The sequence below is a fragment of the Cupriavidus basilensis OR16 genome (genome assembly GCF_000243095.1).
Classification (GTDB): Bacteria; Pseudomonadota; Gammaproteobacteria; order Burkholderiales; family Burkholderiaceae; genus Cupriavidus; species Cupriavidus basilensis_D.
The window spans coordinates 1-57671 of record NZ_AHJE01000034.1 but is presented as its reverse complement, the minus strand read 5'-3'; the positions used below and the strand labels follow the sequence as shown (position 1 = coordinate 57671).

The following is a 57671-nucleotide window of genomic DNA, read 5'->3' as shown; positions in this document are numbered from 1 at the left end:
CGTCAGCTACTACACGGCACGCCAGCAGGCCGACCGCGTGCTGGTCATGAGCGAGCGGCGCCGCAAGGTGATTCACCTGATGATGCAGCAGGTCAGGCAAGCCTACTGGCAGGCCGTGGGCGCGCAGCAGCTCGAAGCCAAGGTGGAGCCCATCCTCAAGCTGACGCAAGAGGCACTGGACGACTCCCAGCGCATCGAGAAGGAAAAGCTGCAGTCGCCGCTGGAATCGCTGAACTACCAGCGCCAGTTGCTCGATATCCTGCGCCAGCTCGAAGCCGTGCGCGACGAGCTCGCGCAAGCCAAGCCGCGCCTGGCCTCGATCATGAACGTGCCGCCGGGCGATGACTACGCGCTCGCCGCGCCGGCAGGCTTCAGCCTGCCCAAGTTGCCGGTAGCCGCCGACAAGATGGAAGAAACCGCCCTGATCAACCGGCCCGAACTGGTCGAGGCCGGCTACAACGAACGCATTGGCCTGGACGAAACCAAAAAGGCGCTCGCCAAGCTGCTGCCGGGCGTGACCTTCCAGCTGGGCGCGAACTTCGACACCGATAATTTCCTGGTGAACAACGCCTGGAACAACATCGGCCTGCGCATGAGCTGGAACCTGCTCAACCTGCTCAACGCCGGCAACATCCGTGCCGCCGCCGACGCCCAGTATGAAGTCGCCAAGCAACAGCGCCTGGCGCTGAACATGGCGGTGCTGACCCAGGTGCACGTGGCATATCGGGGCTATATCGGCTACAAGCGCGCCTTCGAGCTGTCCGGCAAGATGAACGACGTGGATCAGCGCATCCTGACGCATACGCAGAACGCCACCCGCTCCGACGCAACCGGCAAGCTGGCCGAGATTCGCGCCGGCGCCAGCGCGGTGATGTCCGAGCTGCGGCTGTATCAAGCCTACGGCGCGCTGCAGAATGCTTCCGGCCAGATGATGGCGACACTGGGTCTCGATCCATTGCCGACGGCCGTTGGCGGCTACGACCTGCCGACCTTGCGCGCGGCCATCGCCGAGCACGAGAAGACCCTGGTCGAGCCGGGCAAGCAGGCCCAGTAATCCAGTCACCCAGCAAACCAGTCACCCAGCAAACCAGTCATCCAGTCATCCAGTCATCCAGTCATCCAGTCACTTGGTTTTACCGTAACTCCGCAATGAAACGCTTTGCATTGAACGCCGCCGCCTTGATTTCGCTGCTGCTGGCGGCAGCCGCTGCCGGCGCGGCACCCGTGGCCGCTCCCACCACGTTTGCCGGCGCCGACAAGGATGGCCGTATCCGCACCCAGCTGGCCGCGCGCGACTTCGCCACGATCTCCAGCGAGCTCAACGCCAAGATCGACCGGCTGCCGTTGCGCGACGGCGACAGTTTCCGCGCCGGCCAGACGCTGGTGTCATTCGACTGCGCGCTGTTCAACGCCCAGCTTCACAAGGCCGAGGCCTCCGCCAGCGCCGCGCAGAAGGTGCTTGCCGTCAACAAGCGCCTGGCGGAGTTGAACTCGGTCGGCAAGCTGGAGATCGAGCAGGCGGAAGCCAAGGCCAAGGAATCGGCTGCGGAAGCCGCCTATATGCGTTCCACCGTCAGCAAGTGCAGCATCGCGGCGCCTTTCTCGGGCCGCGTGACCAAGCGCCTGGCGATGGCGCACGAGTTCGTCACGCCGGGCAAGCCGCTGCTGGAGATCGTCGATTCCAGCGATCTGGAGTTGCAGATGATCGTGCCGTCCAGGTGGCTCGCGCGCATCAAGCCCGGTACGCCCTTCACGGTCCTGGTCGATGAGCTCAACCAGTCGTTCCCGGCCAAGGTCAGCCGCATTGGCGCCAGGATCGACCCGGTGAGCCAGGCGATTTCCATTACCGGCAAGATCGATGGCAGCCAGGCCTCCTTGCTGCCGGGCATGAGCGGCTGGGCGAGTTTCCCCGACAAATGACGCAAGGCGCCGATACACCGACGGCGGTTGCTCCGCTGCTCGCGCTGCTGCAACTGGAGCGCCGCGCGCGGGAAGCGCAAAACGTGGAGGCGCTCGGGTTCGTGATGGCCAACGAGACGCTCAGCCTCGTGCCCTACCGGCAGGCAGCGGTCTGGCTGGAGAGCGGCCTGGGCCATGTCTCGGCCGTCTCCGGCCTGCCGCAGGCCGACGCGAACGCGCCCTACCTGCAATGGCTGACCCAGCTCTGCCGTGGGCTGGCCCATGCCCACGCCGATACCTCGGCACTCGACGCTGACGGCGCGCCAGCTAAAGACGGCGCGCCAGCTAAAACCAGCGCGGACTGGGCGGACTGGCTGCCGGCGCACGCCCTGTGGCTGCCGCTGAAGGACCAGCTCGGCCGGCGCGACGGCGCGCTGCTGCTCGCGCGCGAAACGCCGTTCTCCGAACACGAACTGGCGGTGCTGGCCGAAGTCACGCACGCCTACGGCCACGCCCTGGCGGCGTTCCGGCCCGCGCAGCCGCTGGGCCAGCGGCTCAAGGCCATGCTGCGGCCCGGGCGAACACGCCGCCGGGTCCTGCTTGGCCTGCTGGTGGTCTGCCTGATTCCCATGCGGCTCACCGTGCTGGCGCCGGCCGAGGTGTCCGCGCGCGATCCGTTCCTGGTTCGCGCGCCGCTCGATGGCGTGATCGAGCGCGTGTACGTCCAGCCGAACCAACCGGTGCCGCAAGGCGCGCCGCTGTTCAGCCTGGACACGGTGGCGCTGCAGACCCGCCGCGCCGTGGCCGAGCGTGCTTACGACACGGCGCAGGAGACCTATCGCCAGTCGGCGCAGATGGCGGTGACCGACGACGAGAGCCGCCTCAAGATGGCCCAGTCCCGCGGCGAGCTGGACCAGAGGGCGCTGGAACTCGATTACACCGCCAGGCAACTCGCGCGCGTGCAGGTCAAGGCCGAGCGCGAGGGCGTGGCCGTGTTCGGTGATGTGAACGACTGGCAGGGCAAGGCCGTCACCATCGGCGAGAAGGTACTGCTGCTGGCCGATCCGGCCAAGGTGGAACTCACCGCGCAGATGCCGGTGGCGGAGCAGGTCAGCATCCAGGCGGGCGACACGATCACCTTCTACCCGGACGCCAACCCGACCCAGGCGTTCGATGCCCGCATCATCAGCGTGTCCTACGCCGCGGCCGAAACCGACGGCGGCGTCCTGGCCTATCGCGTGCGCGCCAGCTTTGCCGCCAAGGACGTGCCGCGGCTTGGGCTGCGCGGCACCGCGCGGCTGTCCGCCGGCTGGGTCCCTTTTCTCTATCATGCGCTGCGCCGTCCGTTGACGGTGGCGCGCCAGTGGATAGGCCTTTAACGTGCTGCCCCCATTACGTCAGGACCTGACGCTGCACCCCGGCCCGGCCGATACCAGCGGCGCACCCACCTGGACCTTGCACGACCCGGCCGCCAACAAGTTCTATCAACTATCCTGGCCGGCATTCGAGATCCTTTCGCGCTGGTCGCTTGGCGATGCGCGCGCGTTGCTGGATGCGGTGAACCGCGAGACCACGCTGACCGTGGGCGAGGACGACCTCGAAGCGGTGGTGCAGTTGCTCCACCGGCACAACCTGCTGCTTGCGTGGCGGGCAGAAGACAGCGCGCGGCTGGGCCGCATCGCGGGCGCGCACCGCGTGAGCAAGGCCATGTGGCTGCTCAAGCATTACTTGTTCTTCCGCATGCCCCTGGTGCGGCCCATGCCCATGCTGCAGCGTTGCGCGCCGTGGGTCGAATGGGCGTTCAAGCCGCGTTTCTGGTGGGGCGTGGGGATGGTTGCCTTGCTTGGCCTTTACCTGGTATCGCGCCGCTGGGATGAATTTACCCATACCTTTGCTTCCTATGCGGGCTTGCAAGGATTGCTGGGCATCGGGCTGGCGCTGTCGCTGGCCAAGGTGCTGCATGAGCTGGGCCACGCGTTTACCGCGTACCGTTACGGCTGCCGCGTACCCACGATGGGGATCGCTTTCCTGGTGATGTGGCCGGTGCTCTATACGGACACCAATGAAGCCTGGAAGCTGATGCGGCGCGAGGACCGGCTCAAGATCGGCGCGGCCGGCATGCTCTCGGAACTGGCGCTGGCCGCCTTTGCCACGGTAGCGTGGAGCTTTCTGCCGGACGGGCCGTTGCGCGCCGGGGTGTTCATGCTGGCGACCAGCACATGGCTGCTGACCCTTGCCATCAATGCCAGCCCGTTCATGCGGTTCGACGGCTACTTCCTGCTGGCGGACTGGCTCAATATGCCCAACCTGCACGACCGGGCATTTGCGATGGCACGCTGGTGGCTGCGCGAGCGGCTGTTCGGCTTCGGGGATCCGGTGCCCGAGCCCTTTTCCGTCTCGCGGCGCCGCTTCCTCATTGTCTTTGCCATCCTGACCTGGCTGTACCGGCTCGGCTTGTTCTTCGGCATCGCACTGACCGTCTATCACTTGTTCTTCAAGACGCTGGGGCTGGCCCTGCTGGCCATCGAGCTAGGCGTGTTCATCGTCATGCCGGTGGTTCGTGAAGTGCTGGTATGGCGGCGGCGCCGTGCGGATATCCACTGGAACGCGCAGACCAGGCGCGCCGTGGTCCTGCTCGGCTTGCTGCTTGCCCTTGTCGTGATTCCATGGCGCGGCACCCTGCGCGCGCCGGCCGTGCTCAGCGCCAGCCAGAGCCAGTCGCTCTATGCGGCCCAGCCCGGCTATGTGAGCGGTGGCGCGGTGCAAGCGGGGCAGACTGTCGCCGCGGGCCAGTTGCTGGCGCAGCTGGTCTCGCCGGAACTGGACTTCCGCCTGGCCGCCGCGCAGGCGCAGGCACAGCAACTGCGCTGGCAAATGGAGCAGCAACCGTTCGCCACCAAGCTGCGCGAGGAGGGCGACGTGCTGCGCCGCCGCTGGGCCGCCGCCCAGGCGGAAGTGACGGGCCTTGCCGAAGAGCGAAAACGCCTGGAAGTGCGGGCGCCGTTTGCCGGGCGCGTGGTGGATGCCAACCTGTTTCTCGCCGACGGCGCATGGCTGGCTCGCGGCGAGCCGCTTTACCATATCGTCGGCCAGGATAACGCGCTGAAAGCAGAAGCCTTCATCGGCGAGCAGGATCACGCCACGCTCAGCGCCGGCAGCAGCGGCGTTTTTGTTGCCAACCTGCCGGAGTTCGGCTCGGTGCGTTGCGCCGCCGCGCAGACGGACCAGGTCAATGTGGCCGGCCTCGAGCAGCGCACGCTGGCCAGCCTCTATGGCGGCCCCATTGCGGTTACGCGCAGCCAGCACAACGGACTGGCGCCAACCACGGCCATCTTCCGCGTGCGCTTGTCGCATTGCGACTCGCTGCCTCTGACACGCGAATTGCCGGGTACCGTGCTGCTGGCCCGCCAGCGCCATAGCCTGGCGGGCGATGCCTGGACCGCGCTGCTGGGTCTGATGCAGCGCGAACGCGGCCTTTGATCGCGCAGCCCCACGCAAACATACCGGATCACGCACAGCATGCACTTTGCGCCAAACGCATCGAACGACACCAGGCACTGGCCGGGAACGGTATGGATCACCGGGCTATCGGGGGCGGGCAAGACCACGCTCAGCCACACCCTGCGCAAACGGATGCTGGCCGCCGGCCATCCGGTGCTGCTGCTCGATGGGGATGAAATGCGTGCCGGCCTCAATCGCGATCTCGGTTTTTCGCCCGAGGACCGCACGGAGAACATCCGCCGCGCCGCCGAAGTGGCCAGGCTCGCCAATCGCAGCGGGCTGTGGGTGGTGGCGGCATTCATCTCGCCGCTGCGCAGCCAGCGCCAGCAGGCGCGCGAGATTATCGGCGGTGACGCGTTCCTTGAAGTGTTCCTCAGCGCTAGCTTCGCGGTCTGCGCGCAGCGCGATGCCAAGGGACTCTATGCCAAGGCGTCAGCCGGGCAGATCAGCCAGTTCACCGGCTTGAGCGCTCCGTACGAAACACCGCTTGCACCTGACCTGGCGATCGATACCGAAGTCGTCGGGCCGGAGCTGGCGGCGGATTCGATCTACGCGGCATTGGCAGTGCGGCTATCGCCAGCGTGAAATGAACGCGTCCGGTTGAACGTCCCGTACATCCGGCCGTTTGCCAACACCCCTGGCGGAGCGCGGATGTCAGGCTCGGACTCGCTCCTGCCTGACTCGGCGATCGAGACCTTCAAAAGCGCCATCTATCAGAAGTACGCGTTGTCACGAGATTGCGCGCCTGCCGATGCTGGCCAGGCGACGGCTTACACGGCGACGCAGCCGATCAGCTTCCAGCTGGACTAGCGCGCTACGCGCCCCCTCCCTCGGTAGGGTCTATCTCCGCTGTACCTGACCGTTACTATGCATGCCGCCACCTTGCGGCGGCTATCCTTTGGCGAGCGGGCATCTCGGTCACCCGTATGCTGACGGATCAAACTCCAATAAACAGAAGAAGAGTCATGCAATTCACGAACAGAAATCATTCGGGTAATTCGGGTCGTTCTTTCATTCGTCAGCTCTCGCTGGCTTTGTTGGTCAGCGGCGCCGCGCTGCTGTCCGGATGTGCCAGCACCTATGTGGATACCGCGACCAAGGAGGTCCCGGTAGCCGACATGAAAAAACCAGAGCAGCCAAAGCAAGTACAGCTCGTGTTCGAGTTCCAGACCAAGGGCGCGCCCAATGCACGGGTCACCAGTTTCCTGAAGGAGGACGTGGCCAAGCAGGTTAAGGAGAGCGGCCTGTTTTCCACCGTCGCAACGGAGCCGGTGCCGGGGGCTTCCCTGCTCAGCGTGACACTCAACAATGTTCCCTTGACGACGGACGCGGCGAGCAAGGGCTTCGTGACGGGGCTCACCTTTGGCCTGGCGGGCAGTGCCGTTACGGATGGCTATATCTGTACCGTCAGCTATCTGCCGGCCGGGCAATCCACCCCCATCGTGAAGACGGCGCGCCATGCCATCCATACGACGCTGGGTAATGCCAGCCCCCCGGCCGGCGCTGTGAAGTCCGAGAACATGGCCGTGGCGGCTCAGAAGATGACGCGCGACGTACTGAGCAATGCCTTGAAGGATCTGTCCGATGACGCATCCTTCCATTGATGCTGGCGGTCGCGGGCGTGCCTGCCGCCTGGCGGCCCTGCTGATCTGCATGGCAGGGCTGCTGCAGCTGGCGGGGTGCGCGGAAATGCGCATGGGCCAGCCGAAGGCGACGATCGAGAACGCGGCAAAGCTCCGTGGGGCCGGCCTGGCGCCCGTGGAGGTTGGCCGTTTTACACCGGACCCGGCAAAGGGTGCGGGGCTGGACCAGGGCGTCAGCATCCGGAGCAACAAGCTGCGTTCGCCCGTGGAGGATTCCTTTGCGCAGTACTTGCGGCAGACGTTGCGGGTGGAACTGGCTTCTGCCGGCTTGCTGGATCCTGGCGCGGATGCCGTAGTGAGCGGCGTCTTGGCTGACAGCCAGGTGGACGCGCCCATTGGCCAGGGAACGGCTTCGCTCGGGGCCCGGTTCGTCGTGACCCGGGCCGGTAACGTGTGCTACGACAAGCGGCTCGATGTCACTGCCACATGGGACTCGCCATTCGTCGGCGCGACTGCCATCCCGCAGGCAGCCGGGCAATATGAGGCGCTCTACCGCAAGCTGGTGGGCGTGTTGCTGGTGGATCCTGCCTTCCAGTCCGCACTCGCAAAGCCATAAGTCCGGTCGCGGTGTTTCGTTTCCCGACGACCCCATGGCACTGACAATCCGCCCGGAAACCCCTGCCGACATCGCCGCGATCGGCCTTGCCATTCCAAGGCAACCGCCCGCGGGCGCCGTGCGCGATCACGAGGCGTTCGACGCCACGGCGTGGTCGCCGTGCGTTGCGAAATCCGGATTGACGCATTGCACCAGAAGAAACGGAGGCGCCACGTCTAGCGCTGGCGCGGGCCGGGCGGTATTGTCCGGCGTGCAGGAATGTGTATCGGTTTATCTCAGGGTTTCCCCTAATCGCTGAAGAGGAGTAAATTCAGGCCTCGCCATGCCGTACTGGATGTCGGCGAGATCCCCGGATGCAGCGTTAATCCGAGGGTGTCCAGTGATCATGTCGCGCTCCGCCATCGGAGAAGCAGGATGTCATGTTATTGGCGGAGCCCCGTGCCTAAGCGCATCCCGGTGCGCTTTCACCCAAGTCAGCAGGAAAGGAAGTGATCCCATGAGTTCCACCATCGAAGCACTATTCCCCAAGCAACAAGGTGCCGCCGACAGCGTCGTTACCGCGCTCAACCACCAGGAGATCCTCGTTGCCCTGTCGGCGCTGGTAGCCGACCAGCGCGTGGCCGTGCTCCACATGCTGTACCCGCGCACGGACGCACGCACGCATACAAGCCTTGACGCACTGGTCAGCACGCTGCACGGCCACGGCCTGCACGAGGTTGCCACGCTGGTTTCCCAGGAAGCGCACTACCTGGTGTTCAAGGACCCCGCCAAGGCATGGAAAGCGTTCCAGGAAATCCGCCACGACTCGCTGGCGATCGGGGTGCACCTGTACTACAAGGGGGTCTCCGGAGACCATGCGGAAAAGTCGCTCGATGCGGACGCGCACCAGAAAGTGGACACGCCCGTGCGCCATCTCTGAGCGGCTTTTCGCCGCCGGCCGGACGGGCAGGGGGCAGGCCGCTGGTGGCCTCCCCCTGCCGGTTTTCCGGCGTAGAATTCCTCGTCGGGATAGCGAGAGGAGCGCGCATGCCGGACCTTTCATCCAGTATCGAAGCGACCCTGGTCCCGGTGCGTCCCGACCGGGAAATCGCAACCAGCCAGCGCTTGCCCTACTTCGTCGGCATTTCCGCGCTTAGCGCGGGTGCCAAGGGCTTGTCGATGTACCTCGTGGTCGTGCCGCCGGGCGGGCACGCCGAGCCACACGTGCACTGCGGCTACGAGACGGGCATCTACGTGCTGGACGGGCGTGTCGAGACCCGCTACGGGCCGGGGCTGCGCCAGTCGGTCATCTCCGAAGCCGGCGAATTCCTGTTCATACCGCCGGGGGTGCCGCACCAGCCGTTCAACCTGAGTGCGACGACGCCCGCTAAAGCCATCGTTGCGCGCAACCAGCCGGACGAGCGCGAGCAGGTCTTGCCGTACGATCCATCGCTGGGATGAGAAGGCATCCCTTCACGCCACGCTACGAAACATGAACATCGCGCTTGAAAGTCCCCGGCAAGCGGAAGTCATCCGCCTGATCGACGAACTGGACGCCTACCAGAAGCCGCTGTACCCGCCAGAGAGCCATCACGGCATCGATATCGACTCGCTGTCCCAACCCAACGTTCTCTTCGCCGTCGTGCGAGACCAACTGGGCACTGCCGTGGGTTGCGGGGCGATGGTCCTGCAGCCGGAGTTCGGCGAGATCAAGCGCATGTTCGTGCGTCCGGCGAACCGGGGCGGCGGCATTGCGATGCGGCTATTGGCCACGCTGGAGAAGGAAGCCAAGGCCAGGGCCTGTCCACGCTTCGTGCTTGAGACGGGCGTTAGCCAGCCCGAAGCGCTGGCGCTGTACGCCCGTGCTGGCTACGCAAAGTGCGGCCCGTTCGGAGGCTACGCTGATGACCCGCTGAGCGTGTTCATGCAAAAGGACGCGGCCTGACCATTCGAGGCGGAATGCCGCGCGAAGCATGGAAAAAAAGCGGACAAAAAGTGGACGAATCGTGGCATTGACGGGTGGGCGGAGTATCATCGGGCCGCCTGTCACTCTTCTGCGTCCCGGATGTTCCGCATTCCTGCCATCGCTCGATCCGAAGTTCTCCCTGTTCTCCCTGTTCCCCGCGCTCCCCACGCTCCTCGTTTTTCCCGATGGCTCGGCGCCGCGGCGCTGGCGCTGGCCTGCCTCGGCGGCATGCCGCATCCGGCGCTGGCCTACGATATCGGCGCGGTCATCGACGCCATGCGCCTTAGCCGCTACGCCCTTAACGCGCCGGAGCGGCGCGTGTGGGGCACCGAGAACGCGCGCGATGCGCTGCTGGTCGGCCAGGTCGAGAACCGCTTGTTCTTCTACCGCTACCTGCGTGAAGGCAGCGGGTCCACGCTGGCGTTCCGCTCGCCGCCGCTGGTGATCGACCCCGCCGCGTGGCGGCCGTCGCATGAGGAAAACGTGTCCGTCACCACGCCCAGGGGCGACGAGACTTACTACTGGGTGGCCTATACCTACAACGATGTCGACGGCAAGCAGGTGAACGGCTACCTGGTGGACGCCGCCGGCGAAGCCATCTCGGTGCGCGCCGACGCCAGCACCGCAACGGTGACCAGCACGCGGCCCTGGGACGCGGCGCGCCAGGCACAAGCCATGGTCACGCTGCGCAAAGCCCTGGTGAGCTATCCCAGCCGCCTGACGGCGATGCCGGCCGACTTGCGCTTCGTGCAACACCAGCCTGCCGACACGCTGGCAACCTTCCGCGCGCTGCACCAGGCCGCGCGTGCCATCCCCCGCGCGAAGACCGCGGAATTTGCTCGCGCGCTGGCGCAATTGCGCACCTTCGTCATGGAGCGGGACTACCGCGAGATCGATCCCAAGGGCGAATACCCCGACACACTGGTCGCCTTGAACGACTATGGATTCTGGCTGGCCGAGGCCGGCGATGCCGCCCAGGCCGACCTGATCCTGGGCGAGGTGCTGCGCCGGGACCCGTCGCGCATCGCGGCCTACCTGAACCGCGCGGACGCACGCTGGCAGCAGCGCGAGCGCGAGCGCGACACGGACAAGCGCGACTATTACCTGGCGCTGGCGCGCGAGGACTACCGCCAGTACTGCAGCCTGCGGCTGGTGTCCAACAATGCCATCCCGTCCAACGTGGCGGCCCGCATCAGCGCCGCGCTGGATGAGAAACAGCTGACTCCGGCCACCTGCCGGCCGCGGCTGGAGATCTTCCCTGCCATCAAGGCCGGCGACCTCAAGGCCGTGCGCATGCAACTGGCGCGCGGCCAGGATCCGAACGGGGTCAACGAGCATGGTGTCTCCGCGCTGAGCGTGGCGGTGTATTACCAGCAGGAGGAGATCGTGCGCGCCTTGCTGGCCGACGGCGCCAAGGTGGACGGGCCGAACCGGGGCTCGGCCTTGATGGCCTCCGCCATGCCGGACGGGCGCGACAAGCGGCCCTTGGCGCAGCGCTACGCCATTGCCGATATCCTGCTGGCGGCAGGCGCCTCGCTGCTGGCGCCCGACATCAATGGCACGCCTTTGCTGATCACGCGCACGTCCTACTACGGGGACGATCGCGCCACGCTGGCGTATCTGCTGTCCCACGGCGCGGATCCGAACACGCATGACAAGAAAGGCCGCACCGTGCTGCACGCGGCCATCAGCAACTCTCGCACGCGCTGGTTTGCGGATCAGCTGCTGGCCAAGGGCGCGGACATCAACGCGGCCTACATCCGCATGTATTACGGCAATAGCCCCATGTGGGAAACGCCGCTGCTCGAAGCGCTGCGCGAGTCGAGCGGCGAGCTGAAGCCGGGCGTGGCCCTCGCCATCCCGGAGCGCGTGTCCTTTGTGCTCGATCGTGGCGCGGACTCTTCGGCGGGGGGCTACGGCGGCAAGGACGCCGTGGCGCGCAACGGCCTGGAAGAGGCGCTGCGCCTCTCGGCCTCCTATTTGCAGCCCGCGCTGGTGGATCGCCTGGTGCAGGCCTCGCGCAAGCCGGCGGCGCCGCTGACCAGCGAGCCCCTGTCGGCCCTGCTGCGCACCTGGAGCTACCTGGAGGCGCGTGCGCAAGCCAGCAAGGACAGCCCCGCCTGGGACGGCCTGCGCGCCAGTGCGCGTGCCACGGCCGAGCGGATGGTTGCGGCCGGCGTCAGCCTCAAGTACCAGGACAGCGCACAAGGCTTCAAGGACAACGCGATCGCGCCGCTGAGCGCACCGTGGCTGCCGGATGACCTGTACCTGGCATGGCTCGAGGCGGGCGCCGACCAGACCGATCGCAGCGACGGCGGCGTGCGCATCAACAGCGTGGACCTGAACGACGCGCTGCCGCTGGTGATCATGATGCAGCTGGGCCAGCAAGCCAAGGTGAAGATGCTGCTGGAACACGACGCCGCGCTGTACCGCGACCCGCAGCGCTGCGGCATGGCCGTGGCGGATGTGCTGTCGTGGCAGCTGGGCAATGCGGGCAAGGCCATCAGCCCGGAAATGGCGGGCGCGATCAGCCATGTCATGCAGGGCGCCGCCAAGGCCGGCAATTGCGATATGAGCATGAAGGCGCGCGCCCGGCCGTATATCGGTGTGCGTGCCGACGAGCTGGCGCGATATCTTGAAGCGGGCGTTGCCCGCCGCTAAGCGCTACCTGGCGCTAGCCGTTCGCCGGCGGCTGGCGGGGCGCGCAAGCATGCCGTTGAGCAGCACGTCGATGACCTGCTCCGCGTGCTGCCCCGCCTGTTCGGCCGTCATGGGCCCGACGCCATAGAGGCGTTGGATCAGGTGCGTGGCCGATTGCACGGCCGTGAGCGTGGCCGTCATCGTCACGCTGGCGTGTTCGGGCGGGTAGGGCTTGAGCAACTGCGCCGCGTGGCACTGCGCGATGAGCGCGTCAAGCTTGTCATGGAACGGCTTCATGTAATTGTCCACGAGCCAGTCCAGCCGGGGGCCATCCTGCGCGACTTCCATCAGCACGAGCGAATGCGCCGCCGGATGCAGGATATTGCTGACCGCGAAAGCCCTTAGCGCGGCTTGCAGCCGCGCGAGCGGATCGGCGGGATCGCGCGCATCCGCCGCTTGGCCTGATGCCGTGAGCGCTCCCGTGTACGCGTTCTCCACCACCGCGCGCCACAGGCCCTCCTTGCTGCCAAAGTGGTAGTTCAGCAGTGGCTGCTTCACGCCCGCGCGGTTGGCGATCGACAGCACCGAGGCACCGTCATACCCCTTCTGCGTGAACTCGATCTCGGCGGCTTCGATCAGCCGTTGCCGCCCCGATGCCTCGGCGGCGCGGGAGGCGCTTGCCGTGGCCGCGGGCGGCTCGGCGGCTGGCTTGCGGGCGGGAGTCTTGGGGCGTCGGGTCTCGACAGGGGTCATGTTGGCTAGGGACGCGGTTCGCACACGGTAACGATGCCGCCATTCTCCCATATGCCCGGGGCTTGAATCCGCGCCGCCCGGCGCCGGTAACGCCCATGCTTTTCCAACCATCCTGATATAAGTATAAGTACCAGTGTGCTGTTGACTTATACTTGTATAAATTCACGTCCCATGGTGGCCGTGAGACGGCAGGCAACATTGGGGGCAGGTATGCGGGAGTTGGAAGTTCCGGTTTTGATCGTGGGCGCGGGCCCCGTTGGCATGCTCATGGCGGCGCTGCTGGCGGATCAGGGCATCGCGTCGCTCCTGATCGAGCAGCGCGATGACCTGCATCTCGCGCCGCAGGCGCATGTCATCAATGCGAGAACGCAGGAGATCCTGGCCAGCATCGGCGTGACGGACGAGGACCTGGCCGGCATCACCACGCATGCGGCCGGAGCGCGTTTTGTGACATGGCGGCGCAACCTGGCCGAGGCGGACCTGGCGCGCATCGATATCGCCAGCGACACCTACCTTGCCAATTTGGCGGCGGCCAGCAGCAAGCGGACGGCGAATATTCCCCAGCATCATCTTGAGCGCCTGCTGTTTGCGCAGGTGTCGCGCCGGGCCCGCTGCGAGGCGTGCTTCGGCCAGGTGTGGCAAAGCGCGGAGCACAACGCGCAAGGCGTGGTCTCGGTGGTGCGCGATGCCGCCACCGGCGAGGCGTATCGGGTGCGCAGCGACTGGCTGATCGCGGCGGACGGCGCGGGCAGCGCCGTGCGCCGCGGCCTTGGGCTGCCGATGGTGGGAGACCAACCTGGCGCATCTCGTCACCATCAACTTCGAGGCGGACATCCGGCACCTGGTCAAGGACAGTCCGTCGATCCTGTTCTGGATCCTTTCGGCGCAAGCCCCGGGCACGTTCATCGTGCACGATGCGGCGCGCTACTCCGTGTTCATGACGCCGTATTTCCCGGCGTACGAATCGCCTGCCGATTTCTCCGTGGCCAGGTGCGAGCGCATGTTGCGGGCCGCGCTTGGCGAGCGCCACCTGCCTTTGCGCATCACATCGCTGTCGAACTGGACGATGCAGGCGCACATTGCCGAGCCATACAGCAAGGGACGGGCCTTCCTGGTCGGCGACGCCGCGCACCGTTTCCCGCCCACCGGCGGGCTCGGGCTGAACACCGGCGCGGCCGACGCGCACAACCTGGCGTGGAAGCTGGCCCTTGTCATGAACGGAAAGGCCGGCAAGGGGCTGCTCGGCACCTATGGCGACGAGCGCAAGCCGGTCGCCGAGGCCAACAGCCGCGTCAGCGTGGCCAACCATCAAAAGATGGGGCAGGTGACCGCGGCGCTAGGCCTTGACGAAGCGGGCTTGCCGAAGCTCGCGCGGCTGCGCGCCAGCGCCCCGGCCCGCGTGCTGCCCCGCGCCCTGCGCTCGGTGCTCAAGCGCTTGTTGATCGCGCCCGTGGAAGCGCGGACCCGGAAAGTGCAACAGGCGTCGTCGGCAAGGTTCGCGGGCATCCGGCACGACGTGCAGCGGGCCGCTGCGGCGCAGATGGCGCACTTCAATACGCTGGGGCTGGACCTGGGCTACGTCTACCGGAGCGCGGCAATCTGCGCGAGCGGCACCGCAACGCCGCTCGCGCCCACCACATCGCATCCCGTGCTGGAGGTTGCGCAGTCGTTCACGCCGGGCGCACGCCTGCCGCACTTCCGGCTCCAAGGCACGGCCGGGGCGCCCGCCACTTCGCACGATCTGGTCGGCAATGCGCGCTTCCTGCTCGCCGGCTTTGGCCGCCATGGCAAGCCGTGCGCCGCGCTTGGCCGCAGCGTGAGCCAGGCGCTCGGCGTGCCGGTGCACGGGCTGGATCTCGATGCCATCACGCATTGCGACGACCGCCCGCAACTGCGCGCCTGGAACGGTGGCCTGCCCGACGCGGCCATCCTGGTGCGCCCCGACGGGCACGTTGCATGGCGCTACGCATTGCAGGCGCAGGTGGGGCCCGACGAGGTCCTGGCCGCCCTGTGCGAAATCCTGCAAGTCCCCGTGCCTGTTAGCGCCTGTTAGCGCCTGTTAGTACCCGACAACATCAAAGCCCAAGAGAAAGGTTCACCCGTGAAGACCGATTCCCAAGCCACGCCTCTCCGACAGGCCGGGCAGCCCAGCCCCGTTGCGATCATCGGTGCCGGCATCGCCGGCACCGTGCTGGCGCTCCTGCTGGCCAGCCGCGGCATTCGCAGCGTGCTGGTCGAGCGCCAGCTTGGCGCGGATACGCATCCGCGCGGCCATGTCTGGTCGGCCCGCGCCATGGAGGTGATCCGCGCCATCGATGCGGAGCTGGCCGAGGCGCTGCGGGAGATCAGCTCGCCGCCGCTCAAGCTGCGCTACATCACGTGGTGCACGGCACTGGCAGGGGTGGATCTCGGGCGCTGCGTGCCGATCGGCAACGACCCGGTGCATACCGCCCGCCTTCTGGGCAGCGGCCCTTGCCGCCCATTGCACCTGTCCCAGAACGTGGCCGATCCCATCCTGCGCCAGCGCGTGGCCGACAGCCCGCTGATCGAACTATTGGCAGGGCATGAGCTGGAGGCACTGTCGCAGGACGATGACGCCTGCACGTTGACGCTGCGCGAGCTGCGCAGCGGCCGGATCGTCCGGCGCGCCGCGCGTTTCGTTGCGGGCGCGGATGGCGCGCACAGCACCGTGCGGCGCCTGCTTGGCGTGCGCGCCACCACCACCCCTTTGCAGGCGGTTGCGCAGATCCATTTCCGCGCGAAACTGGGCCGGCTGACCACGTCGCGGCCCAGCCCGCTGTACTGGATTCTCAATCCCGGCGTGGTGGGCACGCTCACGGCCCACACCGCCGACGACGATGACTGGGTGCTGTCCACGGCGGTGTTGCCCGAGATCGAATCCGCCAGCGAGATGCGGGAAGCGCGGGCGCTGGCACTGGTGCGCGCGGCGATCGGCGATGAACGCGCTGAAGCCACGATTCTCTCGATCCGTCCCTGGACGATGGCCTTGCAGCGCGCCGCGACGAGCAGGGTGGGGCGGGTCATGCTGCTGGGCGACGCCGCCGCCGGCTTTTCGGCGATCGGCGGCTTTGGCATGAACCACGGGATCGAGGACGCCGCGAGCCTGGCGTGGCGGCTGCAGTTGCTGCTGGGCGGGTTTGTGCCGGAAGGCCTCGCGCAAGGGCTGTTGTCAAGCTACGCCACCGAGCGGGCGGACAGCGCCGCCGCCCATGGGCACCGCACGCAACAGCTCAGCGACCTGTCCGACGAGGTGCTGCGTGCCGCGGGCGTGGATCCCGGCGGCTTCAAGGCGCTGTCCACGCTGTCCCGCGCCGCCTGGGTCCGCGTGCTGCCCCGGCGCGCCGCCCGGACCTTGTTCAGCACCGTGATGGGCGCCGGCCTCAAGCCGTTGCGCCATCTGGCGAGCACCGCGCCCGCGGGTGCCGATGCCCGCGCCAAGGTCAGGAGGGCGATCGACAAGCAACGCGAAGTGTTCGTGACGCTCGGCACCGATCTTGGCTATGCGCTATCGAGTGGCTTTGTCTGCCGCGAGCCGCATCCGCACCCGCAATCCCCGCACAGCGGCACGGAATACTGGCCGACCACAAGCCCCGGCTCGCTGATCCCACATCTCTGGAGCGAAGCAGCTGGCGAGTCGCTGTCGACGCGGGACCTGGCGCGCCGCGCGCCGCTCACGCTGCTTGTGGGCGACAAGGAGCGCGTGCGCTGGCTGGCGGCCTTGACACAGCTGCGTGCCGACTGGGGCATCGACGTGGCGTGCCCGCGCATCGGGACCGACGAGGGCGCGCAGTTTCGCATCCGCCCGTCGGCGCTCGCCGCGGCGCTGGAGATCGATGAATCCGGTGTGGTGCTGGTGCGGGGCGACGGCATCGTTGCCTGGCGCAGCCGGCGCCAGTGCGCGGATCCGTGCGCGACGTTGGCGGACGTGATTTCGCGCCTCGTTTCCCAGGCCGCGGCGACCCCCGCCGCACCGCTGGCTTGCCCCGCCAGCCCGACTCGCCCAACCAAGGAGATGCAATGAGCGACAGCATGGACCAGTTCCCTATCCCCTGCCCGGACCCGGAGGCCCGGGCGCCTCGGAAGCTTGCGCACATCGTGCTCACCACGCGGCGCTTTGACGAGGCGATCCACTGGTGGAGTGTGGTGCTGGGCGCGCGCGTGATGTATCGCAACGCCTTGCTCTGCTTCCTGTCCTACGACGACGAGCACCACCGCCTGGCCTTGATCAACGCCGCCAACTTCGACCCGAAGCGGCGCGAGAGCACAGGCCTGGACCATGTGGCATTCACCTTCGGCTCCCTCGACGACCTGCTGCATACCTACGCGCGCCTGAAGGGCCACGGCCTGCGCCCGCAATGGTGCATCAACCACGGGCCGACCACGTCGCTGTACTACCGCGATCCGGACGGCATCCAGGCCGAGCTTCAGGTGGACAACTTCGCCGCACCGGAGGAACTGGAGGCCTGGTTCCGCTCCGGCGCGTTCGCCGAGAATTCCATCGGCGTCGAGTTCGACCCGGAGCATCTGCTGGAGCGCTACCAGGCGGGCGAGCCCGCCGCGCTGCTGATGCGTCCCGGCGAGGTGACCAGCCGCCAGTTCCTGACCTTGCGTTGAGAGGCCGGCCACCGTGAGACTGTGTACGTTCTCCGCCGCCGACGTGGCGAGCCACGTCGGCCTGGCGCTATCAGGCGACCGCGTGCTGGATGTGACCGCATCCTTTGCGGGCGATCCGCGCTTTGCCACCTTGCTGGCGCTGATCGAGCACCAGGACGCAACCCTGCCTGCCCTGCGCAAGCTGCAAGCACAGGGCACGCAACCGGGTCGCCCGCAGCAGGCGCATGCGCTGCGCCAGGTGCGCATCGAGGTGCCATACCGTCCCCCGCAGATCCGCTGTTTCAGCGTGTACGAGCAGCACCTGAAGAATGCGTTCAAACAGGTCATGGCGCACGGCGTCAGCCCGTTGACCGGGATGCTGATGCGCGCGCTTGGCGCCGGCAAGGTGCCAAAGGCCTTCTACGAAACGCCGATCTACTACAAGGGCGTGCGTCTCAACCTGTCCGGCCACGGCAGCAAGGTGCTCCGGCCGGATCCCGGCGCCAAGCTCGACTATGAGGCCGAACTAGGCGTCATCGTCGGGCGTCCCGGCAAGAACATCGGCGCCTCGGCGGCGATGTCGCATGTCTTTGGCTACGTGATCTTCAACGACTTCTCGGAACGCGCGCAGCTCATGAGGGAGATGCGCGCCCGGCCCAGCGCTGGCCCGGCGAAGGGGAAGGACTTCGACGGCAGCAACAGCCTCGGCCCGTGGATCGTCACCGCGGACGAGATCCGCGATCCGCACGCGCTGGATGTGACCGTGCGCGTCAACGGCGAGGTGCGCGGCGAGGGCAGCACGGCGGGGATGACCCACCGCATCGACCGGATCGTCAGCTACGCGTCGGCCAACGAGACGCTGCACGGCGGCGAGCTGCTTGCCACCGGCTGTGTGCCGAATTGCGCCGGCATCGAGCAATGGCGCTTCCTGCATGACGGCGACCGGGTCGACGTGGAGATCGCCGGGCTCGGCGTCCTGACGAACTCGATCACCGGGCATTGACCGTAGCAGCCCCCCCCAAGAATCGCGAGGAGCGCAGAGACGATCCCGCTTTGATAACAACGACAAAGGAGACAGCAGTGAATTCAAGACAGTGGATCGTCACATCCGCGGCAGCACTGTGCCCCGCGCTTGCGCTGGCCGACAACGGCTACTTCCAGCTCGGCTACGGCGCGGAAGCGCGCGGCGTGGCAGGCGCCGCGGCAGCGTCGACGCGGGATGCGTTCGGCGGCGCGAGCAACCCCGCCACCACCGTCTGGGCGGGCAACCGCTTCGACGGCAACCTGATCGCCATCAACGGCAGGACCAGCATGAGCCGCACCGCGGGCCTGCCGCCGCCAGTGAGCGGGGCGCTCGACACCCGCACGGACAGCGAGAGCCGCTGGGTGCCGCTGTCCGATATCGCGTACAGCCGCATGATCAATCCGGACCTGTCGCTGAGCATCGTTGGCTACAGCAATGGCGCCGGCACGTACTTCGAGGGCAACACCACCACCTGCCTGGCGCCGTCGCCGGCACCGCCCGGCACCACCTATCGCGGCAACTTGCTATGCGGCAGCGGCAGGGCCGCCACCACGATCAAGCAGCTAACGATGGCGCCGACCGTGTCCGCCAAGGTCTCCGAGTCGTTCTCGGTCGGTTTCTCGCTGCTGATCGCGGGGCAGCTCTTCAGCGCGGAGGGCCTGCAGGCGCTCGCGCCGCAGTCGGCGGCGCCGAACCACCTGACCAACCAGGGCACGGCGTCGTCGTTTGGCATCGGCATGCGGGTTGGGTCCTATTGGCGCGCCAGCGACGCGCTCAGCTTCGGCGCGGCGTACTCGCCCCGCATCCGCATGGGGCGGCTCAAGGAGTACGAGGGCCTGCTGGCGGATCAGGGCCGCCTGGATATCCCGGAGAACCTGCTGCTCGGCATGCAATGGTCGCCGAGGCAGGATCTGTCCTTCCTGTTCGACTACCAGCGCATCAACTACTCGGGCACGTCGGGCCTCGGCAATCGCGCGTTCGACGGCACCGCCTTGCGCGGCAGCAGCGGCGGCCCGGGCAACGGGTGGAAGGACATCAATGTCTTCAAGCTGGGGGTGCGCTACCAGGTGACGCCGGCCTGGCACGTGTCGGGCGGCGTCTCGTTCAACAGCGCGGCCTATGCCGATGAGGATACGGCGAACAACGTCACCGCGCCGGCCACGTTCCGCAGGCATTACACGCTCGGGCTGGGTTATGCGACCGCCTCCAATGCCACCTGGTCGGTCTTCTACTCCTTGTCACCGGCCCACACCACCTCGGGCAGCTCGGCGCTGGCGTCGGCCGTGGCCACGCAACTCTCGGGCAACGCCACGGTCGCGGGCCAGGAGACCCTGGCAACGCGGCAGCAAAGCATTGGCGTGCAGTACTCGCAGCGCTTTTGACCGCCCCCGGCGCTTCTTCTGTCTTTCTGTTCATTCATCACGGAGTTTGTCTCGATGACGGCTTGTCTTCTTCCGCGCTCTAGCGGCAACCGGGTAGCAAGCGCGCTGGTATCCGCACTTGCAACCGCACGCAATGGCGGTGCGGCATGAACGCGCGGACGGCGCCAGCGGCGTTGGAGCCGCCCAGCCTGGACGACCGGTTCGAGCAGCCGGCCGGCAAGGTGTTCCTCACCGGCAACCAGGCGATCCTGCGCATCGCGCTAGACCAGCGCCGCAACGATGCCCGCCTGGGCAAGAACACCGGGGGCTTTATCTCCGGCTACCGTGGCTCGCCGCTGGGGCGGCTGGACATGGAGCTGTGGCGCATCCAGCCGCTGCTGCAGGCGGCGAACGTGCGCTTCCAGCCTGGCGTCAACGAGGACCTGGCCGCCACCGCCGTGTGGGGCACGCAGTACGTCGGCACGTTTCCCGGCGCCACGGTGGATGGCGTATTTGGCATCTGGTACGGCAAGGGGCCGGGCGTGGACCGCAGCGGCGACCCGCTCAAGCACGGCAACCTGGCCGGCACCAGCGCATCCGGCGGCGTGCTGGTGCTGGCGGGAGACGACCATAGCGCCAAGTCGTCGACCACCGCCCACCAGTCGGATTTCTCGCTGATCGCGGCGGGCATACCGGTGCTGTATCCGGCCAACGTGCAGGACATCATCGATTTCGGCCTGCGTGGCATCGAGATGTCACGGCGCACCGGATGCTGGGTTGGCATGAAGCTGGTGACCGATGTGGTGGAATCCGCCGGCGAAGTCGAGGTGGGGCGGCAGGAGCCGTTGGGGGCGTTGCCCGACGCCAACGGGCCCTTGCATATCCGCGCCTTCGAAATGGCGCCGGCGGCGGAGGAGCGCTTGTACGTGCACAAGCTGCCGGCGGCGGTGCAGTTCGCGCGGGCGGCCGGGCTCAACCGCCTGGCGTGGCCTGGCAAGAGCGCCAGGGTAGGGATCGTCACCGCTGGCAAGTCCTACGCCGACACCATGCAGGCGTTGCAACGCCTTGGCATCGATGCCAACGATGCGCGTGGCGGCGCGCTGCGCTTGCTCAAGATCGGCATGGTGTGGCCGCTGGAGGACGAGATCGTGCGGGCGTTCGCGCACGGGCTCGACACCATCCTGGTGATCGAGGAAAAGCGCCCGCTGCTCGAGTCGCAACTCAAGTCCATCCTCTTCGATGCGCGCATGGCGCAGCCGCCGGTGGTGCGCGGCAAGTTCGACGGCGCGACGGAATGGTCGGCCTCCCGAGGCGCGCCGGTGCTGCCAATCTGCAATGAGCTGAGCGTGCTGCAGATCGCCGAGGCCATCCAGCGCTTGCTGGGGCTGGCGATCGTGGCCCCGATCGTGGCACCAAATGCGGCACGGGACGCCGTCCCCGCGGCAATGCCGGGACAAGCCGTGCCGCTGCGCCGCCCGAGCTTTTGCGCGGGCTGCCCGATACATCGACCCGCCTGCCCGATGGCAGCCGGGCGCTGGCGGGCATCGGCTGCCATACGATCGCCATGCTCAACGACCCGAAGAAGACGCACACCGTCTCGCATATGGGTGGCGAGGGGATGATGTGGATGGGGCAGTCGCCCTTCACCAGCGAGCCCCATGTCTTTGCCAACATGGGCGACGGGACCTACTTCCATTCCGGCTACCTGGCCATCCGCCAGGCGCTCGCGGCCAATCTGCGCATGACCTACAAGCTGTTGTTCAACGGCTTCGTCTCCATGACCGGTGGCCAGCCCGTGGACGGCGAGCTCAGCGTCGACAAGGCCGTGGCCCAGTTGCAGGCGGAGGGGGTCAAGAAGATCGTCCTGGTTACCGACGATGTGACCGCTTACGATGCGCCGCGCCGGGCCAGGCTGGGCGTGCCCGTGTACGACCGGGCGGCGCTTGAGACGGTGCAGATCGCGTTGCGCGCCTATCCCGGCCTGTCGGTGCTGATCTACGACCAGGCCTGCGCCACCGAGGCGCGCCGGCTGCGCAAGCGCGGCAAGCTGCCCGATCCGCAGGTGCGCACCTATATCGATCCCGAGGTCTGCGAGGGGTGCGGCGATTGCGGCGAACAGTCCGGCTGCCTTGCCATCGAGCCGCTTGAGACGGAGTTGGGCCGCAAACGCAAGATCAACCAGTCGTCGTGCAACAAGGACCTGTCCTGCGTGCGCGGCTTTTGCCCGAGTTTTGTCACGCTGGAGGGGGCAAAGCCGCGCCGGCCGCCAGGCGGGCCGGCGGCGGGCTTCACCATTCCGGTGTTGCCTGACATCGTCATCCCGGACGATTTCGAGCCAAGGGCCATCCTCGTCGCGGGCATCGGCGGCACCGGCGTGGTGACCATCGGCGGCGTGCTGACCATGGCGGCGCACCTGGACGGCAAGGCCGGCAGCTCGCTCGATGTGACCGGGCTGTCGCAGAAATACGGCGCGGTGGGCTCGCATATCCGTATCGCCCCGAGTGCCGCCATGCTGCACGCCGCGCGCATCGGCAGCGCTGAGGCCGACGTGCTGCTGGGCTGCGACCTGATCGTCGCGGCCGGCGCGGATGCGCTGTCAAGGCTGCGCCCCGGTACGGCGCGCGCCTTTGTCAACACGGAGGTGGTTCCCACCAGCGATTTCACCAGCCAGCCTGACTGGTCGGCCAACGAGGCCGAACTCAAGCATCGCCTGAACGAGGCGCTGGGCGGGCGTGCCGAGTGCATCGATGTGACGGCGCTCGCGCAGCAGTTGCTGGGCGACGCCATCCTCGCGAACATGCTGCTGCTCGGCTATGCCTGGCAGCAAGGTGCGATCCCGGTGCACCGGGCTGCAATGGAGAAGGCGATACAGCTCAACGGCGTATCCACCGGCGCCAACCTGAAGGCGTTCGCGCTGGGCCGCTGGCTCGCGCATGACAGCGTGGCCGTGCGTCGCCTCATGGCACCCGCGCAGGTCGTTCAACTGACGATGAAGGCCGGGGGATCCCTGGCTGACCTGATCGAGGACCGGGCCCGGCGCCTTGCGGACTATCAAAACGCCGCGCTGGCGGATCGCTACCGCAAGCGGATCGGATCGGTGCAGCGCACGCTGGCGGGCCGCAGCGACGCCGAGACCCTGGTCCGGCAGGTGGCTACGCAGTATTTCCGCGTGCTGGCGGTCAAGGATGAGTTCGAGGTCGCGCGACTGTACTCGCGCCCGGCATTCCTGCAGTCCCTGAACGAGGCGTTCGAAGGCGAGTTCCGAGTCAGGTTCCATCTGGCGGGCGGCCCGTTCGGCAAGTTCGACAAGGTCACCGGCAAGACCGGCAAGACGGCGGTGGGCAGCTGGATACGGCCCGCGTTCCGCTTGCTGGCGGGCATGCGCTTCCTGCGCGGCAGCTGGCTGGATCCATTCGCCCGTGGGGCCGAGGCGCAACTCAATCGCCGCGTGCGCGATGCCTACGAAGACGATCTGGATGGCATCGCAGGCACGGCGGATCAATGGCCGGGGGAGCGCCTGCGGGAACTGCTCTCGTGGCCTGCCAGTGTGCGCGGGTACGGGCATGTGCGCGAGCGGCAGGCGCAGGCCGGATTCGCCAGGCGGGCCACGGCCTGGGGCAGTTCGGCCGGTTCGCACCCGGAACGCTAACGGGCCGCGGCATGCCATGCATGCCGCACCACCACCTCCTTGGACGAAAGACGCCTCAATGAACAAAGTCATCATCACTTGCGCCATCACCGGGTCGATCCACACGCCTTCCATGTCGCCCCACCTGCCGCTCACGCCCGACGAGATCGCCGCGAGCGCCATCGGCGCCGCACAGGCGGGCGCCGCCATCGTGCACCTCCACGCGCGCCATCCCGAGGACGGACGCCCTTCGCAGGACCCGGCGCTGTTTCGCCGGTTCGCGCCCGCCATCAAGGCGGCGTGCGACGTGGTGATCAACCTGACCACGGGCGGCGCGCCCACCATGAGCGTCGAGGAGCGCCTGCAGCCCGCGCTGCAGCTGAGCCCCGAAGTGGCCTCCCTGAACATGGGCACGATGAACTTCGGCCTTTACGAACTGCTGGACCGTTTCAAGGACCTCAAGCACGATTGGGAGCGCCCCTACCTGGAGCGCAGCTACGACGGCATCTTCCGGAATACGTTCAAGGACATCGCCCATATCCTGCAGTCTTGCAGCGAGAACCAGACCCGCTTCGAGATCGAGTGCTATGACATCGGCCACTTGTACACGGCGGCCCATTTCCTGGATCGCGCGTTGTTGACGCCGCCGCTGCTGATCCAGTCGGTGCTCGGCCTGCGCGGCGGCATCGGCGCGCATGTGGAGGACCTCATGCATATGCGCCGCACGGCGGACCGGCTGTTCGGCAAGGACTATGTCTGGTCGGTGCTGGGGGCAGGGCGCAACCAGATGCCGGCGGCGGCGATCAGCGCATCGGTTGGCGGCCACGTGCGGGTTGGCCTTGAGGATTCCCTATGGGATGGCCCCGGCAAGCTCGCCAACAGCAATGCCGCGCAGGTGCTGAGGGTGCGGAGCATTATCGAAGCCCTGTCGCTTGAGGTTGCCACGCCGGATGAGGCACGGAATCTGCTGAAGCTGAAGGGGCGCGGCAACGTTGGTTTTTGAAGCGCAAGGGCACGCCCGTGGAGAGGGGGCTCAAGGCGCCGACGGACCAGAAGGCAGTTGCTGGCGCGCTAAGCCGCGCTTGCCGGGCATTCCTGCCGTGGCCGGGCCCCCGACACAACGGGGTGGCCCGGGATTTTGGTTTGTGATTAATCAGGCGCATCGATATAATTCGTCATCAGTGCCCCGGATCCGGGGCATTCGTCCTTGTATCCGCTTGATATCCATACCCGGGAGTTTTAAATGTTTCTGATCTGGCAAGGCTTAGGTTTTCTCGTGGTGCTCGTGCCCCTAGCCGTCCTGCTTGTCATGAGCTTGCTGGGCTCAATGGTGAATCTCTCCAACATCGCGACCATCGTGCTATCGCTGATCCTGTCGGCTGCGGCGGTCTTCTTTCTCGGCAAGCGCCTCAATTCCCGTCCGGGCCGCATCCTGGTCGATCCCAACACGCAGGAATCGGTGGAGCTTCGCAAGCGCCATACGTTGTTTTGGATCCCCATGCAGTATTGGGCGTTCCCCATCCTTCTGATCGCGATCATTGCCGCATTCGCACTATTTACCGCCGGGGCATAGCGCGGGCGAGCGCTTGCCCGGAGCAGGCCGGCGGGAGCGGGCGTAGAATATCGGTCCTGCATCCTGAACGCTGCCGCGCGCTTCGGGACAGCCTGGTCAAGCCTTGTCAAGCCTTGTCAAAGGGCAGCCCTACTACGTGAAGAGACATCAAGTTGAACAATCCGGCCAGCGCCGCGCGCAATCGCGAGCTCACCTCGACGCCTGACGCCGGGACCCTGGCGCGGCGCGCGCGTCGCGGTATCGTCCTGCTGACCTTCGCGTTTGCGCTGAGCCAGTTCTATCGCAGCTGCCTGGCGGTGATGGCGCCGGAACTCCAGCATGACTTTGGCTTGTCGGCGGCAGGGTTCGGCACCCTGTCTTCCTCCTTCTTCCTGGCATTCGCGGTCGCGCAGATTCCCGTGGGGATTGCGTTCGACCGGTATGGCGTCGGCAAGCCGACGTCCTTGCTGCTGGCCATTGGCGCGGTGTCCGCCATCGTGTTCTCGCTGGCGCCAAACGGTGCCGTCGCCATGCTGGCGCAGGCCGGGCTTGGGCTGGCCTGCGCGCCGGTGTTCATGGGGCTGCTGCATTTTGCTTCCGAGCAGCTCTCCGAAAAAAACTACACGCGGGTTGTCAGCCAGTCCAATGCCACCGGCATGATCGGCGCGCTGTGCGCCACGGCGCCGCTCGGGTGGGCCATGCATCTGCTCGGCTGGCGGGTGGCGATGTCGGTCGCGGCGCTGTGCATGGTGGTGGCCTGCTACGGCGTCTGGCGCTTCGTGCGGGATGATGGCCACGCCGAGGCGCGCAATGTGCCGCTGGGCTCCATGCTCTTGCAAAGCGCAAAGCTGCTGGCCATCGTCCCCTTGTGGACCCTGATCCCGATATGCCTGGCCATGGCGGCGGGCACGGCGTTCCGCAACGCGTGGAGCGGCCCTTACCTGGCCAGCGTGTACGGCCTGGATTCCGGCTCGCGCGGCATCGCGCTGACCCTGCTGAGCGTGAGTGGATTCCTGACGGCGTTCTTCCTGCCCGTGCTGGTCCGGCGCGGCTCGCTCAAGACCACCATCGCGGGATGGTCCTGCCTGGCGATGTGCGGTGCCATCCTGCTGAGCATCTGGCCCACGCACGGCATTGTCTCGGGGGTGGGGCTGATGGCTTTGCTGTCGACCATCGGCATGCTGCATCCGCTGATCATGGCGCAGGGCCGCGGCCTGGTGCCGCCGTCCTCGCGCGGGCGCGGGCTTGGCGTGCTCAACACCTTCGTGTTCCTGGGCTCGGCGCTGACGTCGTGGGGGTTCGGCATGATCGCCAGCATGGGCGACGCCCGGCACTGGCCGGTGGCGAAGACCTATTCGACGATCTTTCTCACGGCTGCCGCGGTCGTGGCGCTTGCCGTGGCACCGTATTTCTTCAGCCCGTCCAGTCCGTCCGTGGTCAAGCGCTGAGCCCCGCTGCCTCGGTTCATCACTCGACCTTTCGGGCTCAAGCATCCAGCGGCATCGCGCTGGTGCACTTGATCTCGTCCAGGCAGACGCTGGACTTCACGCCGCTCACGCCCGGGATGCGCATCAAGGTGTCGAGCAGGAAATCCGACAGCGACTTCAGGTCGCGCGCCACCACCTTCAGCACGTAGTCGATATCGCCGGTCACGGAGAAGCATTCCTGGATCTGTGCCAGTTCGGCGACCAGCCCCTTGAAATTCGACAGGTCCCGGATATGGCCACGCTCCATCGTGACGTGGATAAAGGCCACCACGCCGAAACCCAGGCTGGCGGAGTCCAGCCGGGCCTCGTAGCGCTTGATGACGCCAAGCTCCTCCAGCCGCCGGTGGCGGCGCAGCGTCTGGGCCGGCGACAGGCGGATGGCCTCGGCCAGTTCCAGGTTGGACGCGCGCCCATTCTCCTGCAAAGCCCCCAGCAGGCGCCGGTCGATGCGGTCTAGCTCGTCTTTGTGCACTTTCGTTTCCTGCGATCCATGAATCATGAAATTTTATATCATGATCTAGGGTTTGCCTGCGTGGATTACGAAATCCTATTTTGCGGCCCGGAATATACACTGAACGCCAGATTAGCAGTGCGGACGGGTAAATGAGAGCCTGTTCCGCACGTGCCTGGCACTGCGCATCGAGGCACTGGCGCGCAGGAGCCGCAATATTATTTCTCTCGTCCCCCCAACTTTTCGTTGAGCACACCATGGCCGATCTGTTTGAAAACCCGATGCAGTTGATGGGCTTCGAATTCGTGGAATTCGCCTCGCCTACTCCCAACCTACTGGAACCGATCTTCGAGCAGATGGGCTTTACGCTGGTGGCGCGCCACCGCTCCAAGGATGTGGTGCTGTACCGCCAGGGCGAGATCAATTTCATCGTCAACCGCGAGCCGCACAGCCCGGCAGCCTACTTTGCCGCCGAGCATGGCCCCAGCGCCTGCGGCATGGCGTTCCGCGTGAAGGACTCGCACAAGGCTTATGCGCGTGCGCTGGAACTCGGCGCGCAGCCGGTGGAAATCGCCACCGGCCCGATGGAGCTGCGCCTGCCGGCGATCAAGGGCATCGGCGGCGCGCCGCTGTACCTGATCGACCGCTTTGAAGAAGGCAAGTCCATCTACGATATCGACTTCGAATTCATCGAAGGCGTGGATCGCCACCCGGTGGGCCACGGCCTGCGCCTGATCGACCACCTGACGCACAACGTCTACCGTGGCCGCATGGCTTACTGGGCCAATTTCTACGAAAAGCTCTTCAACTTCCGCGAAATCCGCTATTTCGATATCCAGGGCGAATACACCGGCCTGACCTCGAAGGCCATGACCGCGCCGGACGGCAAGATCCGCATCCCGCTGAACGAAGAATCGTCCAAGGGCAGCGGCCAGATCGAGGAATTCCTGATGGCCTTCAATGGCGAGGGCATCCAGCACATCGCCTTCCTGACGGACAACCTGATCGAAGTCATCGACAGCCTGCAGATGGCCGGCGTGCCCCTGATGACGGCGCCCAACGACTACTACTACGACGGCCTGGAACAGCGCCTGCCCGGCCACGGCCAGCCGGTGGACCAGCTCAAGTCGCGCGGCATCCTGGTGGATGGCACCACGGAAGGCGGCAACCCGCGCCTGCTGCTGCAGATTTTCTCCAAGTCGTCGCTGGGCCCCGTGTTCTTCGAGTTCATCCAGCGCAAGGGCGACGAAGGCTTCGGCGAAGGCAATTTCAAGGCGCTCTTCGAATCGCTGGAGCGCGACCAGATCGAGCGCGGCACCCTCAAGGTCTGACGCCCACAAGGCATTGACCCGCAGTTCCTGCGAATACCGCGGGAACTGCAAACGCAAAAAAACACTGCCGCGCCGCAGCATGGCTGCGCGCGCCGGTGCCTGGCTAAAAGCGCCCGCGACAAGCGAGAAGCGCAGCCTACATTCCAAAAGAGTGGGTAGAGACAAAGCATGGTTCCCAATTCCAGCAACTCGGAAGAGACACTCAAGCGTGGCTTGAAAAACCGGCATATCCAGCTGATTGCGCTCGGCGGCGCGATCGGCACGGGCCTGTTCCTGGGCATCGCCCAGACCATCAAGATGGCGGGGCCTTCGGTCCTGCTCGGCTACGCGGTAGCCGGCATCATCGCGTTCTTCATCATGCGCCAGCTTGGCGAGATGGTGGTCGACGAATCCGTGGCTGGCTCCTTCAGCCACTTCGCCAACAAATACTGCGGCAGCTTCGCGGGCTTCATGTCGGGCTGGAACTACTGGGTGCTCTATATCCTGGTCAGCATGGCGGAGCTCTCGGCGGTGGGCATCTATGTGCAGTACTGGTGGCCGCATATCCCCACCTGGACTTCCGCGCTGGCGTTCTTCCTCCTGATCAACGCCATCAACCTGACCAGCGTCAAGTCGTTTGGCGAAATGGAGTTCTGGTTCTCCATCGTCAAGGTGCTGGCCATCGTCGGCATGATCCTGTTCGGCGGCTACCTGCTGGCGTCCGGCACGGCCGGCCCGCAGGCCAGCGTGTCCAACCTGTGGCAGCACGGGGGCTTTTTCCCGAACGGGATCTCCGGCCTGGTCATGGCCATGGCGGTGATCATGTTCTCGTTCGGCGGGCTGGAACTGGTGGGCATTACCGCGGCGGAAGCGGATGAGCCCGAAAAGACCATTCCCAAGGCCACCAACCAGGTGATCTATCGCATCCTGATCTTCTACGTTGGCGCGCTGGGCGTGTTGCTTTCGCTGTATCCGTGGGAGAAGGTCGTTACCGGCGGCAGCCCGTTCGTGCTGATCTTCCACGCCATGAACAGCGACATCGTCGCCACCGTATTGAATGCCGTGGTGCTGACCGCCGCGCTGTCCGTCTACAACAGCGGCGTGTATTGCAACAGCCGGATGCTGTACGGCCTGGCCAAGCAGGGCAACGCGCCCAAGGGCCTGCTGAAGGTCAACAAGCGCGGCATCCCGCTGGCTGCGCTTGGCGTGTCCGCGCTGGCCACCGCGGCTTGCGTGGCGATCAACTACTTCATGCCCGGCGAGGCCTTCGAGCTGCTGATGGGGCTGGTGGTCTCGGCACTGATCATCAACTGGGCGATGATCAGCATCATTCACCTCAAGTTCCGCCGCGACAAGCGCGCAGCCGGCCAGGAAACGCGTTTCAAGAGCCTGGGCTATCCGCTGACAAACTATGTGTGCCTGGCCTTCCTGGCGGGTATCCTCTACGTGATGTACCTCACACCCGGCCTGCGCATCTCCGTGTACCTGATTCCGGCATGGCTGGCCGTACTGGGCCTGAGCTACTACTTCAGGCAAAAGCGCGCGCGTGCCGAACCGGCCCTGCCCGAACGCGTATCGGCATAATGATGACCCTGGCGGCCACTGGCCGCCAGCTCCAATCCATCCCAGCACACCAGCCAGAGTATCCAATGTTCGAACACATCGATGCCTATCCGGGCGACCCGATCCTCTCCCTCAACGAGAGCTTTCAACTCGATCCCAGGACCGATAAGGTCAACCTGAGCATCGGCATCTACTTCGATGACGAAGGCCGGCTGCCGGTGATGCAGGCCGTGCGCCAGGCCGAAGCCGAGCTGATGGCCGACATGGGCCCGCGCCCCTACCTGCCGATGGCCGGGTTTGCGGCGTACCGCGACGCGGTGCAGGCGCTGGTCTTCGGCGTGCAGTGCCAGGCCCGCGCCGAGTCCCGCGTTGCCACCGTGCAGACGCTGGGCGGCTCCGGCGCGCTGCGCGTGGGCGCGGATTTCCTCAAGCGTTATTTCCCCGAAGCCCAGGTCTGGATCAGCGATCCGAGCTGGGAAAACCATCGCGTGATCTTCGAGCGCACGGGCTTTACCGTCAACACGTATCCGTACTATGACGACGCCACCGGTGGCCTGAAGTTCGACGCCATGCTGGACGCGCTGCGCCTGATCCCGAAGCGCAGCATCGTGCTGCTGCACGCCTGCTGCCACAACCCCACCGGCGTGGACCTCAACCACGATCAATGGCGCCAGCTCATCACGTTGCTCAAGCAGCATGAGCTGCTGCCGTTCGTCGACATGGCCTACCAGGGCTTTGGCGCCGGCCTGGACGACGATGCCTTCGCGGTACGCGAGCTGGTTGCGCAGGGCGTGCCGTGCCTGGTGGCGAATTCGTTCTCGAAGAACTTCTCGCTGTACGGCGAGCGTTGCGGCGGGCTGAGCGTGGTCTGCGACAGCGCCGAAGAAGCCGGCCGGGTGCTCGGCCAACTGACCGGCGCGGTGCGCGCCAACTACAGCAACCCGCCCACGCACGGCGCCCGCGTGGTGGCCAAGGTGCTGACCACGCCGGCGCTGCGCGCGACCTGGGAACGCGAGCTGACGGGCAAGTGCGAGCGCATCGCCAAGATGCGCGTGGCCATCCACAACGGCCTGGCCGCGCACGTGAGCGGCGAGGCGCTGTCGCGCTACCTCACGCAGCGCGGCATGTTCACCTACACCGGCCTGACGGCTGACCAGGTGGACCGCCTGCGCGCGGAACACGGCGTGTACCTGCTGCGCTCGGGGCGCATGTGCGTGGCCGGGCTGAACGAGCGCAACGTGACCCAGGTGGCGCAAGCCATTGCCAGCGTGCTGGCACGCCCAGCCTGACGGACGGCGGCAGTACGTCCCGCGCGAGCGGCAGGTCTTGCCGCCCGCGCGGGGCGGTGAACTCTCGGTTTGCTTCAAACCAGTACGTGACGTGTCTCAACGAAGAATCGTTGAATCTGGCGATCGATGTCCGGGTCGACCATCTCCTCGGGCCGGTTTCCGTTCGGGCAGGCCAGCCGGGGCGTGGTGCCGAACAAGCGGCAGATCAACGGGCGCTCGGCATAGACCTGGCAACCCTGGCTGCCAAGATGCGGGCAACTGAGGCTTGTCAGCGCGGCTTCGTGCTCCGCATCGGTTTTGACCGGAAGCCTCGACATCTCGTGCGTCGAGGTCATCACCGGCCCGCAGCAGTCATGGCAGCCCGGGGTGCATTCGAACGCGGGTATCCGTTGCCGAAAGAACCTGATTTGTTGACTGATCATCTGGGCCCCCTTAATCGATCCCGTAGCGCATCGGCAAGAGTTTAGCCTCTCGCGGGAGCAACGTTGGCAGCATTGCCTGCCATGCGTGCCTGGAGTACACCCCCCCAGCATGCCTTGATCTTCTTGCTTGACTTTCACTTAACCTATTGGTTAAATGAACCCATGCCATCCTCTACCGACCCGCTGACCGCCATCTTTGCCGCACTGGCCGATCCCACTCGCCGCGCCATCCTTGCGCGCCTGGCCGAAGGGGAGGCGCCGGTGAGCGAGCTGGCGCGGCCGTTCGACATGTCGGCTCCGGCAATCTCCAAGCACCTGCGTGTGCTGGCGGATGCCGGGCTGATCGAGCGGGAGGTCAGCGCCCGCTGGCGCATCTGCCATCTGCGCGCGCACGCGCTGCGTGACGCGCATGACTGGCTGGGCACCTAATGACCCAAGCTGCTACCTTCCATCTGGAAATGGACCGCTTTATCCGCGCTCCGCGCGAGAAAGTGTTCGACGCATTCACCAGCCAGGCGGCGCTGTCCGAGTGGCATTGCCCGCGTGGCATGCAGGTGCTGGAGGCCAGCGCGGATGCGCGGGTCGGCGGCAAGTACCGCATCGTGATGGGCGGGCGCGATGGTGCCAGGCACATCGTGGGCGGCGAGTATCAGGCGATCGACCGGGCGGATTTCCTCGCTTATACCTGGGCCTGGGAAGCCGGCTCGATGCCGCAGGAGATCAAGACGCTGATCGAGGTCACGCTGACGGCCAAGGATGGCGGCACCCACCTGCACATGCGCCACAGCGGCTTTCCCGAGGCCGGCCTGCGCGATTCGCACATGGGTGGCTGGCAATCGGTGTTCAATCGCCTCAGCGATTTCCTGGACCCCGAGGGCAGCGCCGGCTCCGTCACCGTGATCGGTGACCCGCGCAGCAGCTACTGCCGCACGGTGCGCATGGCGCTGGAGGAGAAGGGCGTGGCCTACAAGCTGCAGCCCGTGCCGCCGCATTCGCCGGAGGTGCTTGCGCATAGCCCGTTCGGCCGCATTCCGGTGCTCACCGATGGCCCGATTTCCTTCTATGAGACCCGCGCGATCCTGGCCTATATCGAGGAAGCCTTCGAGGGGCCGAGCCTGCTCCCGCGACAACCCGGCCCCAGTGGCCATGCGCGCTGCGAGCAGTGGATCAGCCTGATCAGCTGCCATGCCTACGATGCCATGGTGCGTCGCTACGTACTGCAGTACATCTTCCCCAAGGGCGAAAACGGCCAGCCCGAGCGCGCCGTGATCGATGCCGCGCTGCCGGAGATAGCCACGCAGCTAGGCGCGTTCGACGAAGCCTACGGCAATCGCGATTACCTGGTCGGTACGGCGATGTCGATGGCGGACCTGTTCCTCGCGCCAATCCTGACCTACGTCGGCATGTTTCCCGAAGGCGCCGCCTTGCTGGAGAAGTACCCCAACGTGCGGCGCGCGCAGGCGGTGATGCGCGAGCGGCCAAGCTTTGCCGCAACGCAGCCGCAGATGGGCTGACGCCACCGCATAGCCGCTACGCAGCGGGCAGGAGCACCGCCACCGCTTCCACCTCCACCTTCAGGCCAAAGTGCAGCGCGCCGGTCGGCACCACGGCCCTTGCCGGGCGCGCACTGCCTGCCCACGCCGCGTAGATGGCATTGAATGCCGGCCAGTGTTCAATGCCGTGTAGACCATTGGCCACAGTCGCATGGCTGTAATGCCCGCCCGGCACGGATAGCCCGGCGGGGCTGACCGCCTTTACCACGGGGCTTGGTTGGTTACCATCCATGGAACCGGCTCCAGGTAGCGAGCTCGCCGTCTTGCGCGAGCGCTTGATATTCGGGGAACTGCGCGCCAGTCGCGCACGCATGATTGGGCAGGATGCGCAGCACGGTGCCGATGGGAAAGCGCGCCGCGATGTCTGGCTCAGGCGTGCCTTCCCGCGACAGGATGCCATGTTCCTGGTTGGCGCCGCTGAGCACGTAGCCCGCAAGCACGGTGCCGTCGATGGCGCAGACCTGTCCATAGCCAAAATCGCGCTTCTGCTTTTGCGTGCCGCGGTCCCGGCTCATGGCCATCCAGCCCGCATCGACGATGGCCCAGCCCTTGTCCGCCTGGTGCCCGATCACGGTGGTCAGCACGCTCAGCGCCACGTCCTGCGTCGCGCACACGCCCACGTTGCGCATCACCAGGTCGAAGAACACATAGACGCCCGCGCGCACCTCGGTCACGCCTTCCAGGCTCGTTGCGGATAGCGCCGTGGGGGTCGATCCCACGCTGACCACCGCGCATGGCAGCCCGGCCGCGCGCAGCCGTTCGGCCGCCCGGACACAGCCGGCCCGCTCCTGCTCCGCCATCGCCGCCAGGGCTTCGGGTGCATCGAGGTCGTAGCTGGAGCCGGCGTGCGTCATCACGCCGCCCAGCCGCGCGCCGCCTGCGTGCAGCACGCGAGCCACGTCGATCAGCGCGGCCTCGTCCGGGCGGATGCCGGAGCGGTGGCCATCCGTGTCGATCTCGATCCAGACCTCGAAGGCCTCGTCATGCGCGGCGCCATACGCGACGATGGCCTCGGCGCTTGCCACGCTATCCGTGACGATCTTCAGGTCGCAGCCCTGGCGGCGCAGCGCCAGGGCCTGGGGCAGCTTGGTCGAGACCATGCCCACGCCGTAGAGAATGTCCGTGATGCCATCGGCAAAGAAATGCGCAGCTTCCTTCAGGGTGGAAACGGTGATGCCGCGCGCGCCGGCATCGATCTGCGCCTGCACGACCGGCGAGCATTTGCTGGTCTTGGCATGCGGGCGGAACTGCACGCCGAGTGCGGCCATGCGCGCCTGCATGCGCTGGATGTTGTGTTGCATGCGGGGGAGGTCGATTACCGCTGCCGGTGTTTCGAGGCGCGCGAGCGGGTGGGTGGCGGTATGCATAGCGTCCTTGATAGTGATCAGTCAGTCCAGGGGCAGGCCTTTGGCCTTCAGCGCGGGCACGTCGTCGCGCAGCCAGGGCAGCGCCGGCTCCAGCGTGGCGAACTCCGCAGCGGGCGCCGGTGCACCGGCGGGCAGCGCCAGGCCGACCCGGTTATGCCAATAGGTGCGCAGCCCGACGGCCGAGGTGCCGAACATGTCGTAGCCCGAGCCGGCGACAAACGCGGCATCCGCCGCTTGCACGCCGAGTTGCTTCAGCGCGAGCTGGTAGGGGCGCGGATCCGGCTTGTAGAAGCCGGCTGCCTCGGAGGTGACCACCACATCCCAGTCGATCTCGAGCAAGTCCGCGGCGCGCCGCCCCAGCCGCTCGGAGCAGTTCGTGACCACCGCCAGGCGGCAATGCGGACGCAGGGCTTGCAGCAGCTCTCGGGCACCGTCCCACGCGGGGAGGTTGTCCCAGCCTGCGTCGAGCGCCTGCGGCGCGCTGGCGGGCAGGCCCACATGGCTGGCCGCCTCGCGCACCAGTTGCGCATAGGGGACGTAGGCGCCGCAACCGTAGGTGCGTTTCAGGTACTCGGCGCGCCAGGCCCGGCCTTGCGCCTCCGAGCCGGCGGCAGCGTTCCATACCGTCCAGGAATCCAGCAGCGCGGTGAGCAGGTCGAACAGGACGGCACGGGGCCAGGCAGGGGCGGGCGATTGGTCGAGGGTTTCCATACGTTCCTTTGATGTGGGAGGAGTAGCGGAACAGCAGAACAGCAGGCCCTCAGTGTAGGAAGGAGTACACGGTCCGTGGTTAAATACTGGAACATCAATCGTTAAGCTGAAGTTAATGATCCAGATCGAAGACCTGAGGCTGGTCGAGGCGCTGGCGCAGGCCCCGTCCCTGAGCGCGGCCGCCCGCGCGCTCAATGTGACGCCGCCAGCGCTGTCCATGCGCCTGCGCAAGCTGGAGGCCACGCTGGGCCTGGCGCTGGCAACCCGCACCGCGCGGCGCCTGAGCCTTACGCCGGAAGGCGAGCGTTTTGCGCAGGAGGGCGCGGCGCTGCTGGCGCAACTGGAGGCCCTGCCCGAGTCATTCCGGCGGGAAGACCGCCGCCTGACGGGCACGCTGCGCGTCGCCGCCCCCTTCGGCTATGGCCGGCACCACGTGGCGCCGGTGCTCGCGCGCTTTGCACAGCGCCATCCCGGCCTGCGCCTGCAACTCGATCTGCGGGAGGCGCCCTGGCCCGACAAGCATGACTCGGACGCGGTGGTGCACATCGGCGCCGTGCGGGACTCATCCTGGATCGCCCGCGTGCTCGCGCCCAATGAACGGTGGCTGTGCGCAAGCCCGGCCTACCTGCGCACCCACGGCACGCCGGATGACCCGCGCGATTTGCTTGAACACGCTTGCATCTGCATTCGCGAGAACGACGAGGACGTGACGCTGTGGCGTTTCCGGCGGCCCGGTGCGGGCGCCGCACGGCGGCCATCGGCCCGCGAGACGCTGCGTGTTGTCCCGGCCTTTACGACCAACGATGGCAGCGTGGCGCGCCAGTGGGCGGAGCAGGGGCTTGGCCTGGTGCTGCGCTCCGAGTGGGATACGGCGGATGCGGTGGAGCGCGGCACGCTGGTCCGGGTGCTGGCTGGCTGTGAGTTCGACAGCGCGCCGGTGACGCTGCTGGTGCCCACGCGGCGGGGCCGCACGGCGCGGGTACAGGCGTTGATGCAGTTCTTCGAAGAGGCATTGGGCAAGCCGGGGCCGCCGCCACCGCGCTAAAACGCTTCCGTGATCCGGGCCTACCGCGCCGGGTTTGCGCAGTACCCGGCGATGGCTTCCCGCGTGAGCGCAAAGCCTCACCAGGTCGCTGCTGCAAGGTGAAGGGCATTGCCATGCCTTGAACAGGTCAGGATAGCGAAGAAGCCCTTCAAACAGGGCGGGCAGCAGAAAATCTCAGGATCGGGATCCGATGGGCTGCGCCCGGGCGCCACCTCAAGGCGCCGCCTGCGGCGTGACAATGCTGAAGTACCCGTCAAAGCTGTCCAGCATGCCAAACAGCGACGCCACCGCCTGCGGGTTGCCGTCGATGCGGATGCTGCCATCGCGGATCGCCTCGGGCAGCGTCAGCTGCTTCAGGCTGATGCGATCGAGCGTGGCCTTGTCCAGCGTGATGGTTGCCGTGGGCTGTGGGGATTGCGAATCGGCCAGGTAGGTCAGGGCGCTGTTGCGCAGCGTCATGGCGTAGCGCTCTTGCCGGTCGGTGAAGATCCAGTTCAGCGTCATGGCCTTGCCCGCAGCCTTGTCGGCATTCAGGCGCACCGCCAGGTAGTCGAAGAAATGCGGCACGGTCAGCGCGCGTACCAGGTCGGCCGATGTGGTGCCGCCGGGCGCACTGCGCTTGACACCGTTGCGCAGTTCCTGCGCCCCGCTCAGGTAGGCGTTGCGCCAGGTGGCATTTTCGGCCTGGTAGCCAAGCTGCTCCAGCGCGTCGGCCTGCAACGCGCGGGCCGCGGCGTTGGCGGGGTCGGCGAAGACCAGCTCGTTGCCGATCTGCGCCACCCAGCGGTATTCGCCGCGCGCGTAGGCTTCGCGCGCCTTGGCCAGCACGGCATCCGGCCCGCCCATCCATTCGATCGTCTTTTGGGCGCTCTGCACCGGCGGCAACGGGTTCAGGTGGGCGGGGTTGCCGTCGTAGAAGCCCAGGTAGCGTTGGTACACGGCGCGCACGTTGTGGCTGATCGAGCCGTAGTAGTCGCGCGCATACCATTTGCTGGCCAGCGGCTCGGGCAGCTTGCGCAGCGTGTCGGCGATGTCCATGGGCGTGAGGCCATGGTTCATCAGGCGCAGCGTCTGGTCGTTCAGGTAGGCGTACATGTCGCGCTGGTCCGACAGGAACTCGTTGATGCGCGCCTTGCCCCAGGTGGGCCAGTGGTGCTGGGCGATCAGGATGTCGCTGCGCTCGCCGTAGCGGGCCAGCGCCTGGCCGATATAGAACGACCACGCCTTGGCATCGCGCACCTGCGCGCCGCGGATGGTCAGGATGTTGTGCTGCGTGCGGGCAGCGTTCTCCGCGATGCACAGCGTGCGCAGCTGCGGGAAGTAGAGGTTCATCTCGGCCGGCGCCTCGGTGCCGGGCGTGAGCTGGAACTCGATGTCGATGCCGTCGACGCGGCGGGTGTCGATGGTCTTGCCGATGAGATCGGTGGGCGCAAGCAGCGTGACCGTGCCGCGCGAGGTGGCCTTGCCCAGCCCGCGTCGACCTGGCCGGTCGCGCTGCGGGGCAGGCTGGTGCCGTACATGTACTGCGCGCGCCGGCTCATGGCGTTACCCGCCAGCACGTTCTCGCTGATGGCTTCCTCCATGAAGCCCGCCGGTGCGATCACGGCCACCTTGCCCGCCTTGACGTCGGCCTCGCTGACGATGCCCTTGGCGCCGCCGAAGTGATCGACGTGGCTGTGCGTGTAGATCACGGCGACCACCGGCTTGCGCGGCCGGTGCGCGTAGTACAGCTCCAGCGCGGCATGCGCGGTCTCGGCCACGATCAGCGGGTCCATCACGATGATGCCGGTGTCGCCCTCGATGATGTTCATGTTCGATAGGTCGGCCCCGCGCACCTGGTAGAGGCGGTCGGTGACCTTGAACAGGCCCGCTTCATTGTTGAGTTGCGCGAGGCGCCACAGGCTCGGGTTGACCGTGGCCGGCGCGGCGTCGGCGCGCTCGAAGGCGTAGGCATTGAAGTCCCACGCCACGCGGCCTTGCGCGCCGCGGATGGTGCCCTCGGGGAAGCGCGCCACCAGCCCGCGCCGCGCATCCTCGAAATCCTGACGGTCACTGAAGGGCAGCGCCTGGAGCCACGCCGCATTGGCCTGCGTAGTGGCGGGCGAGGCGGGCGAGGCGGGAGAGGCGGGCGAGGCGGGCGAGGCCGGCGCGCTGGCGGTCTGGGCCTGGGCTGTCGACAACTGGAAGGCGGCGAGCGCCAGGATAACGGGAAGGGTACGGCGACGGGACATGGGCGATGCTCGCTGACACGAAGAGGACGCCTATTGAAGTCCACCGCCACCTATAATTCAATTGCAAGTTTTTTATTCCAGCAATGCATGGGGCGTATACCTTGAACCTGAAACGGCTGGAACACCTGATCGCGGTGGCGGAAGAGGGCTCGCTGGCGGGGGCCGCCCGCCGCGTGCACCTGAGCCAGCCCGCGCTGACCCGCAGCATCCAGGCGCTGGAAGGCGAGGCCGGCATGCCCCTGTTCGATCGCGGCCCGCGCGGCGTGGCGCTGACCGCGGCCGGGCGCATGGTGGCGGAGCGGGCCCGGCGGATCCTGTTCGAGACCCGCTGCCTGGCGCGCGACCTCACGCTGGTGCAGCAGCATGAGATTGGCAGCGTGCAGATGGGGTTGGGGCCGTTTCCGGCGGCCATCCTGCTGCCCGAGGTGCTGCGCGCCCTCAACCGGGACTGGCCGAAGCTGCGGGTGAAGGCCGAGGTCAACAGCGCCCCGGCGCTGCTCGCCGCCCTGCATGCGGAGACGCTGGATTTCCTGGTTGCCGAGCGCCGTACCATGCCAGGGGCGGCCGAGCCGGAATTCCGGAGCCTGCGGCCCGAGCCATCGGGCTGGTTCGCGCGCCCGGGCCATCCTCTTGCGGGCGGGCGAGTCACGCCGGCGCAATTGCGCGAGGCTACCCTGGTGTCCGTGCCCTTGCCGGACCATGGCCACGACCAGTTGCGCAGGCTGCTCGGCTGCCGGCCGGGCGAGAGCCTGCCGTTTCAGGTGCAGAGCAATGATTTTCATGCGCTCAGGCATCTGGCGTGCCAATCCGATGTGGTGCTGCTGGCGCCCGCGCGGGCGCTCAAGGCGGAGTTGGAGAGCGGCGCGCTGGTGGCGCTGGCGCTGGCAGGCACGGTCTCCATGGCAATGGACTTTGTCGTCGTGCACCTGGCGCAGCGCACGTTGTCGCCGGCGGCGGAAAGGGCGGTGGCAGCGGTGCTGGCCGCCGCCTGACCCCCTGCGCCAGCGTCAACGAAAAGCCAACTAAATGTAACTTTGTTTGCGCGGATGTAACTTTCTCTTAACATACTGGGCGAGCGCGAGGCGCAGCCAGGCGCGGAGCCCGCCTAGCCGCCCGCCGAACCCACGGCGATGCCCCATTGCCCGGTGGGTTTGTCGACGATGTGAAGTCAAAGGAAAAGCAAGGTATGAGGCGTTTCGAATTCCGCAGCGACAGCTCCAGCAAATTCTGGGAAGTGGAACAGGACGACGCGCAGCTCAACCTGCGCTGGGGCAAGATCGGCACCCACGGCCAGAGCCAGAGCAAGCCGTTTGCCGATGCCGCCAAGGCGGCCGCGGCAATGACCAAGCTGATCGCCGAGAAAACGGGCAAGGGCTATGTGGAGGCGCAGGTAGCGGCCGGCGCCAGCATCGGGGCCACGGCGCAGCCGGCTCCGGCTGCCGCCGTGATTGCCCAGGATGCCGCCCCGGCCTCGCCGCCCCAGGCACAACCCCCGGAACCTGCCGCGCCACCGCCCGCTGCCGCCATGGCGCCAGCCACGCGTGGCGACACGCCGCCCTGGCTGGAGCAGGGCGCCGCCGTGCTGATGCCGGAATCGCTCAAGGACCTGGCCCTCCCCAGCCGGCGCTACCCCGGCGACGCGCCCGCCGAGCCACTGGACCCGATGCGGGCCTGGCTGCGCGTGCGCGAATCCCTGCTCAAGCACTTGCAGCCGGACATCGACGCCAGCGCCGCCCATTGGCAGGCCGCTTATGCCGAGGCATGGCAGCGCGTGGAAAGCCGCCGCATGGAGGGCTCGTCCGCATCTGATGCGGTGCTGATGACAATCCTCGTCAAGCTGTCTTCCCAGCATTACCGCGACGACGTGGAGCTGGGCGCCAATGGCATGGCCTTCATGGCGGGCCGGCTCGGCCTGGAAGGCGCGGTGGATGCCTTGCTGAGCGCGCAGACCATGGGCACTGAGCTGGGCTGGGTGCGCGATACGCGCAAGCGCCGCCTGAGCCTGAACGACAACGTCGACAGCGCGCACGGCACCGGCTACGCGGGCATCCACAGCGATGCCGAGTGGGCGCTGCGCGCCCTGCTGGCGCGCGCCGAGCCTGCGCAGTGGCAAGCCTGCGCGGACAAGATCCGTGTGGCCCTGCCGCTGCTGCCGCCGTCGCGCCAGCCGGCCATGGCCATGCTGCTGCCCGACCTGCCCGAGCTCAGCAACGAGACCGCGCAGCGCCTGCAAGGGCCGCAGGCGCCGGCGTCGCTGCACTGGCTGCAGATGACCGTGACCGATCCCGCGGCGCTTGCGCTCGCGCAGCGGCAGAAGGTGGAGGGCTGGGGGGCTGGGGCAGCAATTTCTGGGGCGTGGGGACCATGGTGGCCACCGTGCTGCGCGAGCGCGGTGCCGACGCGTTGCCAATCCTGGCGCCAGGCGCGGCCATCGAAGAGGCGGCCGAAGGCTTGGCGGCCATCGGCCTGCCCGAGGCCGTCGCCGCGCTGGCGCGGGTGGCTACCAACGGCAAGCCCGCCATGGCGCGCTTCCAGCAGGCCACCGGCCGCTGGCCGTTGGCGGCGCTTGGGGCCTTGCCCGGCCTGGCGCTTGCCGCTGGCAAGGATGCCAGCCTGTACACGGCCAGCCTGGCCGCGCTGCTGCAGGCCCATGCCGCCGAGGCCGAGCGCGTGCTGCCGTGGCTGAGCCCGGCCGAGGGCGACCTGGTGCGGCAACTGCAGGCCAGGCTGGCGCAGCCTGCCGAGGCGGCCGCCGTCGAAGACCTGCCCACGGTGCTGGCCGCTCCGCCCTGGCTTGGCAAGAAGCGCATTGCCGCCGCCGGCCCGCTCACGCTGGCGCCGCTGGACCTTCCCGCGGTCGAGCGCTGGGCCGAGGGCAAGCGCGAGGAATGGGCGTCGATGAGCGACTGGCAGGTGCGCCGCTACGACCAGGCCAAGGCACGAGACGTGCAACTGCTGGCGAGCGACCTGGGATTCGGCAACTCGCGCGGCAAGCAATCCGGCGTTCTCGAGCAGGCCATGCTGGCGATTCGCCAGCGCGATGCGCAGGCGCTGATCGCCGCGTGGCAGGCCCTGCGCAAGATCACCAACTGGTGCTCGCTCGACGCCATGATGGCCGCCTTGCTGCCGGAGGAGCTGGCGTTGCCACTGTTCAATACGGTGGCCGGCGAGAGCTCGGTCAACAACGACAGCTATATGGCGGCCAGGTTCGGCCTGCGGGTCCTGCCCGGCGTGCTGGGCACGGTGCGCCGCGCGCCCACCGAGGGGCTGCCGCTGGCGATGCCGTTTGGCGCGGTCGAGCTGGCGGCGCCGGCGGCGCGCGCGCTGGCCAGGCTCAAGTCGCTGCGCGAAATGGGCCGGGCCTGGCTGCTGCGCCATCCCGAGCATGCCGCCGCCGGCCTGATCCCGGCGGCCGTCGGCCGCATCGGCGAGGCGCGCGACAACGCGGCCACGGCGCTGCGCATGCTGGCCGGCGAGGGGCACGAGGCGCTGGTGATGGAAGTGGCGCAGCGCTACGCCCAGCGCGACGCGGACCCGGCCATCGCCGCCGCCGTGCGCGGGGTGCTGGACGAGGACCCGCTGCAGCGTTTCCCGGCCAAGCTGCCCAAGCTGCCCGAGTTCTACCAGCCCGGCAGCTTCCGCCGCCCGGTGCTCGCCACCGGCTTGGGCGCCGGCAAGCCGCTGCCGGATTCGGCCTTGCAGCACCTGGGCAGCATGCTGGCGTTTCCCTCGGCGGAGGGTCGCTATCCTGGCCTGGACATGGTCAAGGCAGCCTGTACGCCGGAGTCGCTGGCTGACTTCGCCTGGGACAATTTCTCGGCGTGGCTGCTGGTCAACGCGCCTGCCAAGGAGAGCTGGGCGCTGAGCGCGCTGGGCGTGCTTGGCAACGACGACACCGCGCGCCGGCTCACCCCGTATATCCGCGCCTGGCCCGGCGAGGCTGCGCATGCGCGCGCCGTGGCCGGGCTCGATGTGCTCGCCATGGTCGGCAGCGACGTGGCGCTGATGCACCTCAACGGCATTGCGCAGAAGGTCAAGTTCAAGGGCCTGCAGGACCGTGCCCGCGAGAAAATCGACGAAGTGGCCGAGGCGCGCGGGCTCTCGCTCGAAGAACTCGAAGACCGCCTCGCTCCTGACCTTGGGCTGGACGCGCATGGCACGTTGCTGCTGGATTTCGGGCCGCGCCAGTTCCGCGTGGGCTTCGACGAAGCCCTCAAGCCTTTCGTGCGCGACACCGACGGCGCACGCCTGGCCGACCTGCCAAAGCCCAAGAAAACCGACGACGCCGCGTTGTCCAAGGAAGCCGTGGAGCGCTTCAAGGCGCTCAAGAAAGACGCCCGCACCATCGCCAGCCAGCAGGTGCTGCGCCTGGAGCTGGCCATGTGCGCGCGCCGGCGCTGGAGCGCCGCGGTGTTCGAGCCTTTCCTGGCGCAGCATCCGCTGGTGCGCCACCTGGTGCAGCGGCTGGCGTGGGGCGTGTACCGCGTGGCGGACGGCGGCGATAGCGGCGGCGAGCTGCTGGCGTGCTTTCGCGTGGCCGAGGACGGCAGCTACACGACGGCCGGCGACGATGCCTACGCGCTGCCGCAAGGCGAGGCCATTCGCGTGGGCATTCCCCACGCGCTGGAATTGCCGGCCGACGATGCAGCCGCCTTCGGCCAGCTGTTTGCCGACTACGAACTGCTGCAGCCTTTCGCGCAGATCGGCCGCGACACCTACGCGCTGACCGAGGCCGAGCGGCAGGCCATCGACCTGGATCGCTGGAAGGGCGTGGTGATTCCCACCGGCAAGCTGTTCGGCCTGGCCAATCGCGGCTGGCGGCGCGGCGCGGCGCAGGACGGCGGTGGCATCTGGTACTACACCAAGCAGGTCGAGGGCGGACGGGCCATCGAGCTGACGTTCGATCCCGGCATGATCGTGGGCATGCCCGACGAATATCCGGAGCAGACCTTGCAAAGCTTGCAGTTCGGCGTGGATGCGCACGGCTGGGGCATCGCCCGCAACGGCGGCAAGCAGTTCGCCGGGCTCGGCCCGATTGCCGCCAGCGAGCTGATCCGCGACATGGAGAGCCTGCGCGCATGAACGCTCGCGTCCACGCATCCCTTATCTTGCGGCCCCCTATCGCGCTGCCCCCGCTGGCGCCGCTGACCGCACCGATCGCACCGATGGAGAGCCACCATGGTTGACAAGACAAGCCCCCAGCTCCAGCCGCCCGCCCGCCGAGCTGGCTGTACGCGGACGAACTGGCGCGCCTGGCCGCTACCGACAATGCGCCGCGCCCGCCAGGCTGGGCGCTGTCGCTGACCGCCGCGCGCCGCTTTATCCTGGGCGATGCCGGCAGCGATATCGCCGCCAAGCTGGTGGCCCCGGCGGCCATGATCGAGCGGGCGCTGGTCACGCTGGCCACCGGGCGCGGGCTCATGCTGGTGGGCGAGCCCGGCACCGCCAAGTCGCTGCTATCGGAGCTGCTGGCGGCCGCCGTCAGCGGCACCTCCACGCTGACCATCCAGGGCGGGGCCTCGGTCACCGAGGACCAGATCAAGTACGGCTGGAACTACGCGCTGCTGATCAACGAGGGCCCGAGCCAGCGCGCGCTGGTGCCCGCGCCGCTGTATCTCGGCATGCAGCAGGGCCGCATCGTGCGTTTCGAGGAAATCACCCGCACGCCGCTGGAGGTGCAGGACTGCCTGCTGGCCATGCTGTCGGACCGCGTGATGGCGGTGCCGGAGCTGGAAGGCGCCGCCGGCATGCTGTACGCGCGAGAAGGCTTCAATATCATCGCCACCGCCAACACGCGCGACCGCGGCGTCAACGAGATGAGCGCGGCGCTCAAGCGCCGCTTCGATTTCGAGACGGTGTTCCCGATCCTGGATTTCCAGCGCGAGCTGGAGCTGGTGGAGCAGGCCTCGGCACGCTTGCTGGCGCGCAGCGGCATTCCCCGGCGCGTGCCGGAGCCGGTGCTGGAGTTGCTGGTCACCACCTTCCGCGACTTGCGCGGGCAGGGCACGCAGCCGCGCCGCAACGCGGATGAGGGCGGCGCCGAGCGCATGAGCGCGGTCATGTCGACCGCCGAGGCCGTGAACGTGGCGCACGCGGTGGGCGTGCGGGCCTGGTTCCTCGAGCAACGCGATGGCAGCCCGGCTGACCTGGTCGATTGCATCGGCGGCACCGTGGTCAAGGACAACGCCGACGACCGCGCCAAGCTGCGCCGCTATTTCGAACAAAAGGTCTCGCGCCGCGCCGGATCGCACTGGCAGGCCTATTTCGCTGCGCGCGAGCGCCTGCCTTGATGCGCCGCGCATGCCCAGACCGATGACAGCATCGAGCCCCATGCCGCACGCCGAGCCGCATGTGATCGGCGTGCGTCACCACAGCCCCGCCTGCGCGCGCCTGGTGGCCGAGCGCATCGACACGCTGCGGCCGTGCTTCGTGCTGATCGAAGGGCCGGCGGATTTCAACGCGCGGCTGGCCGAGTTGCACCTGCCGCACCGCCTGCCGGTGGCGATTTTCAGCTACCTGTCGGGCCCTGGCGCGCAGCGCGGCTCGTGGACGCCGTTCTGCGAGTACTCGCCGGAATGGGTAGCGTTGCAAGGCGCCGAGCGCATCGGCGCGCAGGCCCGCTTTATCGACCTGCCGGCCTGGCACGATGCATTGTCCGGGCGCACCAACCGCTACGCCGACGCTGACGATGATCATCACGCCGAGCGCGCCGCGGCCTACGAGGCAGCGCTGTGCAACGCGCTGTGCATCGACGGCCGCGACGCGCTGTGGGAGCACTTGTTCGAGAGCGAGATGCCGCTGCCGGCGCTGGCCGCCGCGCTGGATACGCACTTCGACCAGTTGCGCGGCGACGATCCCGGCTCCCCCGCCAATGCCGAGCGCGAGGCCATGATGGCGCGCTGGATTGCATGGGCCATGGGCCAGGCGCAGGGCGCGCCGGTGCTGGTCGTTTGCGGCGGCTATCATGCGCCCGCACTGCGCGGGCTATGGCGCGAGCATGCCGGGGTGGCCGGCAGCGAGCCCCCTGCCGTGCCGCAGCCAGAGGTAGCCGCCGACGTTGAAGACGGCGCACCGCCCGTGCGCAGCGGCAGCTACCTCGTGCCCTACACCAGCAAGCGGCTCGACGCCTTCGCCGGCTATGCCTCTGGCATGCCGTCGCCGATGTACCAGTCCTGGGTGTGGCAGCACGGCAGCGCCGAAGCCGGCAAGCTGGCCCTTGCCCAGGCCATGCGCCGCCTGCGCGAGAAGAAGCTCCCCGCGACCACCGCCGATCTCAAGGCCTTGCACGCGCATGCCCACGGCCTGGCGATGCTGCGCGGCCATGCCCAGCCCTTGCGCTGCGACTGGCTCGACGCCAGCGCCGCCACCCTGATCAAGGACGCTCTCGACGCGCCGCTGCCGTGGACCTATCGCGGCCCGCTGCTGCGCGGCACCGATCCCGTGCTGGTCGAACTGATGGACGTGCTGGCCGGCGACCAGGTTGGCGTGCTGGCGGCTGGCACGCCGCAGCCGCCGCTGGTCGATGCCGTCGACGCCGAACTGGCCGCGCACGGTATCGTGCTGCTGCCGGGCCGTCCGCTGCAACTCAAGCTGGACTTGCTGCAAGCCGCCGACCGCGAGCGCAGCCGCAGCCTGCACCGGCTGCGCATCCTGGCGTTGCCGGGGATCCAGCGCGAGCGCGGCCCGTCGCTGGCGCTGTCCGGCGAGCGCGAGGAGCACTGGCGGCTGCTTGGCTCGCTGGAGCAGCGCGCTGCGCTGATCGAGGCCGGCGCCTATGGCGCCACGCTGCACGACGCCGCACGCGCCCGGCTGGAAGAAGCGCTGCGCGGCGCGGCGGGCAAGCTGGCCGCGCTGGCCGCGCTGCTTAACGATGCCGCGTTCGCCGGGTTGCCGGAAGCCGGTGCCAACTCGCTCGCCGAACTAGCCCGGGCGGTGGGCGCGGCCTCCCGCTTCGAGGCGCTGGGCGAGGCGCTGGGGCTGCTCCATGCCTTGCTGCGCCATGGCCAGGTACTCGGCATGGCCGGCGCGCCGGTGTTGCATACGGTAGTGGTGGCCGCGGTCGAGCGCGCCCTGTGGCTGCTCGACCTGCCGGGACAGGTGGCCAGCGCCGAGCAGCAGGCACACCTGCTTACCTTCCGTGCGGTGCGCGATGTGGTACGCGACGTGCGCAACGGCGCGCTCGACGATGGCCAGCCGCTGCCCGCGCTCGATCCGCAGCGCGCCCTGGCTGTGTGGCGCCGCAAGGCGCGCGACCCGCAGGCGGCGGCTGCCAGCCGTGGCGCGGCGCTGGGAGCGCTGGCGAGCCTGGATGAACCGGCTGCGCCACAAGACGGCGGTGGCGACAGCGTCGCGGGCGCGCTGCACCTGCTGGCGGGCTTGCCGCCGGCCAGCCTCGGCGATGCGCTGGCCGGCCTGCTGGCACTGGCGCGCGATGTTTTGACCGATGCCGGCGGGTTTGCCGGCGGGCTCGACGGCCTGCTGCAGCAGTTCGATGACGAGGCCTTCGTGCAGGCGCTGCCCGCCATGCGCATGGCCTTTGCCTGGCTGCCGCCGGCGGAGCGCGGCGCGCTGGCGCGCCAGGTGCTGGCGCTGCGTGGCGGCGAAGCCTATGGCGAGCGCGCGCTCACCGCGCCGCTCGGCGCGCACGATCCCGTGGACATTGCCGCCGCGCGCTTGCTGGAGGTCGCCGTGACGGCGCACCTGCGTTACTGGGGCGTGCCCGTCGGCGCGGTCCCCGATCCCAACCCGAAGCCCACCGCGCCATGAGCCTGCACCTGCCCGATCCCTTGCAACGCTGGCGCCTGCTGTTGGGCGAGGCCGCGCAGCCCGCGCTGGGCGAACTCGATGCCGACGCCGCTGCGGCCGACGCCGCGCTCGACTGGCTCTATGGCCGCGACCCCGAGCGCGCGCGGCGCGGCGAGCGCACCGGCAGCGGCGGCGCCTCGCAACTGACCACGCCGGACTGGATCAACGAAATCCACCGCCTCTTTCCGCGCGAGGTGATCGAGCGGCTGGAGCAGGACGCCGTGGAGCGCTACGGTATCGACGAAGTGGTCACCAATCTCGAAGTGCTGGAGCGCATCGAGCCGTCCGAAGCGCTGCTGCGCGCGGTGCTCCACACCAAGCACCTGATGAACCCCGAGGTGCTGGCCGCCGCGCGCAAGCTGGTGGCCGAGGTGGTCCGGCGCATCATGGAAAAGCTGGCCACCGAAGTGCGCCAGGCCTTCGCCGGCACGCGGGACCGGCGGCGACGCTCGCGCGTGCGCATCGCCGCAACTTCGATCTTCGCCGCACCTTGCGTGAGAACCTGCATCGCTGGGACCCGCAGCGCGGCAAGCTGTTCGTGCAAGCGCCGGCATTTTTCAGCCGCATGCGCAGCCATGCGCAATCGTGGGACATCATCCTGCTGGTCGACCAGAGCGGCTCGATGGTGGACTCGGTGATCCATGCCGCGGTGATGGCCGCCTGCCTGTGGCAGTTGCCGGGCATGCGCACGCGGCTGGTGGCGTTCGATACCGCGGTGGTGGACCTCACCGCCGACGTGGCCGATCCGGTTGAGTTGCTGATGCGCGTGCAACTTGGCGGCGGCACCGATATCGCGCGGGCCGTGGCCTATGCCCAGGCGCAAATCGCCACGCCGGCACGCAGCATCGTGGTGCTGGTCAGCGATTTCTACGAGGGCGGCAGCGACCATGAACTGGTCCGTCGCGTCAAGACGCTGGTCGGCGCCGGCGTGACGGTGCTTGGCCTGGCCGCGCTGGATGCACGCGCCGAGCCGGTCTACAACCGCGAGCTGGCGGCGCGCCTGGTGCGCGAAGGCGCCCACGTGGCGGCAATGACGCCCGGTGAGCTGGCCGCCTGGCTGGCCGAGAAAATCTCCGGCAAGGCCGGCGGGCAAGTGCCCGGAGGGCTGGTCGCATGAGGGCAGACCGCGCCGATCTCCTGGAACTGACGCCCGAAGCGCTGTTGGCGCTGGCCAACGCCGGCTTCGTCAAGCGTGCGCAGAAAGAAATGGCCGAGGGCAAGGCGCCCGAGCTTGCACAAGAGGCCGATGGCACCCTGCATGCCGCGTACGCCGACGGCACCCGCACCAGCCTCGCCGCGGGCCGCTCGCTGCGCGATGCGGTCTGCAGCTGCATTGCCTCGGGCCTCTGCCGTCACCGCATCCTGCTGGTGCTGGCTTACCAGCAGGCCTGCAGGAATGCGGCCAGCGCGGCGCAGCCGGCGGGCGAGGGCATGCAGGCCAGCGTGGAGGAGGGCGGTGGCGGTACGCCCGTCACCACGCCCGCAGGGCTGGCCGGTGGCCCATGGTCCCCGGCGGATTTCGACGACGCCGCCTTGCAAGCCGCGTTGCGCCCGGCCACGCTGCGCCAGGCCGCCGAGCTGGCCCGCGCGCGGCCGGTGGCGCGGCTGGCCGGCTGGCGCGTGGCGGCCCCGGTGCCCACCGCGCACCTGCCGATGTGCACGGTGCGGTTTTTCCGGTGCGGTTTTTCTCGCGCCACAGCCTTGGCCACGCGCGTTGCGATTGCCACGAGGGCAGCAGTTGCGCCCACGTGGCGCTGGCGGTCTGGGCCTTTCGCGTTGCGGCCGGTCGCCATCGTGGCCAGGTCGATGCCACCGTGGAGATCGCGCCGCCAGAGCCGGATGACGCCACTGCGGATGCACGCCAGGCCGATGCCGAAACGCTGCGCGCCCTTGCCGCCGCGGCCGATGCGCTGGCGCGGCAACTGTGGGCCGAAGGCACGGCCCAGGCCCCACTGGCGCTGGCCCCGCGCCTGGGCCTGATGCGCAGCCTGGCCGCCGATGCCGGTGCGGCCTGGGTCAGCGCCGACGTCGACGCGCTGGCGGCGCAGCTCGATGACCAGCACACCCGCAGTGCCCGCTATGACCCGCGCCGCCTGCTGGAAGCGCTGGCGTGCCTGCAAGGCCGGCTGGCTGCCGCGCGATCGGCCGATAGCGCCAGCGCTGCCGGACCGGCCGGCGGGCAGCCCAGGGCGCTGCTGCCGGCGCGCCAGATCCTTGGCCTTGGCGTCAAGGGCGAAGTCGCGCTCGACCACCTCAAGCTGGTTTCGCTGGGCGCCACCATGTGGGACGACGGCGACCATCCCGATGCGACCTGCGGGGTCTCCATCGCCTTCGCGGACCCCGACACCATGGGCGTCCTCGCGCTCGAGCGCAGCTGGCCCAGGGCGGAGGGCGCCGCGCCGCCGGTGCCGCTGGTGCAGCGGCGCGTGGCGGGCAATCCGATGGGCCGCCTGGCCGCCAGCCAGGTGGTGACGCGCGCGGCGCGCCGCCGCGCCAATGGCTTGCTGGAGATCGGCAGCGCCGCGCGCCAGACCAATGTGCTGCCGCTCTCCGCCCAAGCCTGGAACGACCTGCGGCCGCCGCTGGCCTTTGCCACGGTGGCGGCATTGCGCCAGCACCTCGCGCAAGCCGCGCCCGCCTGCCTGCTGCCGCGCCAGGCCATCGGGCACCTGCACGTGCTGGACGTGATGGCCGTGGAGCAGTGGGGTTGGGACGCCGCCGCGCAGACCTTGCACGCCAGCCTGCTCGACACCGAAGGCCAGCACTGCCTGCTGCGCTGCCGCCACGGCAGCGGCGCGCCCGGCGCCGTCGACGCGCTGGCAAGCCTGCTGCGCATCGCCATGGCGGGAGGCGACGCCATTCAGCGCGTGGCGGGCACGGTGCGCGTGATGGGCGGTGCCCTGGAAATGGAGCCGCTGGCCCTGATGACCCAGGCCCGCGCCGTGGTGCTGGCGACCGAGCCAGCCAGCCCCGGTGCCATGCCGGCCTTCGTCGTGCCGGCACCGGCGCCGCATGCGGCGCTGGCCGGCACCGCGCTGGCGCTGCTGGCGCAGTGGCTGCGCCAGGGCTTGCGCAACCAGCGTCCGGCCGCGCTTGAGCGAGCTCGCGAACTGGCCGCGGCGATGTCACGCGCTGGGCTGGTGGAGACGGCGCTGCGTATCGAGGCGGCGCTGGAGGGCGTTGGCGGCGGGCCGGATGAAAATACTGGCTCGCGCTGGTGGGTAACGCATGACTGGAACACACCGGCCCTTTGACGGTCTATGACTTACACCCGCGTTACAATGCTGTGGTGCACCATCGGCGTCAGGTGGCTGGTTTGTCATCATCCGCGCCGGTTTGGCCCTTGTCGCTTCACCCCAATTCATGCGATTCCTGCTGCTCTTGATTACCGCCCTGTGCTTGTCCGCGCTGTCCTTCGGGGCAGCGGCGAACGCGCACGCCGGTATGTCGGGGGCCGCACTTGGCCAAGTTAGCGCCGAGCAGCTGATATCCGGGCCGGCGCTTTCCCGCGCCCTCGACGAGCTCGGCGGCGGTGCCGACCAGGAGCGCGTCGTGGCGCCAGGCGACGATGGCCTGGCGGGCGAAACGATAGCAGCCGCGGTGGCGCAGGACGATCCTCCCGGTTACTGCGAGATCTGGTCCGCCGACCTGCTCGACCCGCTCGACATGCTCGACGAGATCGAAGAATCCAGCGCGCTCTTCGCGCTGCCTACCATGCGTGTTTCGTTGCCTCCCGACGAGATCGCGCAACCGCTGCCTGCACGCCCGGATCCTTTGCCCGCGGCGTTCTTCAAGCCGCCCATTTCCCTGATCTGACAGCCCTGGCAACCCCGGCGCGCCATCGGCGTGCCCGGGCTGCGTTCCTCTTGCCTGGGCGCCTTGGCCCGATCGCGTCCGCGATCGCTGGCTGACCGTTGGCGCGCGCTTCTTGCGTGCGCCGGCGGCGGGCGCGCAGCCGTTTCGCCTGCCCCCTCTTGTCATGCAGATCAAACAGATCACTATGTTTTCCATGGTGGCGTTGCTGTCGCTTGGCGCCCACCCGGCGCTTTCGGCAGAGACGTTCACCTTGCCGCAACTGCTGTCCCTTTCGCAGTCCACCAACAAAGGCGTGGAGGCGGCGCAGGCCGGCGTCGATGCCGCCAGCGCCGCTGTCACCAGCGCGCGTGCCTATCCCAACCCGCAGGTCGAGGTGATGTACGGCCGCCTGTCGCCGCGCACCGCCGGGGTGACAGGCGGCGCCGCGCCGACCATGGCCATCACCCAGAAGCTGGACTATCCGCAGCAGCGCAAGCTGCGCGCGGAGATTGCCGGGCGCAGCCTGGAGGCCACCGAAGCCGGTCGCCAGGCGTTCCGCGCGGACCTGGCGGCGCGGGTCAAGACGTCGTACTTCGACGTGCTGCGGCGCGAGATGGAGCTGGCCGCGGCCAAGGAAGACCTGGCGATGATGCGGCAGATCCAGGACCGCGCCCGCCTGCGCGTGGAGGTCGGCGAAGCGCCGCGATACGAGCTGATCAAGGCCGAGACCGAGCTGCTGAGCGCGCAGAAGACGCTGCAGAGCGCCCAGTTGCGCGTCAACCAGGCCAAGGCGGCGCTGCGCCAGCAAGTGGGCGGCGCCATGCCGGCAACCTATTCGCTGTCCGGCAGCCTTGCCCACCCGCCCGCGCTGCCGGCCCTGCCGATGCTGCGCGACACGCTGACCGGGACCAATGCGGAACTGGCCCAGCGCCGCCTGGAGGCGGACCGCGCCAACCTGGCCGTCGACTACCAGCGCGCGCTGCGCCTGCCTGAGCTGGCGGTGCGCGCCAGCGCCGAGCGCCAGCCGGACAACACGGTCTCGCAGGTTGGCTTGGTCCTCGGCGGCCGCGCAGGCGATCCAGGCCCGCACGGCGCTGGAAGCCCGCGAATTCGAGCTGACGCAGGAGCTGGAATCGGCCTACCGCCAGTACGAGATCACGCAGTCGCAGGTGAGCGCGCTGGAGGGCGGCATCGTGCGCCAGGCCGAGTCCGCGCTGGCGGTGGCTGAGTCGGCCTATCGCTTCGGCGAGCGCGGCATCCTGGACTACCTCGATGCCCAGCGCGTGCTGCGCGGCGCGCGCAGCGACCTGATTGCCGCCCAGTTCGAGCAGCAGGCAGCCACCATCCAGATCGAGAGGTTGTTGTCGAGCGTGCCCGGGCAGACCGCGGCACCCATGGCCCCGCCTTCCGCACCCGCGGCCCCCTCGGCACCTACAGAAACCAAATAAGCATGCGCCCCCATTTTCTACTTTCCCTGACGGCAACCGCAGTCCTGCTGTTTTCTCTCGCTGGCTGTTCCGATGAACCCGCACCGGCCGCCGAGCCGCCCAAGCAACCGCCCGGCGTGGTCAAGCCGGAAGAGACACTGCAAAAAGCCCTGAAGGTGGCGCCGGTCGCGACCAGCGCCTTCAGTGAAGTGCTGCGCGTGTCCGGCCGCATCGATTTCGACGAGCAGCGCGTGGCGCGCATCGGCGCCAGCGTGACCGGCCGCGTGACGGATCTCTACGGCATCCTGGGCCAGGAGGTCAAGGCTGGCCAGGTGCTCGCCCGCCTGCATAGCAGCGAACTGGGCGCGGCCCAGATGGCCTTCCTGAAGGCCGAGGCCCAGACCGAGCTGCAGGTGCGCAACGCCGAGCGCGCGCGCCAGCTGTTTGCCGCCGACGTGATCGGCCGTGGCGAGTTGCAGCGCCGCGAGAGCGAGCTGGCCATTTCCTCAGCCGAGATGCGCGCCTATCGCGACCAACTGCGCGTGCTTGGCATGTCGGCAGCCGCGGTGGCGCAACTGGCCAAGAGCGGCAGCATCGATTCCTACTCGCCGGTATTTTCCAGCATCAGCGGCACCGTGGTGGAGCGCAACGTAGCGCAAGGCCAGGTGGTGCAGCCGGCCGATGCGCTGTACACCGTGGCCGACCTGTCGCGCGTGTGGGTGGTGGCCGAGGTGCCCGAGCAGCAGGCCGCGCTGGTGGCCGAGGGCCAGAGCGTGGACATCGAGGTGCCGTCCCTTGGCAACGGCGCGGGCCAGAAGCAGATCACCGGCAAGCTCATCTACGTGGGCCGCACCGTGAATCCGCAAACGCGCACCGTGCTGGTCCGTACCGAACTGGAGAACCGCGAAGGGCGCCTGAAGCCGGCCATGCTGGCCAGCATGCTGATTGCCAGCGCTCCGTCCCAGCAACTGGTGATTCCGGAATCGGCCATCGTGCGCGACGGCAACGACGAACTGGTCTACGTGGAGCAGGCCGGCGGCCTGTACCGCCAGGCCAAGGTCAAGCTGGGCGCCGAGAGCGACGGCATGCGCGTGGTGCAAAGCGGTGTGAAGGCGGGCGACCGCATCGTGGTGGACGGTGCCTTCCACCTCGATAACGAGCGCAAGCGCCTGGAACAGGGGTAATCGATCATGCTGAAATCCCTTGTGGAAGCCGCCATCAAACAGCGGCTGGTAGTTTGCGTGCTGGCGGTGGTGCTGTTCTTCTTCGGCCTGCGCGCGGCGACCAAGCTGTCGGTGGATGCCTTCCCCGATGTCACCAACGTGCAGGTGCAGATCGCTACCGAAGCCACCGGCCGCTCGCCGGAGGAAGTGGAACGCTTTGTCACCGTGCCGGTGGAAATGGCCATGACCGGGCTGCCGGGCCTGGAAGAAATGCGCTCGCTCAACAAGGCGGGCCTGTCGCTGATCACGCTGGTGTTTACCGATGCGACCGACGTCTACTTCGCCCGGCAACTGGTGATGGAGCGGTTGATCGAGGTGGCAGGCCGCATGCCCGAGGGCGTGACGCCGGTGCTCGGCCCGGTTTCCACCGGCCTGGGCGAGGTCTACCAGTACACGCTGGACCGCGCCGACGACGGCAAGCGCGCGCTCACGACCGAGGAGCTCTCCGAGCGCCGCATCGCGCAGGACTGGGTGGTGCGCCCGCTGTTGCGCTCGATCCCGGGCGTCGCGGAAATCAACTCGCAGGGCGGCTTTGTGCGGCAATACCAGGTGCTGGTCAACCCGGACCGCATGCGGCATTACCAGGTCACGCTGCAGCAGGTCTACCAGTCGCTCGCGCGCAATAACGCCAACTCCGGCGGCGGCGTGCTGCCGCATTACGCCGAGCAATACCTGATCCGCGGCGTGGGCCTGGCCCGCGGCGTGGAAGATATCGGCAGCATCGTGCTCAAGGAGGTCTCGGGCACGCCAGTCTATGTGCGCGACGTGGCCAACGTGACCATCGGCCATGAAGTACGGCAGGGCGCGCTGGTCAAGAACGGCGAGACCGAGTCGGTCGGCGGCATCGTGATGATGATGCGCGGTGGCAATGCCAAGGAAGTGGTGAGCCGCGTCAAGGCCCGCGTGGCCGAGATCAACGAGCGTGGCATGCTGCCGGGCAAGCTGCAGATCGTGCCGTACTACGACCGCAGCGAGCTGGTGGACTCCGCGTTGTGGACGGTGACCAAGGTGCTGCTCGAAGGCGTGGTGCTGGTGGTGATCGTGCTGTTCCTGTTCCTCGGCGATGTACGCTCGTCCGTCATCGTGCTGGCCACGCTGGTGCTGACACCGCTGATGACCTTCATGGTGATGAACCAGGTGGGCCTGTCGGCCAACCTGATGTCGCTGGGGGGGCTGGCCATCGCCATCGGCTTGATGGTGGACGGCTCGGTGGTGGTGGTGGAGAACGCGTTCGAGCGGCTCGGCCATCGCGACACGAGCGGCATGACCAAGACCGAGATCCTGGTCAAGGCGGTGCAGGAAGTGGCCACGCCGGTGATCGTCGGCGTGGGCATCATCATCCTGGTGTTCCTGCCGCTGATGACGCTGACCGGCATGGAAGGCAAGATGTTCGCGCCGCTGGCGTTCACCATCTCGATCGCGCTGGCGATTTCGCTGTTCCTGTCGCTGACGCTCTCGCCGGTGTTGTCGTCCTACCTCCTCAAGGGTGGCGCGGAGCACGATACCTGGCTGATCGCCTTCATGAAGCGCCACTACCTGCGCATGCTGCACTGGGCGCTGGACAATAGCCGCAAGACCGTGATCGGCGCGGTGGTGGCATTCATGGCCACCGTCGCCATCGTGCCGCTGCTGGGCACCTCCTTTATCCCCGAGATGAAGGAAGGCTCGATCGTGCCGGCGCTTGACCGCGTGCCCAACATCTCGCTGGAGGAGTCGGTCAAGCTGGAGATGGAAGCCAACAAGCTGGTGCTGTCGGTGCCGGGCGTGAAGTCGGTGGTGTCCGGCGTGGGCCGTGGCGAAAGCCCGGCCGACCCGCAGGGCCAGAACGAATCGACGCCGATCGCCAGCCTGAAGGACCGCGATGAGTGGCCCGATGGCTGGACCCAGGACGACATCGCCAACGCCATCCGCGACAAGCTCAAGGCCATCCCCGGCGTGCAGATCGTGATGGCGCAGCCGATTTCCGACCGTGTCGACGAGATGGTCAGCGGCGTGCGCTCGGACGTGGCGGTGAAGGTGTTCGGCGACGACCTCGACAAGCTGCGCGACCTGGCCGGCGAGATCGCGCGGGTTGCCGGCGGCATCAAGGGCTCGCAGGACATCCGCATCGAGCGGATCTCCGGGCAGCAATACCTGTCGATCGAGATCGATCGCCAAGCCATTGCGCGCTACGGGCTCAATGCCTCCGACATCCACGACATCATCGAGATCGCCATCGGTGGCAAGCGCGCCACGGACATCTTCGAAGGCGAGCGCCGCTTTGCCGCGGCGGTGCGCCTGCCCGAAGAGTTCCGCGACAACGTGCAGGCCATCCGCCAGCTTCTGGTGGCCACGCCCAACGGCGCCCAGGTGCCGCTGCAAAGCGTGGCGAAGATCGAAGTCACCGACGGCCCCGCCCAGATCAGCCGCGAAATGGCCAAGCGCCGCGTGGTGGTGATGATCAACGTCAAGGACCGCGACCTTGGCGGCTTCGTCGCCGAACTGCAGCAGGCCGCGCAGAGCAAGGTCAAGCTGCCGGAAGGCTACTACCTGGAGTGGGGCGGCCAGTTCCAGAATATGGAGCGCGCCATGGGCCACCTGAAGATCATCGTGCCGGTCACCATCGCCGCGATCTTCTTCCTGCTGTTCCTGCTGTTCAACTCCGTGCGCTTTGCCACGCTGATCATCACCGTGCTGCCGTTCGCCTCCATCGGCGGCATCATTGGCCTGTTCGTCACCGGCGAGTAAGTTCGCCCTGGTTGCGAAAGTCTAGCCTGCATTTCTGCAAGATCTTCCCTGCCGGAAACGGGTCAGTATTCGCGAAACTGGTACGAAGGCCGACACCGGAGAGAGAGAGGTCGGCAATGTCCAGCTTCAGAACCTGGTCATCAGGCGTGCGCAGCTCGCAACGATAGCCCATGGCGGCGTCCGGGCGTGCGCGGGGGTGACGACGGCGTTCAAAATGGTAGAGCTGGGCCGGGAAGGCCGCGGCGCAGGCCATGCCGCCCTGATACCTGATGGGGTAGGGTCTTTCGATGACGAAGCGGATCTTGACATCGCGCAGCAGCGCGGAAACGGCAATCTCGTCCGATGTCAGCAGCAAATCCCGCTCTGCTTCCGTGCGGCATCCGTCGAAGATGAAGGTACAGCCGACAGGGTCAACCTTCAGCAATGTGGTGGTTATCCTGTAGCCGTCGCGCGTGCGTAGCCTGACAATGCACTTCAGCCAGGCAAGATCGAGCAGCACGGCACTGATCTGCATGGGAAGGGTGAGCCGGTGGCGGGCATCGGGCTGGAGACCGTCTGGCGCTTGCGTGCTAGCGGCCTGGCGCTTGGCATTGGCGGGTTCGAGGCTCACGGATTCCTTCAATAAATTGAGAATCGATGAGGGCTGCGTCTCGATTCCGGCGGCGCCATGCGCAGATGTGCGGGCAGCCCGTCGGGCGCGGCAGGGCGTTTCCCGATGTGGAATAACGGCAGAAAATGGCGAGACTTTAGCCCATTTCCTTATACAGAAGTCATGGTTCTTCCCGCAGTGCCCGAATAGCGGGTGCGCCGTCCATGGTTCGCCGCATGCCGATCCAGATTGTCTTGGCGCCAGGTTCACCATCGCTCTTGCGCCCAGGAAACCCACCCAGGGACGCCCATGTGCGATAGCTGCAGCGCTTCGAGCCTGCGGCTGGTCTTCAGGACATGGGGTTCGCCAGGCCAGCAGATCCTGTGACACGGAATCACCCCATGCGGTGCTGACGCGGAGCCGCAGGCGCGGTCTGCAGCCGTGCGAAAGAACCGCGCAAGGTTGGGAAGAATCTCCCCCAATTTCAGGAAATTTCCTAAGCACGCCGCACTTCGCAGCGCGAACACTCTAGGTTTGGTTGCAAGTCACTCTCAGTCGCG

General features: G+C 67.6%; 43 protein-coding genes and 6 pseudogenes (1 of these 49 running past the window's edge). 40 read left to right on the top strand and 9 right to left on the bottom strand.

All coding sequences use genetic code 11. The annotated features are described in order from the left end of the window. From OR16_RS13250 to OR16_RS13195, 12 genes are all read left to right on the top strand, one after another. A protein-coding gene (locus OR16_RS13250) for a TolC family protein (protein WP_237717047.1) crosses the window boundary here: on the top strand, positions 1–1054 show its 3' portion. 413 nt of this gene lie to the left of the window's left edge; 1054 of the gene's 1467 nt are visible here — the last part of the coding sequence; its start codon lies beyond the left edge, outside the window; its stop codon occupies positions 1052–1054. Positions 1055–1149: 95 nt separating this feature from the next. Beyond that, positions 1150–1920, top strand: a complete 771-nt coding sequence (locus OR16_RS13245) for an efflux RND transporter periplasmic adaptor subunit (RefSeq protein ID WP_006158465.1) — start codon at positions 1150–1152, stop codon at positions 1918–1920. Continuing rightward, complete coding sequence (locus OR16_RS13240; protein ID WP_006158464.1) at positions 1917–3278, top strand: efflux RND transporter periplasmic adaptor subunit; 1362 nt, start codon at positions 1917–1919, stop codon at positions 3276–3278. The genes OR16_RS13245 and OR16_RS13240 overlap by 4 nt, the downstream gene beginning before the upstream one ends. A 1-nt stretch (position 3279) precedes the next feature. Then, entirely contained in the window at positions 3280–5379 is a 2100-nt protein-coding gene (locus tag OR16_RS13235) for an HlyD family efflux transporter periplasmic adaptor subunit (protein ID WP_006158463.1), read from the top strand. A 39-nt stretch (positions 5380–5418) separates the two neighbouring features. Beyond that, a complete protein-coding gene (gene cysC / locus OR16_RS13230; RefSeq protein WP_006158462.1) occupies positions 5419–5985 on the top strand; it encodes an adenylyl-sulfate kinase in 567 nt (188 codons plus the stop codon). 66 nt (positions 5986–6051) lie between these two features. Further along, the gene (locus OR16_RS44045; RefSeq protein ID WP_158001351.1) at positions 6052–6210 is read left to right on the top strand and encodes a hypothetical protein; all 159 of its coding nucleotides are present in this window, start codon (positions 6052–6054) and stop codon (positions 6208–6210) included. Positions 6211–6365: 155 nt separating this feature from the next. Further along, positions 6366–7004, top strand: coding sequence for a hypothetical protein (locus tag OR16_RS13225; RefSeq protein WP_043419591.1), 639 nt, complete (start codon positions 6366–6368; stop codon positions 7002–7004). Then, positions 6985–7599: a hypothetical protein gene (locus tag OR16_RS13220; RefSeq protein WP_006158460.1), complete on the top strand. Its 615-nt coding sequence runs from the start codon at positions 6985–6987 to the stop codon at positions 7597–7599. Before OR16_RS13225 ends, OR16_RS13220 begins: the two co-directional genes overlap by 20 nt. Positions 7600–8095: 496 nt before the next feature. After that, positions 8096–8518, top strand: coding sequence for a hypothetical protein (locus tag OR16_RS13215; protein WP_006158459.1), 423 nt, complete (start codon positions 8096–8098; stop codon positions 8516–8518). Positions 8519–8625: 107 nt separating this feature from the next. Continuing rightward, the gene (locus OR16_RS13210; protein WP_006158458.1) at positions 8626–9039 is read left to right on the top strand and encodes a cupin domain-containing protein; all 414 of its coding nucleotides are present in this window, start codon (positions 8626–8628) and stop codon (positions 9037–9039) included. Between the two features lie 31 nt (positions 9040–9070). Next, complete coding sequence (locus OR16_RS13205; RefSeq protein WP_006158457.1) at positions 9071–9523, top strand: GNAT family N-acetyltransferase; 453 nt, start codon at positions 9071–9073, stop codon at positions 9521–9523. A 249-nt stretch (positions 9524–9772) separates the two neighbouring features. Next, positions 9773–12205 carry an ankyrin repeat domain-containing protein gene (locus tag OR16_RS13195; protein ID WP_006158456.1) on the top strand — a complete coding sequence of 811 codons (2433 nt, stop codon included), beginning with the start codon at positions 9773–9775 and terminating at the stop codon, positions 12203–12205. Positions 12206–12208: 3 nt separating this feature from the next. Here the strand turns inward: OR16_RS13195 and OR16_RS39690 are convergent, their stop codons facing one another. Next, entirely contained in the window at positions 12209–12937 is a 729-nt protein-coding gene (locus OR16_RS39690; protein ID WP_006158455.1) for a TetR/AcrR family transcriptional regulator, read from the bottom strand. A gap of 171 nt (positions 12938–13108) precedes the next feature. On the opposite strand from OR16_RS39690, the pseudogene OR16_RS48230 reads away from it, so the two are divergent. The 11 genes and pseudogenes from OR16_RS48230 to OR16_RS13140 all read left to right on the top strand — a co-directional run. Then, positions 13109–13672 (top strand): annotated as a pseudogene (locus OR16_RS48230) (FAD-dependent monooxygenase); the annotation flags it as partial. 34 nt (positions 13673–13706) lie between these two features. After that, positions 13707–14990, top strand: a complete 1284-nt coding sequence (locus OR16_RS13180) for an FAD-dependent monooxygenase (protein ID WP_006158453.1) — start codon at positions 13707–13709, stop codon at positions 14988–14990. 48 nt (positions 14991–15038) lie between these two features. Then, entirely contained in the window at positions 15039–16979 is a 1941-nt protein-coding gene (locus OR16_RS13175; RefSeq protein ID WP_006158452.1) for an FAD-dependent monooxygenase, read from the top strand. After that, a complete protein-coding gene (locus OR16_RS13170; protein WP_006158451.1) occupies positions 16976–17572 on the top strand; it encodes a VOC family protein in 597 nt (198 codons plus the stop codon). Before OR16_RS13175 ends, OR16_RS13170 begins: the two co-directional genes overlap by 4 nt. A gap of 13 nt (positions 17573–17585) precedes the next feature. Further along, the gene (locus OR16_RS13165; protein ID WP_006158450.1) at positions 17586–18554 is read left to right on the top strand and encodes a fumarylacetoacetate hydrolase family protein; all 969 of its coding nucleotides are present in this window, start codon (positions 17586–17588) and stop codon (positions 18552–18554) included. Positions 18555–18631: 77 nt separating this feature from the next. Continuing rightward, positions 18632–19957: an OmpP1/FadL family transporter gene (locus OR16_RS13160; RefSeq protein ID WP_006158449.1), complete on the top strand. Its 1326-nt coding sequence runs from the start codon at positions 18632–18634 to the stop codon at positions 19955–19957. 146 nt (positions 19958–20103) lie between these two features. After that, a complete protein-coding gene (locus tag OR16_RS45700; RefSeq protein WP_050982962.1) occupies positions 20104–21558 on the top strand; it encodes a hypothetical protein in 1455 nt (484 codons plus the stop codon). After that, positions 21450–23585 carry an indolepyruvate ferredoxin oxidoreductase family protein gene (locus tag OR16_RS45695; protein WP_237717050.1) on the top strand — a complete coding sequence of 712 codons (2136 nt, stop codon included), beginning with the start codon at positions 21450–21452 and terminating at the stop codon, positions 23583–23585. Before OR16_RS45700 ends, OR16_RS45695 begins: the two co-directional genes overlap by 109 nt. Before the next feature lie 58 nt (positions 23586–23643). Further along, positions 23644–24567: a 3-keto-5-aminohexanoate cleavage protein gene (locus OR16_RS13150; protein ID WP_006158448.1), complete on the top strand. Its 924-nt coding sequence runs from the start codon at positions 23644–23646 to the stop codon at positions 24565–24567. Between the two features lie 240 nt (positions 24568–24807). Then, entirely contained in the window at positions 24808–25137 is a 330-nt protein-coding gene (locus tag OR16_RS13145; protein ID WP_006158447.1) for a hypothetical protein, read from the top strand. A gap of 152 nt (positions 25138–25289) precedes the next feature. Beyond that, positions 25290–26564, top strand: a complete 1275-nt coding sequence (locus OR16_RS13140; protein WP_006158446.1) for an MFS transporter — start codon at positions 25290–25292, stop codon at positions 26562–26564. A 37-nt stretch (positions 26565–26601) separates the two neighbouring features. On the opposite strand, the gene OR16_RS13135 is transcribed toward OR16_RS13140, so the two are convergent. Next, entirely contained in the window at positions 26602–27102 is a 501-nt protein-coding gene (locus OR16_RS13135; RefSeq protein ID WP_043419584.1) for an Lrp/AsnC family transcriptional regulator, read from the bottom strand. 209 nt (positions 27103–27311) lie between these two features. Between OR16_RS13135 and hppD the strand changes: the two genes are divergently transcribed. From hppD to OR16_RS13120, 3 genes are all read left to right on the top strand, one after another. Next, positions 27312–28385 (top strand): 4-hydroxyphenylpyruvate dioxygenase, encoded by a 1074-nt coding sequence (gene hppD, locus OR16_RS13130; protein ID WP_006158444.1) that lies wholly within the window; start codon positions 27312–27314, stop codon positions 28383–28385. Positions 28386–28553: 168 nt separating this feature from the next. Continuing rightward, positions 28554–29948 (top strand): amino acid permease, encoded by a 1395-nt coding sequence (locus tag OR16_RS13125; protein ID WP_006158443.1) that lies wholly within the window; start codon positions 28554–28556, stop codon positions 29946–29948. Positions 29949–30013: 65 nt separating this feature from the next. Further along, positions 30014–31216, top strand: a complete 1203-nt coding sequence (locus OR16_RS13120; RefSeq protein WP_006158442.1) for an amino acid aminotransferase — start codon at positions 30014–30016, stop codon at positions 31214–31216. Between the two features lie 74 nt (positions 31217–31290). On the opposite strand, the gene OR16_RS13115 is transcribed toward OR16_RS13120, so the two are convergent. Next, on the bottom strand, positions 31291–31638 hold the full coding sequence (locus OR16_RS13115; RefSeq protein WP_006158441.1) for a YkgJ family cysteine cluster protein: 348 nt from the start codon (positions 31636–31638) through the stop codon (positions 31291–31293). Positions 31639–31800: 162 nt separating this feature from the next. Here OR16_RS13115 and OR16_RS13110 point away from each other — a divergent pair. Continuing rightward, a pseudogene (locus tag OR16_RS13110) lies at positions 31801–32064 on the top strand (ArsR/SmtB family transcription factor); the annotation flags it as partial. A 2-nt stretch (positions 32065–32066) separates the two neighbouring features. Then, complete coding sequence (locus OR16_RS13105; protein ID WP_006158439.1) at positions 32067–33152, top strand: SRPBCC domain-containing protein; 1086 nt, start codon at positions 32067–32069, stop codon at positions 33150–33152. 16 nt (positions 33153–33168) lie between these two features. Here OR16_RS13105 and OR16_RS40415 read toward each other — a convergent pair whose 3' ends face one another. Genes OR16_RS40415 through OR16_RS13090 form a run of 3 tightly spaced genes read right to left on the bottom strand, consistent with a single transcriptional unit; the run spans position 33169 to position 35269 of the window. Next, on the bottom strand, positions 33169–33423 hold the full coding sequence (locus OR16_RS40415) for a RidA family protein (RefSeq protein WP_006158438.1): 255 nt from the start codon (positions 33421–33423) through the stop codon (positions 33169–33171). Next, entirely contained in the window at positions 33413–34558 is a 1146-nt protein-coding gene (locus OR16_RS13095) for a DSD1 family PLP-dependent enzyme (protein WP_006158437.1), read from the bottom strand. The genes OR16_RS40415 and OR16_RS13095 overlap by 11 nt, the downstream gene beginning before the upstream one ends. Before the next feature lie 21 nt (positions 34559–34579). Beyond that, positions 34580–35269, bottom strand: coding sequence for an HAD family hydrolase (locus tag OR16_RS13090; protein WP_006158436.1), 690 nt, complete (start codon positions 35267–35269; stop codon positions 34580–34582). A 115-nt stretch (positions 35270–35384) separates the two neighbouring features. Between OR16_RS13090 and OR16_RS13085 the strand changes: the two genes are divergently transcribed. Then, positions 35385–36314, top strand: coding sequence for a LysR family transcriptional regulator (locus tag OR16_RS13085; RefSeq protein WP_006158435.1), 930 nt, complete (start codon positions 35385–35387; stop codon positions 36312–36314). Between the two features lie 213 nt (positions 36315–36527). Here OR16_RS13085 and OR16_RS48225 read toward each other — a convergent pair. Continuing rightward, a pseudogene (locus OR16_RS48225) lies at positions 36528–38545 on the bottom strand (alkyl/aryl-sulfatase). 101 nt (positions 38546–38646) lie between these two features. On the opposite strand from OR16_RS48225, the gene OR16_RS13075 reads away from it, so the two are divergent. From OR16_RS13075 to OR16_RS13025, 11 genes and pseudogenes are all read left to right on the top strand, one after another. Beyond that, positions 38647–39537 (top strand): LysR family transcriptional regulator, encoded by an 891-nt coding sequence (locus OR16_RS13075; RefSeq protein ID WP_006158432.1) that lies wholly within the window; start codon positions 38647–38649, stop codon positions 39535–39537. 194 nt (positions 39538–39731) lie between these two features. Continuing rightward, the gene (locus OR16_RS45680) at positions 39732–41231 is read left to right on the top strand and encodes a WGR domain-containing protein (protein WP_006158431.1); all 1500 of its coding nucleotides are present in this window, start codon (positions 39732–39734) and stop codon (positions 41229–41231) included. Positions 41232–41443: 212 nt separating this feature from the next. Continuing rightward, complete coding sequence (locus OR16_RS47710) at positions 41444–43627, top strand: DUF4132 domain-containing protein (protein ID WP_337459837.1); 2184 nt, start codon at positions 41444–41446, stop codon at positions 43625–43627. 278 nt (positions 43628–43905) lie between these two features. Then, positions 43906–44835: an ATP-binding protein gene (locus OR16_RS13060; RefSeq protein WP_237717046.1), complete on the top strand. Its 930-nt coding sequence runs from the start codon at positions 43906–43908 to the stop codon at positions 44833–44835. Between the two features lie 40 nt (positions 44836–44875). Next, positions 44876–47311, top strand: a complete 2436-nt coding sequence (locus OR16_RS13055; RefSeq protein ID WP_006158429.1) for a DUF5682 family protein — start codon at positions 44876–44878, stop codon at positions 47309–47311. 529 nt (positions 47312–47840) lie between these two features. Further along, complete coding sequence (locus OR16_RS45670) at positions 47841–48467, top strand: VWA domain-containing protein (protein WP_237717045.1); 627 nt, start codon at positions 47841–47843, stop codon at positions 48465–48467. 697 nt (positions 48468–49164) lie between these two features. Beyond that, positions 49165–50604, top strand: coding sequence for a hypothetical protein (locus tag OR16_RS13045; RefSeq protein ID WP_050982959.1), 1440 nt, complete (start codon positions 49165–49167; stop codon positions 50602–50604). A 109-nt stretch (positions 50605–50713) separates the two neighbouring features. Beyond that, positions 50714–51166, top strand: coding sequence for a hypothetical protein (locus OR16_RS13040; RefSeq protein ID WP_006158427.1), 453 nt, complete (start codon positions 50714–50716; stop codon positions 51164–51166). A gap of 193 nt (positions 51167–51359) precedes the next feature. After that, positions 51360–52593, top strand: a pseudogene (locus OR16_RS13035) (TolC family protein). Between the two features lie 2 nt (positions 52594–52595). Further along, positions 52596–53756 (top strand): efflux RND transporter periplasmic adaptor subunit, encoded by a 1161-nt coding sequence (locus OR16_RS13030; protein WP_006158426.1) that lies wholly within the window; start codon positions 52596–52598, stop codon positions 53754–53756. Positions 53757–53762: 6 nt separating this feature from the next. Further along, positions 53763–56519, top strand: a pseudogene (locus OR16_RS13025) (efflux RND transporter permease subunit); the annotation flags it as partial. Here OR16_RS13025 and OR16_RS13020 read toward each other — a convergent pair. Together OR16_RS13020 and OR16_RS43485 are read right to left on the bottom strand one after the other, a co-directional pair. Next, positions 56509–57132, bottom strand: a complete 624-nt coding sequence (locus OR16_RS13020; protein WP_006158424.1) for a flagellar brake protein — start codon at positions 57130–57132, stop codon at positions 56509–56511. The pseudogene OR16_RS13025 and the gene OR16_RS13020 sit on opposite strands and share 11 nt — an antisense overlap. Before the next feature lie 160 nt (positions 57133–57292). Then, positions 57293–57415, bottom strand: a pseudogene (locus tag OR16_RS43485) (IS4 family transposase); the annotation flags it as partial. Between the last annotated feature and the right edge of the window lie 256 nt (positions 57416–57671).

What these genes read in the sequence shown, in the direction of transcription:
- OR16_RS13205 (WP_006158457.1), top strand. Translation starts at nt 9,071, where the DNA reads ATGAACATCGCGCTTGAAAGTCCCCGGCAAGCGGAAGTCATCCGCCTG.
- OR16_RS13125 (WP_006158443.1), top strand. Translation starts at nt 28,554, where the DNA reads ATGGTTCCCAATTCCAGCAACTCGGAAGAGACACTCAAGCGTGGCTTG.
- hppD (WP_006158444.1), top strand. Translation starts at nt 27,312, where the DNA reads ATGGCCGATCTGTTTGAAAACCCGATGCAGTTGATGGGCTTCGAATTC.
- OR16_RS13095 (WP_006158437.1), bottom strand. Translation starts at nt 34,558, where the DNA reads ATGCATACCGCCACCCACCCGCTCGCGCGCCTCGAAACACCGGCAGCG.
- OR16_RS40415 (WP_006158438.1), bottom strand. Translation starts at nt 33,423, where the DNA reads ATGGATGGTAACCAACCAAGCCCCGTGGTAAAGGCGGTCAGCCCCGCC.
- OR16_RS13040 (WP_006158427.1), top strand. Translation starts at nt 50,714, where the DNA reads ATGCGATTCCTGCTGCTCTTGATTACCGCCCTGTGCTTGTCCGCGCTG.
- OR16_RS39690 (WP_006158455.1), bottom strand. Translation starts at nt 12,937, where the DNA reads ATGACCCCTGTCGAGACCCGACGCCCCAAGACTCCCGCCCGCAAGCCA.
- OR16_RS47710 (WP_337459837.1), top strand. Translation starts at nt 41,444, where the DNA reads ATGAGCGACTGGCAGGTGCGCCGCTACGACCAGGCCAAGGCACGAGAC.
- OR16_RS13105 (WP_006158439.1), top strand. Translation starts at nt 32,067, where the DNA reads ATGACCCAAGCTGCTACCTTCCATCTGGAAATGGACCGCTTTATCCGC.
- cysC (WP_006158462.1), top strand. Translation starts at nt 5,419, where the DNA reads ATGCACTTTGCGCCAAACGCATCGAACGACACCAGGCACTGGCCGGGA.
- OR16_RS13245 (WP_006158465.1), top strand. Translation starts at nt 1,150, where the DNA reads ATGAAACGCTTTGCATTGAACGCCGCCGCCTTGATTTCGCTGCTGCTG.
- OR16_RS13115 (WP_006158441.1), bottom strand. Translation starts at nt 31,638, where the DNA reads ATGATCAGTCAACAAATCAGGTTCTTTCGGCAACGGATACCCGCGTTC.
- OR16_RS44045 (WP_158001351.1), top strand. Translation starts at nt 6,052, where the DNA reads ATGTCAGGCTCGGACTCGCTCCTGCCTGACTCGGCGATCGAGACCTTC.
- OR16_RS13220 (WP_006158460.1), top strand. Translation starts at nt 6,985, where the DNA reads ATGACGCATCCTTCCATTGATGCTGGCGGTCGCGGGCGTGCCTGCCGC.
- OR16_RS13150 (WP_006158448.1), top strand. Translation starts at nt 23,644, where the DNA reads ATGAACAAAGTCATCATCACTTGCGCCATCACCGGGTCGATCCACACG.
- OR16_RS13225 (WP_043419591.1), top strand. Translation starts at nt 6,366, where the DNA reads ATGCAATTCACGAACAGAAATCATTCGGGTAATTCGGGTCGTTCTTTC.
- OR16_RS13135 (WP_043419584.1), bottom strand. Translation starts at nt 27,102, where the DNA reads ATGATTCATGGATCGCAGGAAACGAAAGTGCACAAAGACGAGCTAGAC.
- OR16_RS45680 (WP_006158431.1), top strand. Translation starts at nt 39,732, where the DNA reads ATGAGGCGTTTCGAATTCCGCAGCGACAGCTCCAGCAAATTCTGGGAA.
- OR16_RS13030 (WP_006158426.1), top strand. Translation starts at nt 52,596, where the DNA reads ATGCGCCCCCATTTTCTACTTTCCCTGACGGCAACCGCAGTCCTGCTG.
- OR16_RS13085 (WP_006158435.1), top strand. Translation starts at nt 35,385, where the DNA reads ATGATCCAGATCGAAGACCTGAGGCTGGTCGAGGCGCTGGCGCAGGCC.
- OR16_RS13145 (WP_006158447.1), top strand. Translation starts at nt 24,808, where the DNA reads ATGTTTCTGATCTGGCAAGGCTTAGGTTTTCTCGTGGTGCTCGTGCCC.
- OR16_RS13240 (WP_006158464.1), top strand. Translation starts at nt 1,917, where the DNA reads ATGACGCAAGGCGCCGATACACCGACGGCGGTTGCTCCGCTGCTCGCG.
- OR16_RS13120 (WP_006158442.1), top strand. Translation starts at nt 30,014, where the DNA reads ATGTTCGAACACATCGATGCCTATCCGGGCGACCCGATCCTCTCCCTC.
- OR16_RS13055 (WP_006158429.1), top strand. Translation starts at nt 44,876, where the DNA reads ATGCCGCACGCCGAGCCGCATGTGATCGGCGTGCGTCACCACAGCCCC.
- OR16_RS13210 (WP_006158458.1), top strand. Translation starts at nt 8,626, where the DNA reads ATGCCGGACCTTTCATCCAGTATCGAAGCGACCCTGGTCCCGGTGCGT.
- OR16_RS13195 (WP_006158456.1), top strand. Translation starts at nt 9,773, where the DNA reads ATGCCGCATCCGGCGCTGGCCTACGATATCGGCGCGGTCATCGACGCC.
- OR16_RS13215 (WP_006158459.1), top strand. Translation starts at nt 8,096, where the DNA reads ATGAGTTCCACCATCGAAGCACTATTCCCCAAGCAACAAGGTGCCGCC.
- OR16_RS13170 (WP_006158451.1), top strand. Translation starts at nt 16,976, where the DNA reads ATGAGCGACAGCATGGACCAGTTCCCTATCCCCTGCCCGGACCCGGAG.
- OR16_RS13090 (WP_006158436.1), bottom strand. Translation starts at nt 35,269, where the DNA reads ATGGAAACCCTCGACCAATCGCCCGCCCCTGCCTGGCCCCGTGCCGTC.
- OR16_RS45700 (WP_050982962.1), top strand. Translation starts at nt 20,104, where the DNA reads ATGAACGCGCGGACGGCGCCAGCGGCGTTGGAGCCGCCCAGCCTGGAC.